At 71.3% G+C, this 57,671-nt stretch carries 48 protein-coding genes, 2 tRNA genes and 1 pseudogene (2 of these 51 only partly in view); 15 read left to right on the top strand and 36 right to left on the bottom strand.

From position 1 onward, the window contains the following. Positions 1–289 carry the 5' portion of a class I fructose-bisphosphate aldolase gene (locus tag JD276_RS05685; protein WP_200114715.1) on the bottom strand. It extends 551 nt beyond the left edge of the window, so only the first 289 of its 840 coding nucleotides appear in the window; it begins with the start codon at positions 287–289; the stop codon falls past the left edge of the window. A 184-nt stretch (positions 290–473) separates the two neighbouring features. On the opposite strand from JD276_RS05685, the gene JD276_RS05680 reads away from it, so the two are divergent. After that, complete coding sequence (locus tag JD276_RS05680) at positions 474–1,478, top strand: carbohydrate kinase family protein (protein WP_200114714.1); 1,005 nt, start codon at positions 474–476, stop codon at positions 1,476–1,478. 65 nt (positions 1,479–1,543) lie between these two features. Further along, entirely contained in the window at positions 1,544–2,590 is a 1,047-nt protein-coding gene (locus JD276_RS05675; protein ID WP_200114713.1) for a LacI family DNA-binding transcriptional regulator, read from the top strand. Here the strand turns inward: JD276_RS05675 and JD276_RS05670 are convergent. The 4 genes from JD276_RS05670 to rpsO all read right to left on the bottom strand — a co-directional run bounded on the left by JD276_RS05670 (position 2,568) and on the right by rpsO (position 5,019). Continuing rightward, entirely contained in the window at positions 2,568–3,218 is a 651-nt protein-coding gene (locus JD276_RS05670) for a DUF4166 domain-containing protein (protein ID WP_200114712.1), read from the bottom strand. The genes JD276_RS05675 and JD276_RS05670 overlap by 23 nt on opposite strands. Continuing rightward, the gene (locus tag JD276_RS05665; RefSeq protein ID WP_200114711.1) at positions 3,215–3,901 is read right to left on the bottom strand and encodes a DUF4166 domain-containing protein; all 687 of its coding nucleotides are present in this window, start codon (positions 3,899–3,901) and stop codon (positions 3,215–3,217) included. The genes JD276_RS05670 and JD276_RS05665 overlap by 4 nt, the downstream gene beginning before the upstream one ends. Further along, complete coding sequence (locus tag JD276_RS05660; protein WP_200114710.1) at positions 3,898–4,542, bottom strand: SRPBCC family protein; 645 nt, start codon at positions 4,540–4,542, stop codon at positions 3,898–3,900. The genes JD276_RS05665 and JD276_RS05660 overlap by 4 nt, the downstream gene beginning before the upstream one ends. A gap of 207 nt (positions 4,543–4,749) precedes the next feature. Continuing rightward, entirely contained in the window at positions 4,750–5,019 is a 270-nt protein-coding gene (gene rpsO, locus JD276_RS05655; RefSeq protein ID WP_200114709.1) for a 30S ribosomal protein S15, read from the bottom strand. A gap of 350 nt (positions 5,020–5,369) precedes the next feature. Here rpsO and JD276_RS05650 point away from each other — a divergent pair, with 350 nt between their 5' ends. From JD276_RS05650 to JD276_RS05640, 3 genes are all read left to right on the top strand, one after another. Continuing rightward, positions 5,370–6,653 (top strand): ammonium transporter, encoded by a 1,284-nt coding sequence (locus JD276_RS05650; protein WP_200114703.1) that lies wholly within the window; start codon positions 5,370–5,372, stop codon positions 6,651–6,653. A gap of 152 nt (positions 6,654–6,805) precedes the next feature. After that, a complete protein-coding gene (locus JD276_RS05645; RefSeq protein WP_200114700.1) occupies positions 6,806–7,633 on the top strand; it encodes an inositol monophosphatase family protein in 828 nt (275 codons plus the stop codon). A gap of 302 nt (positions 7,634–7,935) precedes the next feature. Next, positions 7,936–9,141: an ABC transporter substrate-binding protein gene (locus JD276_RS05640; RefSeq protein WP_200114699.1), complete on the top strand. Its 1,206-nt coding sequence runs from the start codon at positions 7,936–7,938 to the stop codon at positions 9,139–9,141. 54 nt (positions 9,142–9,195) lie between these two features. Here the strand turns inward: JD276_RS05640 and JD276_RS05635 are convergent, their stop codons facing one another. The 5 genes from JD276_RS05635 to JD276_RS05615 all read right to left on the bottom strand — a co-directional run bounded on the left by JD276_RS05635 (position 9,196) and on the right by JD276_RS05615 (position 14,746). Next, a complete protein-coding gene (locus JD276_RS05635; RefSeq protein WP_200114698.1) occupies positions 9,196–10,173 on the bottom strand; it encodes a LacI family DNA-binding transcriptional regulator in 978 nt (325 codons plus the stop codon). 62 nt (positions 10,174–10,235) lie between these two features. Next, positions 10,236–11,129 carry a hypothetical protein gene (locus JD276_RS05630; RefSeq protein ID WP_200114697.1) on the bottom strand — a complete coding sequence of 298 codons (894 nt, stop codon included), beginning with the start codon at positions 11,127–11,129 and terminating at the stop codon, positions 10,236–10,238. A gap of 25 nt (positions 11,130–11,154) precedes the next feature. Continuing rightward, a complete protein-coding gene (locus tag JD276_RS05625) occupies positions 11,155–12,534 on the bottom strand; it encodes an FGGY-family carbohydrate kinase (RefSeq protein ID WP_200114695.1) in 1,380 nt (459 codons plus the stop codon). A 268-nt stretch (positions 12,535–12,802) separates the two neighbouring features. After that, positions 12,803–14,239, bottom strand: a complete 1,437-nt coding sequence (locus tag JD276_RS05620) for an NCS2 family permease (RefSeq protein ID WP_200114693.1) — start codon at positions 14,237–14,239, stop codon at positions 12,803–12,805. Between the two features lie 135 nt (positions 14,240–14,374). Continuing rightward, the gene (locus JD276_RS05615) at positions 14,375–14,746 is read right to left on the bottom strand and encodes an FKBP-type peptidyl-prolyl cis-trans isomerase (protein ID WP_200114691.1); all 372 of its coding nucleotides are present in this window, start codon (positions 14,744–14,746) and stop codon (positions 14,375–14,377) included. Positions 14,747–15,015: 269 nt separating this feature from the next. Between JD276_RS05615 and JD276_RS05610 the strand changes: the two genes are divergently transcribed. Then, positions 15,016–15,882 carry a fumarylacetoacetate hydrolase family protein gene (locus JD276_RS05610; protein ID WP_200114690.1) on the top strand — a complete coding sequence of 289 codons (867 nt, stop codon included), beginning with the start codon at positions 15,016–15,018 and terminating at the stop codon, positions 15,880–15,882. A gap of 216 nt (positions 15,883–16,098) precedes the next feature. Here JD276_RS05610 and JD276_RS05605 read toward each other — a convergent pair whose 3' ends face one another. The 8 genes from JD276_RS05605 to JD276_RS05570 form a co-directional block, all read right to left on the bottom strand. Beyond that, on the bottom strand, positions 16,099–17,577 hold the full coding sequence (locus tag JD276_RS05605; RefSeq protein ID WP_200114689.1) for an aspartate ammonia-lyase: 1,479 nt from the start codon (positions 17,575–17,577) through the stop codon (positions 16,099–16,101). Positions 17,578–17,678: 101 nt separating this feature from the next. Next, complete coding sequence (locus JD276_RS05600) at positions 17,679–19,142, bottom strand: MFS transporter (RefSeq protein WP_200114752.1); 1,464 nt, start codon at positions 19,140–19,142, stop codon at positions 17,679–17,681. Positions 19,143–19,367: 225 nt separating this feature from the next. Continuing rightward, positions 19,368–20,243 (bottom strand): M48 family metalloprotease, encoded by an 876-nt coding sequence (locus tag JD276_RS05595; RefSeq protein WP_200114686.1) that lies wholly within the window; start codon positions 20,241–20,243, stop codon positions 19,368–19,370. Positions 20,244–20,255: 12 nt separating this feature from the next. Further along, positions 20,256–20,825: a LemA family protein gene (locus JD276_RS05590; protein ID WP_200114685.1), complete on the bottom strand. Its 570-nt coding sequence runs from the start codon at positions 20,823–20,825 to the stop codon at positions 20,256–20,258. Between the two features lie 45 nt (positions 20,826–20,870). Next, complete coding sequence (locus JD276_RS05585; protein ID WP_200114684.1) at positions 20,871–22,175, bottom strand: D-arabinono-1,4-lactone oxidase; 1,305 nt, start codon at positions 22,173–22,175, stop codon at positions 20,871–20,873. A 289-nt stretch (positions 22,176–22,464) separates the two neighbouring features. Further along, positions 22,465–22,614, bottom strand: coding sequence for a hypothetical protein (locus JD276_RS05580; protein WP_200114678.1), 150 nt, complete (start codon positions 22,612–22,614; stop codon positions 22,465–22,467). Between the two features lies 1 nt (position 22,615). Beyond that, positions 22,616–22,689: transfer RNA gene (locus tag JD276_RS05575), tRNA-Leu, on the bottom strand. 227 nt (positions 22,690–22,916) lie between these two features. Next, positions 22,917–24,767 (bottom strand): phosphoenolpyruvate carboxykinase (GTP), encoded by a 1,851-nt coding sequence (locus JD276_RS05570; protein WP_200114675.1) that lies wholly within the window; start codon positions 24,765–24,767, stop codon positions 22,917–22,919. Between the two features lie 117 nt (positions 24,768–24,884). On the opposite strand from JD276_RS05570, the gene JD276_RS05565 reads away from it, so the two are divergent. After that, positions 24,885–26,354 (top strand): helix-turn-helix domain-containing protein, encoded by a 1,470-nt coding sequence (locus tag JD276_RS05565; RefSeq protein ID WP_233615346.1) that lies wholly within the window; start codon positions 24,885–24,887, stop codon positions 26,352–26,354. 122 nt (positions 26,355–26,476) lie between these two features. Here the strand turns inward: JD276_RS05565 and JD276_RS05560 are convergent, their stop codons facing one another. The 9 genes and pseudogenes from JD276_RS05560 to JD276_RS05520 form a co-directional block, all read right to left on the bottom strand. After that, a complete protein-coding gene (locus tag JD276_RS05560; RefSeq protein ID WP_200114673.1) occupies positions 26,477–27,817 on the bottom strand; it encodes an NAD(P)/FAD-dependent oxidoreductase in 1,341 nt (446 codons plus the stop codon). Positions 27,818–27,979: 162 nt separating this feature from the next. After that, positions 27,980–28,462 (bottom strand): DUF501 domain-containing protein, encoded by a 483-nt coding sequence (locus JD276_RS05555; RefSeq protein WP_200114671.1) that lies wholly within the window; start codon positions 28,460–28,462, stop codon positions 27,980–27,982. Next, a complete protein-coding gene (locus JD276_RS05550) occupies positions 28,459–28,977 on the bottom strand; it encodes an FtsB family cell division protein (RefSeq protein WP_200114669.1) in 519 nt (172 codons plus the stop codon). The genes JD276_RS05555 and JD276_RS05550 overlap by 4 nt, the downstream gene beginning before the upstream one ends. Before the next feature lie 17 nt (positions 28,978–28,994). Then, positions 28,995–30,275, bottom strand: coding sequence for a phosphopyruvate hydratase (gene eno / locus JD276_RS05545; RefSeq protein WP_200114667.1), 1,281 nt, complete (start codon positions 30,273–30,275; stop codon positions 28,995–28,997). Positions 30,276–30,377: 102 nt separating this feature from the next. After that, on the bottom strand, positions 30,378–30,821 hold the full coding sequence (locus JD276_RS05540) for a VOC family protein (RefSeq protein ID WP_200114666.1): 444 nt from the start codon (positions 30,819–30,821) through the stop codon (positions 30,378–30,380). 161 nt (positions 30,822–30,982) lie between these two features. Next, the gene (hisS, locus tag JD276_RS05535; RefSeq protein ID WP_200114665.1) at positions 30,983–32,287 is read right to left on the bottom strand and encodes a histidine--tRNA ligase; all 1,305 of its coding nucleotides are present in this window, start codon (positions 32,285–32,287) and stop codon (positions 30,983–30,985) included. A 164-nt stretch (positions 32,288–32,451) separates the two neighbouring features. Beyond that, positions 32,452–34,074, bottom strand: a complete 1,623-nt coding sequence (locus tag JD276_RS05530; protein WP_200114664.1) for a monocarboxylic acid transporter — start codon at positions 34,072–34,074, stop codon at positions 32,452–32,454. Continuing rightward, positions 34,071–34,448, bottom strand: a complete 378-nt coding sequence (locus JD276_RS05525; protein WP_200114663.1) for a DUF485 domain-containing protein — start codon at positions 34,446–34,448, stop codon at positions 34,071–34,073. Before JD276_RS05525 ends, JD276_RS05530 begins: the two co-directional genes overlap by 4 nt. 155 nt (positions 34,449–34,603) lie before the next feature. Further along, positions 34,604–36,582 (bottom strand): annotated as a pseudogene (locus JD276_RS05520) (AMP-binding protein). Positions 36,583–36,705: 123 nt separating this feature from the next. On the opposite strand from JD276_RS05520, the gene JD276_RS05515 reads away from it, so the two are divergent. Beyond that, complete coding sequence (locus JD276_RS05515; protein WP_307866471.1) at positions 36,706–37,572, top strand: LuxR C-terminal-related transcriptional regulator; 867 nt, start codon at positions 36,706–36,708, stop codon at positions 37,570–37,572. 10 nt (positions 37,573–37,582) lie between these two features. Here the strand turns inward: JD276_RS05515 and JD276_RS05510 are convergent, their stop codons facing one another. Continuing rightward, entirely contained in the window at positions 37,583–38,314 is a 732-nt protein-coding gene (locus tag JD276_RS05510; protein ID WP_200114662.1) for a MazG nucleotide pyrophosphohydrolase domain-containing protein, read from the bottom strand. A gap of 136 nt (positions 38,315–38,450) precedes the next feature. Here JD276_RS05510 and JD276_RS05505 point away from each other — a divergent pair, with 136 nt between their 5' ends. Next, on the top strand, positions 38,451–38,954 hold the full coding sequence (locus JD276_RS05505) for a hypothetical protein (protein WP_200114660.1): 504 nt from the start codon (positions 38,451–38,453) through the stop codon (positions 38,952–38,954). 138 nt (positions 38,955–39,092) lie between these two features. Here JD276_RS05505 and mfd read toward each other — a convergent pair whose 3' ends face one another. The 3 genes from mfd to JD276_RS05490 all read right to left on the bottom strand — a co-directional run bounded on the left by mfd (position 39,093) and on the right by JD276_RS05490 (position 44,125). Then, entirely contained in the window at positions 39,093–42,824 is a 3,732-nt protein-coding gene (gene mfd / locus JD276_RS05500; RefSeq protein WP_200114658.1) for a transcription-repair coupling factor, read from the bottom strand. Further along, positions 42,821–43,411 (bottom strand): aminoacyl-tRNA hydrolase, encoded by a 591-nt coding sequence (gene pth / locus JD276_RS05495; protein ID WP_200114656.1) that lies wholly within the window; start codon positions 43,409–43,411, stop codon positions 42,821–42,823. The genes mfd and pth overlap by 4 nt, the downstream gene beginning before the upstream one ends. Before the next feature lie 123 nt (positions 43,412–43,534). Further along, positions 43,535–44,125, bottom strand: a complete 591-nt coding sequence (locus JD276_RS05490) for a 50S ribosomal protein L25/general stress protein Ctc (protein ID WP_200114654.1) — start codon at positions 44,123–44,125, stop codon at positions 43,535–43,537. Between the two features lie 369 nt (positions 44,126–44,494). Between JD276_RS05490 and gnd the strand changes: the two genes are divergently transcribed. Next, the gene (gene gnd / locus JD276_RS05485; RefSeq protein ID WP_233615344.1) at positions 44,495–45,943 is read left to right on the top strand and encodes an NADP-dependent phosphogluconate dehydrogenase; all 1,449 of its coding nucleotides are present in this window, start codon (positions 44,495–44,497) and stop codon (positions 45,941–45,943) included. Positions 45,944–46,153: 210 nt separating this feature from the next. On the opposite strand, the gene JD276_RS05480 is transcribed toward gnd, so the two are convergent. From JD276_RS05480 to JD276_RS05470, 3 genes are all read right to left on the bottom strand, one after another. Further along, the gene (locus JD276_RS05480; protein ID WP_200114650.1) at positions 46,154–47,131 is read right to left on the bottom strand and encodes a ribose-phosphate diphosphokinase; all 978 of its coding nucleotides are present in this window, start codon (positions 47,129–47,131) and stop codon (positions 46,154–46,156) included. Between the two features lie 2 nt (positions 47,132–47,133). Then, positions 47,134–48,561, bottom strand: a complete 1,428-nt coding sequence (gene glmU, locus JD276_RS05475; protein ID WP_200114648.1) for a bifunctional UDP-N-acetylglucosamine diphosphorylase/glucosamine-1-phosphate N-acetyltransferase GlmU — start codon at positions 48,559–48,561, stop codon at positions 47,134–47,136. 116 nt (positions 48,562–48,677) lie between these two features. Then, positions 48,678–48,749 (bottom strand) — tRNA-Gln (locus tag JD276_RS05470). Positions 48,750–48,938: 189 nt separating this feature from the next. Here JD276_RS05470 and JD276_RS05465 point away from each other — a divergent pair. Then, entirely contained in the window at positions 48,939–49,475 is a 537-nt protein-coding gene (locus JD276_RS05465; protein ID WP_200114646.1) for a MarR family winged helix-turn-helix transcriptional regulator, read from the top strand. Between the two features lie 43 nt (positions 49,476–49,518). On the opposite strand, the gene JD276_RS05460 is transcribed toward JD276_RS05465, so the two are convergent. Further along, positions 49,519–51,216: an amidase gene (locus tag JD276_RS05460; protein ID WP_200114640.1), complete on the bottom strand. Its 1,698-nt coding sequence runs from the start codon at positions 51,214–51,216 to the stop codon at positions 49,519–49,521. Positions 51,217–51,312: 96 nt separating this feature from the next. Between JD276_RS05460 and JD276_RS05455 the strand changes: the two genes are divergently transcribed. Next, complete coding sequence (locus tag JD276_RS05455) at positions 51,313–51,864, top strand: TetR/AcrR family transcriptional regulator (protein ID WP_200114639.1); 552 nt, start codon at positions 51,313–51,315, stop codon at positions 51,862–51,864. An 88-nt stretch (positions 51,865–51,952) separates the two neighbouring features. Here the strand turns inward: JD276_RS05455 and JD276_RS05450 are convergent, their stop codons facing one another. Continuing rightward, a complete protein-coding gene (locus JD276_RS05450; protein ID WP_200114632.1) occupies positions 51,953–52,555 on the bottom strand; it encodes a phosphoribosylanthranilate isomerase in 603 nt (200 codons plus the stop codon). Between the two features lie 127 nt (positions 52,556–52,682). Between JD276_RS05450 and JD276_RS05445 the strand changes: the two genes are divergently transcribed. The 3 genes from JD276_RS05445 to glgC form a co-directional block, all read left to right on the top strand. Then, a complete protein-coding gene (locus tag JD276_RS05445) occupies positions 52,683–55,121 on the top strand; it encodes a glycogen/starch/alpha-glucan phosphorylase (RefSeq protein WP_200114630.1) in 2,439 nt (812 codons plus the stop codon). 86 nt (positions 55,122–55,207) lie between these two features. Beyond that, positions 55,208–57,412, top strand: a complete 2,205-nt coding sequence (gene glgB / locus JD276_RS05440; protein WP_200114628.1) for a 1,4-alpha-glucan branching protein GlgB — start codon at positions 55,208–55,210, stop codon at positions 57,410–57,412. Further along, on the top strand, positions 57,409–57,671 hold the start of the coding sequence (glgC, locus tag JD276_RS05435) for a glucose-1-phosphate adenylyltransferase (RefSeq protein WP_200114624.1). 1,033 nt of this gene lie beyond the right edge of the window; only the first 263 of its 1,296 coding nucleotides appear in the window; the start codon lies at positions 57,409–57,411; its stop codon lies off the right edge, out of view. The genes glgB and glgC overlap by 4 nt, the downstream gene beginning before the upstream one ends.

Here is a 57,671-nt window from a genome sequence, read left to right as displayed (position 1 = left end):
GGTGGCTGTAGAGGTGGTCGTCGAGCGGCACGCCGTAGACGTTGGCGATGTCGGTGCGCATCACCAGGGAGGGCTTCGCCTTGCCCGGCATCTGCTGCAGCAGGCGGCCCTGCCCGGGGGTGAGCTGGATCGCGTCGGGGTTCGCGTCGACCAGCACCGAGATCGCCCTGGCGATGTTCTCGGTCCCGTCGAGGAAGCTGCGCTCCCCGAAGAAGCCGTGGTCGATCGCGACGTCGAGCGCGCGGCCCGATTCGGGGTTGAACAGCCGGTTCAGTCGGTACATCGCCATTGGAGGTCCTTCCTGGTGGATCCTGGGGATCATGGTTCGCGAGCCATACTAGCCAACCGAGACAACGTTGTCTAGCATGGACCGGAAGGGGCCTCACCGCCCGGCCGACCCTGCTATTCTGCGCAGAAGACCGGGCCGCGAGGGGCCGCCCGACCGCGCCCGTCCGCACACAGAGGAGACCCGTTTGTTCAACATCGCCGTAGCAGGCCACGTCTGCGCAGACCTCACCCCGAAGCTGCCGCTCGGGATCGGCATGACCCCCGGCCACCTCTACGACGTCGGCCCGCTGACGATCAATCCCGGCGGCTGCATCGTCAACGTCGGGCGGGTGCTGCACGCCCTCGACGCGTCGCCGAGGCTCGCGGGCATGGTCGGCGACGACGACCTCGGCCGGGCGGTCGTGCGCGACATCGCCGGGACCGGGCTCGACACGAGCGAGATCCGCGTGTCCGACGGCTCGGGCACCTCGTACTCGATCGTCATCGAGCCGGCCGGCATGAACCGGAGCTTCTGGCACCACACCGGGGCCAACGGCGAGTTCGACGGCACGGGGGTCGATCTCGCGGGCATCGACCTGCTCCACGTCGGCTACCCGTCCCTCGTGCCGGGACTGCTCACCGACGACGGGGCCCCGCTCGTCGCCCTCATGCAGCGCGCGCGCCGGGAGGGGGTCACGACCTCGCTCGACCTGGCCGTCGTCGACCAGACCTCGCCCATCGGGCAGCTCGACTGGCACGGCATCCTCGCGCGCACGCTCCCCGAGGTCGACGTGTTCTCGCCGAGCCTCGACGACCTCACCTCGGCGCTCGAGACCGGGCCGGTGTCGACGAAGGAGGGGCTGCTCGCCCTCGCCGACGAGATGATCGAGGCCGGGGCGGGCATCGTGATGCTCTCGGCCGGCGAGGACGGCCTGCTCGTGCGGGTCGCCTCCGCCGAGCGTCTGGCGGCGGGCGGCCGTGTGCTGGAGTCGCTCTCCGACGCGTGGGCCGGCTCCACCAGCTGGGCTCCCGCCCGCGACATCGCTCAGGTCGTCACGACCAACGGGGCCGGAGACTCCGCCTCGGCCGGTCTGCTCTACGGCATCGCATCCGGGCTCGGGCCCGAGCAGGCGGCGGGCACCGCCACGCTGGTCGCGTCGCAATGGATCCAGGGCCTGCCGATCGCCGCCGGCGGTGCGGGGCGGAACTGAGGGCGAGCCTCGGCATGGCAAGCTAGGAGGGTCCAACCGCGCATCGCCGAATCCGAGGAGGCCACGTGGGCGACTCCGCTCCCGCAGGCAAGCCGCGTCGCCCGACCATCACCGATGTCGCCAAGCTGGCGGGCGTCAGCATCAAGACGGTGTCGCGGGTGATGAACGGCGTCGCGACCGTCGATCCCGAGCTGGCCGATCGGGTGCGCGTCGCCGTGGCCGAGCTCGGGTACCGCCCCAACTACCTGGCGTCGAAGCTGAAGTCGGGAGAGTCCACGCAGACCATCGCGATGATCGCGAAGAACCTGTCGAGCGAGTTCACCGTCGCGGCCGTGTCGGGCGTGGAGACCGTCGCGAAGCGGCACACCGCGCACCTCATCACCGCGAGCACCGCCGAATCCGACTCGAGCGAGGAGGACCTGGCGCTCGCCGCGGGGCTGGCGCAGCGCCGAATCGACGGGCTCATCGTCATGCCGACGGGGGGCGACTACCGCGCGCTGCAGCGGGAGATCGACGCCGGGATCCCCGTCGTCTTCATCGACCGCGAACCCGAGGGCATCACCGGCGACATCGTCGCCTTCGACAACGCCGGCGGATCCCGGGCCGCGATCTCCGCGCTCATCGCCGAGGGCCACGAGCGCATCGCCCTGCTGTTCAGCACGATGGCGATCACGACCATGCGGGAGCGCAGACGCGGCTGCGGAGACGCGCTTCGCGAGGCCGGCTTCCTGCTCTCGCAGGCCCCGGCGGTCATCGGCCTGATGGATCGCGCGGCTGCGGCCCGGGCCGTCGCCCACCTGCTCGACGCGGCGAACCCGCCGACCGCCATCTTCTGCGCGAACGCCGAGATCATGGTCGGCGCCGCGACCGAGGTGATGAGCCGCGGTGCCGAGGTCGCCGTCGCGGGCTTCGGGAAGTCGGGCTTCGCCGATCTGCTCCCCCTCCCCCTCACCGTGGTGGAGGCCGACGGCTTCGAGCTCGGCCGGGCCGCGGCGACGCTCCTCTACAAGCGCATCCAGCGCAGGCAGCGCCCCGGGCCGGATCCTCAGCGCGTGATCCTGCCCGTTCGCCTGCGCCGCACGGAGGCGGTCAGCCGCGGTACGCGTAGGTGAAGCTGCCGCGGTACTCCACGACCGTGCCGAGGACGGGGTTCCTCACGGCGGCGGAGATGGTGCGGACGCCGCGCGCCGCGTCGTAGCCGTCCTCCACCTCGGCCAGCACGGAGAGCAGCCGGGGCAGCCGCACGCTCCTCCTCCCCACGCGCAGCCGCGTCCCGCGGGATTCCATCCTCAGGTGCCCCTCGGCCGTCACGGCGCAGACCAGCTCGAGCTCGATCCGCCCCCGCGCGCCGAGCACGTTCCGCAGCGCGCCCGCCGGCCCTCCGCCGTAGAGCACGTCGACGAACCGCTGCTCCCCCGAGCGGAAGCGGAAGATCCGCTCCGCGGCGAGCGCGAGACTCCCGTCGGCGAGCCGCAGCGGGCGATTGACCACCGTGAACGGCACGTTCCGCTCGTAGCGCGACACCAGCAGGTCGGGCCCCGTGAACGGCCGCAGCAGCGCCACGAGCCGGCGATAGGGGCTGCCCGCGATCTCGAACACCCCCTCGCCGACGCCGTGGTGCGATCCCCGATCGTCGTCGCCGCGCGGCGGCCCCGCGACGTACTCGAAGACCTCGGGGCGCAGGCGCCGCACCTCCTCCTCGCCCAGCACCCGGGTGAACACCGACTCCCGGGCGTTCACTCGCGCGGCTCCTCGCGGTACGGCTTGACCGAGGCCGGAGCCTCCAGACGCTCGGGGAACTCGCACGCGAACTCGCCCCGATAGCCGAAGAGCCTGCCGAGCAGGCGATTGCGCACCTCGAGGTCGATCACGTACACCTCGCGCTCGTCGTCGAAGTGCTCGGTGAGGTGCGCCGACCCCGTGAAGAGCCGCGGGAATCGGAACGCCAGGGGCCCCTCGTAGAAGCGCTGCTCGCCCGACGCCAGCCGCAGGCCGCCGTGTTCGGTGACGCCGAGCTCGAGGTCAACGGCCAGGTGCTGGTGCGTCCCCAGGTAGTCGACGATCCGCGCGCGCCGCTCGCTGTAGATCATGGTGGCGTCGAAGCGGCGGCGGCGGCCCCGCCGCACCTCCATCGTGCGCACGAAGGTGACCGTCTCGCGCCCGAATCCGTCGATGTACGCGTGGTTGTCGATGCGGAAGGGCACGTTCCGCCCCTGCTCGGGGAACATGATGTTGCGCAGCGACCCCAGCCGCAGAAACGGCACCGTCCACCACGGGCCCCGGCGCATCTCGGTCATCACGCCATGACCGATGCAGCCGTATCCGGCTCCCACGCCCACGCCGAAGCGGCGCTGCATCTGCGGGTGGAGACGCTCGAAGTCCGCTCCGAGCGCGAGCCTGAAGATGCCCTCGGTGGTGGTCATCGGCGCCCGATCCTTCCCAGCGCCTCGGGCGCCCCCTGCATGATCGTGCGCCCGGTCCGGCGCTCCGGCCGCGACCGGCAGTTCCGCGCTCGCGCTCGGAGTCCGCCCGGGCGCCACCCGCGCCACGGCCGCACCCGCTCGGGTTCGACGCCGTCCTCCGCCCACAGCCGCAGCCGGTCGAAGCTCCACGCCGTCAGCCGCCACACGAGGCGGCGGGTGAGGAGCGGGTCGAGCACCCGGCCGAGGATCCCCCAGCCCGGCGCGTAATCGTAGCCCGTGCAGAACCGCACGCCCTCGTCGGTGGGAACGTAGCGCCAGTACCCGCGCCCGCTCGCGAGCGGGGAGAGCGCGCTCCCGCTCTCGAAGACGAGCGCCGAGGTGCGCTCGCCGCCGCGGCCGCGCCGCTCGCCGAGCGAGACGCCCGTGCCGCGGATCGTCCACGGGCCGACCCTCAGCTCGTAGCGGAACTCCGCGGCGCCGTCCGCGCGCACGCGAAGCGGGACGATCGCGCTGAAGCGCGCGTCCCACCTGGCATGCAGCTCGGGATCCTGCGTCAGTTCCCACACGCGCTCCATCGGGGCGCGGATCAGCGTCTCGACGTAGAGGGCGCGGTCTCGGGGCCGGCGTGGAGATCGTGGCATGCCACCCAGGGTATCGAGCGGCACCGCCGGGGAAAGCCCGGTTGGGGCGTGCGGCCCTCGCGCCGCGGTCTCCTGCTGCTCGGGCGGCTCGGCTCCCGGCTCTCGACGCTCGCCCGCTGACGCGGCTCAGGCGGCGAACGCAGAAGCGCCCGCCCCCAGCGGGGACGGGCGCTTCGCAGACGGTGCCGGGCGATGCCGGATCCGGGACTATCGACGCAGGCCGAGGCGCTCGATGAGCGAACGGTAGCGGTTGATGTCGACGTTCTGCAGGTATCCCAGCAGCCGGCGACGCTGACCGACGAGCAGCAGGAGACCGCGGCGCGAGTGGTGATCGTGCTTGTGGGTCTTCAGGTGCTCGGTCAGATCCTTGATCCGGCGGGAGAGCATCGCCACCTGCACCTCGGGGGAACCGGTGTCGCCGGGGTGGGTCGCGTACTCTTCGATGATCGCCTTCTTGACCTCTGCGGGCAGTGCCATAGGGATCCCCTCTCTCTTGCTGCGCGGCGCCGTCAGCGGGATGCTGGGGCTCTCTTTATCCGCGGCCGTTCTGACGGCAACCTGTACATCTTAGCACCCTCCCGACCCTCCATGCGCCGCTCGACTCGGGGACGCTTCAGCACGGTTCTCGACGGATCCACGCGCAGAAGCGTCCCCGAGTTCGTCGGCGCCGCAGCCGGACTCCCGTGCTCCGCTCCCCCGAAACACGGCGCCGCATCCGTTTCAGAACGGTTACGACGAGGAAATGGCGAAGACACGCCTCCGAAACAGCCGCCGCGCACACTGGGTGCAGAAACGGATCCGGGCTCGCCCGGGGAAAGGCGGCAGCAATGGAAGCCACAGACGTCTGGATGCTGGCGAGCACGGCGCTCGTCCTCATCATGACCCCGGGCCTCGCGCTCTTCTACGGAGGCCTCGTCCGGGTGCGCTCGGTCGTCAACATGATGCTCTTCAGTGTGAGCGCCATGGGCGTCGTCGCGGTGCTCTGGATCCTCTTCGGCTACGGAATGAGCTACTTCGCCGACGGCGAGGGCGGCTGGTTCTCGGGCAGCCCGCTCAAGGACTTCGGCCTCATCAGCACCGACTCGGCCGACTTCATCGGCATCGGCTTCGGGGCGGTCTTCGCGATGATCACGACCGCGCTGATCTCGGGGGCCATCGCAGATCGCGTCGGCCTCGGCTCCTGGGTGCTGTTCTCGGGCGTGTGGGCCACGCTCGTGTACTTCCCGGTGGCGGCCTGGGTGTGGGGCGGCGGCTGGATCATGAGCCTCGGCGGCTGGCTGGGCACCCCCGAGGTCATCGATCTCGCCGGCGGAACCGCGATCCACATCAACGCCGGCGCCGCGGCCCTCGCCCTCGCGATCGTGGCCGGCAAGCGTCGCGGCTTCGCCCCGGGCTCGCACCGCCCCCACAGCGTGCCGCTCGTCACGATCGGCGCCGCGCTGCTGTGGTTCGGCTGGATCGGTTTCAACTCGGGGCTCGCGACGGAGCTCGGCGAGGCCGGCCTGATCCTGCTCAACACCATCGGCGCCCCGGCTGCGGGCATCCTCGGCTGGCTGGCCGTCGACGCGCTCCGCGGCAGGAAGCCCGGGGTCGTGGGCGCCTCCTCCGGCGCGATCGCGGGCCTCGTGGCGATCACGCCCTCGGCCGCGAACCTCGCCCCCGTCTGGGCGCTGCTGCTCGGCCTCATCGCCGGCGGCGTGTGCGCCTTCGCGATCGACTGGAAGTACCGCCTGGGCTACGACGACTCGCTCGACGTGGTGGGCCTGCACCTGGTCGCCGGCGTGCTCGGCACCCTGTACCTCGGCTTCTTCGCCTTCGACGACGGCCTGTTCATGGGCGGCGACGCCGGGCTGCTGATGGTCCAGGCGATCTCGGTGGTCGGCGTGATGCTCTACTCCTTCGTGGTGTCGCTGCTCATCGCCCTCGGCGTGAAGGCGCTCACCGGCCTGCGCGTCCCGCCGGAGGTCGAGGAGGCCGGGATCGACGGCCACGCCCACGGCGAGGAGGCCTACGCGCTGATCGATGCTCCCGCAGCGGCCGTCGAGGCGGCGACCGTGAGCGCCGAGGCGGCCTCGGAGATGCGAACGCCGGCTCCCGCCGCGAACCGCTGACCGTCCGCAACGCCCGGGCCCCGGCCCGCCTCGGCCCCTCCGGCCGTCGCGGGACCGGGGCCCGGGTGCGTCCCGTCGGGACTGCCGCCGGCCCCGGCGGCCCCGATCGCCGCGGCGCGGCCGGGCCGTCGAACAGGACTAGGCTCAACAGCATGACCGCAACCGACACCACCGCGCTCGACACCACCCCGCAGGAGCTCGCCGCGCTGGCCGCCGAACTGGCGACCGCAGTGGGCGAGCAGGTGCAGCGCATGCGCGAGGACGGGGTCGCCGTCGCGGCCACGAAGTCGAGCGCGACCGACGTGGTGACGGCGGCGGATCGCGAGGCGGAGCGGCTCCTCGTCGAGGCGATCGTGCGGGCGAGGCCCGGCGACGGCATCCTCGGCGAGGAGGGCGCGGGCCGCGAGGGGACGAGCGGCATCACCTGGGTGATCGACCCCATCGACGGAACGGTCAACTACCTGTACGGCATCCCCGCCTACGCCGTCAGCGTCGCCGCCACCGTCGTCGACCCGCACGCCTTCGCCGACGGCCGGCGAGCGGTGGCCGGGGCCGTGTACAACCCGCGCACGAACGAGCTGTTCGACGCGTGGGAGGGCGGGGGCGCGCGCCTGAACGGCGATCCCATCCGCGTCTCCGGCGTCGCGGACCTCGGCCTCGCCCTCGTGGGCACCGGCTTCGGCTACACGGTCGAGCGGCGTACCGAGCAGGCCGCGGTGGTGGCCCGGCTGATCCCCCGCGTGCGCGACATCCGCCGGATCGGATCGGCCGCCTACGATCTCTGCGGCCTCGCCGCCGGGCGGCTCGACGGGTTCTACGAGCGCGGCCTGAACCCCTGGGACTACGCCGCCGCGGCCCTCATCGCACGCGAGGCCGGCGCGGCGCTGCTCGGCCGCGACGCGGACACCCCTCCCGGCGAGCCGCTGCTCGTCGCGGCGGCTCCGGGCCTCGCCGAGCAGCTGCGCGCCGCACTGGGCTGAACCTCGCGCTGAGCCGAACCGCGCTCGTTGGGTCGAACCGCGCTCGCTGGAGGCGGTGCGGACGCGCTGGGTGCGGCGCGGCGCCGGCGCGGGCACGCCGAGAACCGAATTTTCGTCGGCGCAGTGCGCCGACGGACGGTCGCGACGCTCACGATGTTCGGGTGTCCGCGCCCCGATCGGCGTTTTGCTCTCGACTCAGTAACGGAGCGGTGAGGCGGCCGCCCCGGAGCTCGACCCCCGTGCCAGGATGGGCCACGAGGCCGCAGAGAGGCGGCCAGTCGAGACTCACCGAGGAGACGCACATGGCTCACCGCCCGATGCCCACCGACCCCGTGATCCGAGAGCTCGTGCGGCGAGCGCAGGCCGCCAGTTTCAGTCGCCGCCAGCTCCTCCGCGGCGCCTCTCTCGGCGCCGCCGTCCTGGGTGCGGGCTCGCTCACGGCGTGCGGCGGCGGCAGCGGCCCCGGCGACGGCTCGGGCGGCACCGTGCGCTGGGCGAACTGGACCTACTATCTGGACTACGACGAGGACGCCGGTACCTGGCCCACGCTCGACGCGTTCATGGAGCAGACCAACATCGACGTCCAGTACATCGAGGACATCGACGACAACAAGATGTTCATCGGCAAGATCAAGGACCAGCTCGAACTCGGCCAGGACACCGGCTATGACGTCTTCTGCCTCACCGACTCATCGCTGGTGCGCCTCTTCGAGAAGGATCAGCTGCGCGAGTTCGACCGGTCGCTCATGCCGAACGTCGAGGCGCAGATGATCGACATGGTGCAGCACGCCTCCTTCGACCCCGACCGCAAGCACTCGATCCCCTACCAGGCGGGCATGACGGGGCTCGTGTACAACACCCAGCTCTATCCGAAGGGCGTGCAGAGCGTCTCGGATCTCTGGAACCCCGACCTCAAGGGCAAGGTGAGCCTGCTGAGCGAGCAGGACGACACGATCGGGCTCGTGATGCTGGAGCAGGGCGTCGACATCACCGGGGACTGGGGCGACGACGAGTTCTTCGCCGGTCTCGACCTCGTCGAGCAGCAGCTGCGGAGCGGCCAGGTCGCGACGGTCAAGGGCAACTCGTACACCCAGGACCTCGAGTCGGGGGACGTGCTCGCGGGCATGGCCTGGTCCGGCGACATCGCGATCCTGAACTCGGAGGCCGGGGAGGAGATCTGGAAGTTCGTGGTGCCCGAAGCGGGCGCGACACTCTTCATCGACTCCTTCTGCATGCCGGAGGCGACCGAGGCGGCCGAGCAGGTGCACGAGCTCGTCGACTACTACTACGAGCCGGAGGTGGCGGCCGAGGTCGCCGCGTACGTCGAGTACGTCACCCCGGTGGCCGGAGCGCGGGAGGCCATGGAGAAGATCGACCCCGAGATGGCCGAGAACCCCCTCGTGTTCCCCGACGAGGAGATGTCGGCGCGCGTGTTCGACATGCGCTCGATCTCGGCGCAGGAGGACAACCGCTACGCGCAGGCCTACCAGAAGATCCTCGGCAACTAGCGCTCCGGTCCCCGATCACCCGCCCCTACCATCAGCCCTCAGAGGAACCGCCCCTCACACGCCGCACGACGCTCGCTCGAGCAGGGCGACGTCGAGGGTGATGCTGCGCTCGAGCGACCGGTCCGGGTGCTCCACCCGCTCGAAGATGCGCCGCGCCGCCAGCTCGCCCAGGCGGGCCGGGCTCTGGTCGAGAACGGTGAAGGCCGGCGTCACGGCGTCGGCGAAGGGGAAGTCCCCGAAGCCGACCACCGGCGTCGGGCGCCCCGCGAGCGCGTAGACGAGCGACATGGACGTGCGGGCGTTGGAGGAGAAGATCGCGGTCGGCGGGTCAGCGAGGGAGCGCAGTCGGTCCAGTGCGGCCCGGGCCGGCTCCCTGCGGGCGGTGTTCGCGACGACGAGGCCCTCGTCGAATGCGATCCCGGCCCGCTCGAGCGCCGCGCGGTAGCCCGCCAGCCGGTTGATCTCGGTGGAGAGATCCAGCCGGTCCCCCAGGTAGGCGATGCGCCGATGACCGTGCTCCACGAGATGCTGCGTGCCCGCCACGGCGCCGCCGCGGTCGTCGTCCGTGAAGCTGTCGGCCACGATGTCGAGCGGCGCCCGATCCACGAAGACGATCGACGTGTGCCCCTGCCACCTGGCGAGCCAGGAGTGGACGGTCCCCACCGGAGCGAGCACCAGCCCCGTCAACTGGCGAGCCAGCAGGGATTCGATCGCGCCGCGCTCCTCAGCCGGATCCTCGCCGAGGCTCGTCACGAGCGTCGAGAGGCCGTGCTCTCGGGCGACCCCCTCCACCGACCGCGCGATCGCGGCGAAGAAGGGGTCGACGATGTCGGGCACGGCCACCCCGATCGCCCGCGAGCGCCCCGAGCGGAACGTGGTGGCGAGCGCGTTCGGCACGTAGTTCAGCTCGCGCATCACGCGCTCCACGCGTGCGCGGGTCTCGGGGGTGACGTGGGGATCGTCGTTGAAGACGCGCGACACGGTCTTGGGGCTCACGCCGGCCCGTGCCGCGACCTCCCGCATCGTCGCCATGCGCCAGCTCCCCTCCCGGCCCCGCTCCGGGGCATCGACTCCAGACTATCCTCGGCCCGCCGTCAGATCCGCTCCCCCGCGACGGCCTCGGCGAGCTCGCGGAGGCGCGGCAGGGCCCGCTCGGCGAGCAGCTCGCGGCGCGTGTCCGCGGAGTACGAGAGGCTGTCCTTCCAGAGCGACCGGCCCGCCATCGCACCGGCGGCGCCGTGCGCGACGGCCGTGGCGACCTGCCCCACGAACGTCTCGTGATCCACGCCGGCCGAGAGCACGGCCCAGGGCACCCCCGCGGCGGCGTCGGTGACGGCGTCGCAGGCCTCGGCCGATCCCGGGTACTGCAGCTTGAGCACCTTCGCGCCGCACTCGACCGCGAGGCGGGCTCCCTCGGCGACGAGGCGGGGGAACGCCGCCGCGTACTCCTCGTCGCTCTCGCCCTCCAGCTGGTAGGTGAGCAGCTCGACGATCAGCAGCAGCCCCTCCGCCTCGCACTCGGCGACGAGGTCGCGGATGTCCTGCGCGACGCGGGAGTCGGCGTCCTGCCGGTCGGGCCGCGTGTACCAGAGCATCTTCGCGACGTCCGCGCCGAGCTCGCGCGCCCGCCGCGGCGTCGCGCCCGGCACGAATCGCGTGTAGCGCAGGCCGTCCACGGTCTCGAAGCCGGAGGCGTCGAGACCCACTACGAGCGCCGTGTCCCGCGCCAGGACGCCCTCGTCGACGATCGCCGGCAGGGCGACCTCGGGATCCAGCAGGATCGCGGGGGCGTGGTTGCCGAGGCCGCGGACGAGGTCCGCCTTCACCTCGGCGAGTTCCTCGCGGGTGATCGCGTCGGAGCCCTGCGGCGCGTCCTTCACGGCGGCCTTCATCCCGTTGCGCTGGTCGGCCGCGACGATGAGCATGCGGCCGTCCGGGGTCGAGATCGCCGCCATGCCGCGGCGTTCGATGGTGGTCAGATCGTTCATTGCCCTCTTCTTTCCTTCGTGGTTCCTACTCGGCTCGCGGGTGAGCCGGTGATGTCGAGCGCATCGCGGTGCGGGCGGCGCCGTAGGCGGTGTCCTGCCCTCGGGAGGAGACGGCGATGTCGGGCAGCACGCGCCCGCGCGCCCGCTGCACGGCCCGCATGCCCACCCAGCCGCCGGTCAGCAGCGACGAGGTCGCCGGCGGGATCTCCCGGTCCATGGCCTCGATGAGGATCGCGATCTCGTCGTTGCTGTGCCGCAGCGCCGCGCCGAATATCTCGGCCGGGCTCACGCCGTCGGTGCGCACCGTCATGCGGAAGACGCCGTCGTCGTTACGGGCGCCGCTGATCTCGATCCCGTCGTCCTCGAGCGCGCCCTCGTAGGGCAGCTCCATCACCGCGGCGTCGAGCGCATCCCGCCCCGCGCGATCCGAGATCCCGACCGACTGCAGCACCCGACGGAGCACGAGCCCCGACTTCACGCCCGCGACGAGCACGTGCTTGCCCGGCACCACGTGGCGCACCTCGTTGATGAGGCGCTCCGCCAGGCGGGTGCGGGCCTCGTAGCCGAGCGGGCCGTCGATGACGCGGAGCAGCACCTCCGCCGTGCCCATGGACACGTGGTAGCGATCCGGGTCGATGCCTCCGCCCGCCTCGGCGGCCACCAGGTGGTCGTGGCCGGCCACCGCCAGGCGGGCTCCGGCGAAGGGCGGTGGCACGTCCGCGCCGACCGCCCCCCACGAGTCCCCGCCGCTGCGCAGCGGAGGCAGGAAGGAGGATCCGACGCCGAGGGCCTCGAGCATGGCGGGCCAGGGCTCGCCCGTGTCCTGATCGAGCAGGCCCGTCCGCGAGGTGAGCGAGTACTCGAGGGCGACGTCGCCGCCGAGCGTCATCGCGACGAACTCGGGGAGGTTCAGCCACCGCTTGCCCTCGAGGTCCATCCCCCGGGCGCGGAGGTGCGCGAGCTTCGCGACGGTCACCTGGGCGCCGAGCGGCAGCCCCGTGCGGCCCGCGAACTCGCGGCGCACCTCGGCGGGCAGGGCGAGCGCCTCCTCGCGGCCCCTCGGATCGAACCAGGCGAAGCCGGGCGAGACCGGCGCGCCGGATCCGTCGACGAGGAAGCCCGTCTCCCCCATCCCCGCGATCGCGAGCCCGGCGATACGAGCATCGGCATCGGCATCGGCGCGATCCTCCGCGCAGACCTCTGCGAGCCGGCGGGCCGCCGCGCCGAGCAGATCCTCGATGGCCGCCGTCAGCGCGTCCGCGTCGAGCTCGGTGGTGCCGCCCGGGCCGTGCCGCCACGGCGTAGCCACCTGCTCGGTGAGCAGCTCGACGCCCTCACCGTCGAGGATCAGCAGCTTGATGCTCGTGCTGCCGAGATCCAGCCCCGCGAACAGCGGCCCGCTCACGGGCGGACCCGCCGCAGAACCGACGGCGTTCGAGCGGTCAGAGCGCGGCGGCCCTGCCGCGCTCGCTTCCCGGGAATGTCCACGGGGCTCCTCTCACCGGAGAATCAGGGGCGGAAATCCCGGCATGACACCGGTGACTTATGCTTCTATGGTGGAACGAGCGGGGCACCCTTGTCAAATGGATGCATCGACCGAGGGGTCGGCGAGTTCCGCGATCCCGCCCGCGCAGCCCGCGCAAGTGGACGGGACCCGCGCGGTCGCCGCCCGCTCAGACGCCGAGCAGCGCCTCGATCGGCCCGCGGGCGAAGAACACGACGAAGCCCGCCGCCACGATCCAGAGCAGCCAGTGCACCTGTCGCGCCTTGCCTCCGAGCGCGTGCACGAGCACCCACGAGACGAAGCCCGCGCCGATGCCGTTCGCGATGGAGTACGTCATCGGCATCACGGTGACCGTGAGGAACACCGGCAGCAGCACCTTGAAGTCGGTGAAGTCGATGGCCTTGATCTGGGTCATCATCATGGCGCCCACGATCACGAGGGCGGCCGCCGCGACCTCGGTCGGGACGATCTGGGTGAGCGGCGTGAGGAACATCGCGGCGAGGAACACGAGCCCGGTGACGATGTTGGCGAAGCCGGTGCGCGCGCCCTCGCCGATGCCGGCGCCCGACTCCACGAACACCGTGTTCGAGGACGACGAGGTGAGGCCGCCGGCGACGGCGCCGACGCCCTCCACGACGAGCGCCGACTTCAGACGCGGGAAGTTGCCCTTCTCATCGGCGAGACCCGCCTCCCGCGACAGGCCCGTGAACGTTCCCATCGCGTCGAAGAAGTTGGTGAACAGCAGGGTGAAGACCAGCATGACGACCGTCACGACGCCCACCCGGCCGAGGTCGAAGCTGACGGCGCCGACGAGGCTCAGGTCGGGCACGCTGAAGGGCGCTCCGCTCAGCGTGGGCACGGTGAGGCTCCAGCCCCCGGGGTTGTCCTCCCCGGCCAGGCCGATGCCCCAGACGGCCTCGACGATCACGGCGATGAGGGTGCCCGAGACCAGGCCGATGAGCAGACCGCCCCTGACCTTGGTCGAGACGAGCACTCCCGTGACGATGAGCGTGACCACGAAGATGAGCGTCGGCACGCTGCCGACCGAGCCGCCGACGCCGAGCCCCACGGGCGGGGAGGGATTGCCGGTCGAGGTGACGAACCCGGCGTTCACGAACCCGATGAAGGCGATGAAGAGGCCGATGCCCACCGTGATGGCGATCTTCAGCTCGACCGGCACGGCGTCGAAGATCATGCGGCGCAGGCCCGTCGCGGCGAGCAGCACGATGAGCGCGCCGTTGATCACGACGAGGGCCATCGCCTCGGGCCAGGTCACCTGGCCGACCACGGAGAAGGCGAGGAACGCGTTGATGCCGAGACCCGCCGCGAAGGAGAACGGCATGCGGGCGACGATGCCGAAGAGGATCGTCATCACTCCGGCGGTCAGGGCCGTCACGGCGCTCACGGCGGGGAACGAGAGCTGGGTGCCGGCGACGTCCTCGGTGGTCGTGAGGATGATCGGATTGAGCACCACGATGTACGCCATGGTCACGAACGTGACCAGACCGCCCCGGATCTCGCGCCCGAAGGAGGAGCCGCGCTCCGTGATCTCGAAGTAGCGGTCGACCCGCTCCCGCAGCCCCGTCGCCTCTGATTGCTGAGCCAAGCCTGTCTCCGTTCGTGCGCTCCGGCGTTTGCGTAACACACAGAAGGTATCACCTGAGAAACGCCTCGCGCCCGCACCGGACGCGGTCGGTGCGGGCGCGAGGCGCCGATGCCCGGGGATGGGCGACGGGTGATGCTAGCTGACGGAGACCAGGTCGATCACGAAGATGAGGGTCTTGCCCGCGAGCGGGTGGAAGCCGGCGTTGCCGTAGGCCTGCGCCGGGGGCACGATGAGCTTGCGGCGGCCGCCGGGCTTCATGCCGGGGATGCCCACCTGCCAGCCCTGGATCAGCGAGCGCAGCGGGAAGTTGATGGTCTCCCCTCGGCTCCAGGAGGAGTCGAACTCCTCGCCCGTGTCGTACTCGACGCCGAGGTAGTGCACCTCCACGGTGGAGCTGGCCAGCGCCTCGCTGCCCTCGCCCTCCACGATGTCGACGATCTGCAGCTCGGTGGGGGCGGGGCCCTCGGGGAACTCGATCTCGGGCTTGGTCAGCGGTGATTCACTCATGCCTCCATTCTTACGGGTTCCCGCGGCTTCCCGCCTCCGAATTCGCTCACAGGGAACTCCGCCCGCGCCCCGGGCGGGCGCACGGAGCACCCGGCCGCCCCGGTTCGGATCCGCCCGGCCGCGCCCCGGGTCGGATCCACGGAGCAGCCGGCCGAGCACCGGGCCGACCCGGAGCCGGGAGCCCGCTTGCGCCGGACCTCTAAATTTCGCGTCGAAACCCGGGAGCAAACCCCACCGCCCCGCCTCGGGCGTTCGGATACCCTGGGGGAGTGAGATTTGCGCACCTGAGCCGAACCCCAGATTCCGATCCCGAACTCTTCGCAGTGGAGGGCGACCGCGCCGTATCCGTGCGGGACCTCGGCGAGTCGTTCGACACGCTGCAGGATCTCGTCGCCGCCGGCCCCGAGGCCCTGGCGCGGGTGCGCGACGCCGCCGCGGCGCTTCCCGAGGGATCGGGCACGGCGCTGGACGGGTTCGCATACGCTCCGGCCGTGCTGAATCCGCCGACCGTGCTGGCCGTCGGCCTCAACTACGACGAGCACGCGAGCGAGCTGAGCCTCGACAACGACTCGGGGCCCGTGCTCTTCTCGCTCTTCCCGAACTCGCTGAACGGGCACGGCGGAGAGGTGCCGCTCCCCCGCCGCCTGAGCGAGGAGGTCGACTACGAGGGCGAGCTCGGCGTCATCATCGGCACGCCCGCCAAGAACGTCGCCCCCGAGGAGGCGCTCGAGCACGTCTTCGGCTACACGGTCGTCAACGACATCACCGCTCGGAACCTGCAGTTCCAGGAGCCGCAGTGGTGCCGCTGCAAGTCGTTCGACGGGTTCACCCCCGTCGGCCCGGTCGTCGTCACCGCCGACGAGATCCCGGATCCCCAGGCGCTGCACCTCACCACCGACGTCGACGGGCTGCGGGTGCAGGATTCGACGACCGAGTTCATGATCCGCAGCGTCGCGCAGCTGATCTCCGCGATCTCGCAGTCGCTCACCCTGCTGCCCGGCACCCTCATCTCCACCGGCTCCCCCGGCGGTGCGGGCCGCTCGCGCAAGCCCCCGCTCTACCTGCGGCCGGGCACCGAGGTCACCGTGACGATCGAGGGCATCGGCGCGCTCACCTCGCACTGCACCGAGGCCTAGCGGGTCGTTCTTCGCCGCGCGAGGCGTGGGCGGAAACGCTCCGCGTCCCCGCCTACGCCTCCACCCCTCGCTCCGCTCCGTGGGCCGCGGCAGTAGCCGCGCGAGGCGCGGGCGGAAACGCTCCGCGTCCCCGCCTACGCCTCCACCCCTCGCTCCGCTCCGTGGGCCGCGGCAGTAGCCGCGCGAGGCGTGGGCGGAAACGCTCCGCGTCCCCGCCTACGCCTCGCCCTTCACACCGGTCTGGTCGAGCTCCTCGCCGGGGATGGTGTCGATCGCCCCGGTCTCGGGCGCGAGCCCGGCGAGCTTCGCCGGCTGCAGGATCTCGTCGAGCTGCGCCTGGTCGAGCAACCCGCGGGAGACGACCATGTCCGACACCTTCGCGTTCGTCGCGAGCGCCTCCTTCGCCAGCTTCGCGGCCTCCGCGTAGCCGATCACGGGGGCGAGCGCCGTGATCACCGTCACGGAGCGCGACACGGTCTCGGCCAGGCGATCCTCGTTCGCCGTGATGCCGTCGACGCAGTTGATGCGCAGCGTCTGGCAGGCGCGCTCGAGCCAGGTGATCGACTGGAACAGCGAGTGCGCGATGATCGGCTCGAAGGCGTTGAGCTGCAGCTGGCCCGCCTCGACCGCCATCGACACCGTCACGTCGGCGCCCGCCACCGAGTAGGCGACCTGCGAGACGGCCTCGGGGATCACGGGGTTCACCTTGCCCGGCATGATCGATGAGCCGGCCTGGCGGGCGGGCAGGTTGATCTCGCCGAGTCCCGCCTGCGGGCCCGAGGAGAGCAGCCGCAGATCGTTCGAGATCTTCGACAGCTTCAGCGCGCTGCGCTTGAGCGCCCCCGAGAAGGTGATGAACACGCCGGTGTCGCTCGTCGACTCCACGAGGTCGCCCGCCGTGACAAGCTCGAGGCCGGTGATGTCGCGCAGGTGGCGGATCACGGCCTCCTTGTAGCCCTTCGGCGCGTTGATGCCGGTGCCGATCGCGGTGGCGCCCATGTTCACCTCGCGCAGCAGCGTGACGGCCTCGGTGAGACGCTCGACGTCCTCGCGCAGCGTCACCGCGAAGGCGTTGAACTCCTGGCCGAGCGTCATCGGCACGGCGTCCTGCAGCTGCGTGCGGCCCACCTTGATGATGTGCGAGAACTCGCGGCCCTTCGCCGCGAACGAGTCCGCGAGCAGTTCCAGCTCGTCCAGCAGACTGCGCAGTGAGAACGCGAGGGCGATCTTGATCGCCGTCGGGTACGTGTCGTTCGTCGACTGGCTGTGGTTCGTATGGTCGTTCGGGTTGATGAACGAGTAGTCGCCCTTCCGGCGCCCGGCCAGCTCGAGCGCGCGGTTCGTGATGACCTCGTTCACGTTCATGTTGCTGGAGGTTCCGGCGCCGCCCTGCACCACGCCGACCACGAACTGATCGAGCAGCATGCCGGTCTTCACCTCCTCGCACGCCCGGTCGATCAGGGTGGCCCGCTGCTCGTCGAGCGCGCCGATCTCCAGGTTGGCGCGTGCGGCCGCCTGCTTCACGCACGCGAAGGCCCGGATGAAGTCGGGGTACACCGAGATCGGCCGGCGGGCGATCGGGAAGTTCTCATGCGCCCTGGCGGTGTGCACGCCCCAGTACGCCGCGGCCGGGATCTCGACGCTTCCGAGCGAGTCCGTCTCGGTGCGGGTCTGAGCGGACAGGAAATCACTCACGGTTATTCTTCACTCCTGGATCGAACGTTTCGGCGGCCTGCCCGCCGCGGGATCGCTCCCAGCCTACGCCCGGCGGAGGACTTTGCCGAAAAGCGGTCGGATCACCGGCGCGGCCGGCCGCGCCGCCGCCGGCGGCGACCGCCCCGACCCTCGTCGACAGGGCGCTGCACCGAGATCGAGCCCGTCATCGACTCGGCGGCGGGCACCGCCTGCGGAGCCGAGTCGACGGGCGCGAAGAGGTGCGGATCCCGCCTCAGCACGGACAGCGGGGCGGTGAGCGTCTCCTCCTGCGCGGAGTGGTCGTCGTCGACCCCCGGCCTGCCCGCGTGGGTCACCGCGAAGCCCCGCCCTCTCGAGAAGTGGAACCGCAGCCCGCGCTCGGCGAACAGCCACCACACGCCGATGATGCACGCCGCGAACCCCGCGACGGCCGAGACGACGAGCGTCCACCGGGCCCCGAGGGCGTCGGCGGCGGCGCCGACCACGGGGGCGCCCACCGGCGTGCCGCCCATGAGGATCGCGAGGTACAGCGACAGCACCCGACCTCTGACCGCCGGATCGGTCGTGGTCTGGACGAAGCCGTTCGCCGTGGTGAGCAGGGTCGCGGTGCAGAAGCCCAGCAGCACGAGAGTGGCGGCGAAGCTCCAGAAGGTGGGCATCAGGGCGGCGGCGGCGCAGGCGATCCCGAACCCGCCGGCCGCGAGGATCACGGCGCGCATGCGGGCCGCCGGCCTCCGGGCGACCATGAGCGCGCCCGTGAGGGATCCGATGGCGAGGATCGACGACAGCACCCCGTACTCGCCCGCGCCCCGCCCGAACTCGACCGCCATCGTCGACGACATCACCGGGAAGTTCATGCCGAACGCGCCGAGCAGGAACACCATGACGAAGATCACGAGGAGATCGTGTCTGCGGCGCACGTACCGGAACCCCGCCGCGAGCTGCCGCAGCTGCGACTCCCCGGGTGCGGCCTCTGCGCGCGCGGGCCGGGATGTGCGGATCGCCGCGAGCGACGCGAGTACCGCGAGGAAGGAGGCTGCGTTGATGATGAACACCCACCCCGAGCCGACCGCCGCGATGAGCACCCCCGCCGCCGCGGGACCGATGAGCCTCGCCGAGTTGAACGACGCCGAGTTCAGCGCGACCGCGTTCGAGAGCTGATCGGGGCCGACCAGGTTCGACACGAACGCCTGTCGCGAGGGCGTGTCGAAGGCGTTCACGACCCCCAGCATGAGCGCGAAGCCGAAGAGGTGCCACAGCTCGGCGGCGCCGCTGACCAGCAGCAGGCCGAGGCCCAGCGCGAGCAGCCCCAGCAGCGACTGGGTGACCATGAGCACGCGCCGTCGATCGAAGCGATCGGCCACCGCGCCGCTGAAGGGGACGAGCAGCAGCTGGGGTCCGAACTGCAGCGCCATCGTCGCGCCGACGGCGATCGCGTCGCCGTCCGTGAGCTCGGTCAGCACCACCCAGTTCTGCGTCGTCGCCTGCATCCAGGCTCCCACGTTGGACACGAGCGCTCCGGCGAACCAGATGCGGTAGTCGCGGACGGACAGGGAGCGGAACATGCTGGGCACGGGTGGGGCGACCTCCTTCGGCTGCCCCTACTCTACGCCTCCGCGTGCCGAGCCGCCCGTGCCGTGCCGCCCGTGCCTCCGCGTGCCGTGCCGCCCGTGCCTCCGCGTGCCGGGCCGCCCGTGCCGTCGCGTGCCGGGCCGCCCGTGCCGTCGCGTGCCGGGCCTCCGCGTGACGTCGCGTGCCGAGCCGCCGCGTGCCTGCCGGTAGCGGGGCGCCTAGAACTTCCCGCCCATGTCGAGCAGGCGGTGGATGCGATCCGGGATCGGCGGGTGCGTGGCGAAGAGGCGCTGCATCATCCCCGGCTTCAGCGGGTCGGCGATCCACAGGTGCGCCATGCTCGAGTTCTGCTTCGCGAGCGGCCGGCCGTACTCGGACAGCTTGTGCAGGGCGCTCGCGAGCGCCTCGGGGTGGCGCGTGGTGAGCGCCCCCGTCGCGTCGGCGAGGTACTCGCGCTGACGCGACACCGCGAGCTGCACGAGGCTCGCGACGAGCGGCGCGACGAGCATGGCGACGAGCCCGAAGATCATGACGACGGGGTTGCCGTTGTTGTTGTTGCCGCGCGAGAAGAAGGCCATGCGCACGAGCACGTCGGAGATCATGCAGACCGCCACCACGAGCCCGTAGACGACCATCGACACGCGGATGTCGTAGTTGCGGACGTGCCCGAGCTCGTGCGCCATGACGCCCTCGAGCTCGGGGTCGGTCATGATGTCGAGCAGGCCCGTCGTCGCCGCAACCATGGCGTGCTCGGGATCCCGCCCGGTGGCGAAGGCGTTGGGCGCGGGGTCGTCGACGATGTACACCTCGGGCATCGGCGTCCCCGTCGTGATCGACAGGTTCTCGACGATCCGGTACAGACGAGGGTTGTCCGCCTCGGTGATGCGCTGCGCCCCGCTCATGGAGATCGCCTGCCTGCCCGCGGCGAAGTACTGGATCAGCGCATAGGCCAGGGCGCAGACCACGACCGCGATGACGATGCCCGGCGACCGGTAGATGTAGGCCGCGAGCCAGCCCAGCCCTCCCACGATGAGGAGGAAGAAGAGGATGATGAGGACGCTGTTGACCTTGTTGCGGCGTATCGCGCTGTACACGTGCCGCTCCGCCTAGAACTGGATGCGCGGGGGCTCGGAGATCGAGGCGAGGTCGTCGACCTCGAAGAACTCGCGCTCCTTGAAGCCCATACCCCGCACGAAGATGGTGTTGGGGAAGACCTGGATCTTGGTGTTGAACTCGCGCACGCCGCCGTTGTAGAAGCGGCGGGAGGCCTGGATCTTGTTCTCGGTGTCGACGAGCTCGCCCTGCAGCTGCAGGAAGTTCTGGCTGGCCTGCAGCTGCGGGTACGCCTCGGCCACCGCGAAGATGCTCTTCAGCGCCTGCTGCATGTGGTTCTCGGCGACCGAGGCCTCGGCCGGGCCCTGCGCGGAGATGGTCTCGGCGCGGGCCGCCGTCACCGCCTCGAAGACGCCCTTCTCATGGGATGCGTAGCCCTTCACCGTCTCGACGAGCGAGGGGATCAGGTCTGCGCGCCGCTTGAGCTGCACCGTGATGTCGCTCCACGCCTCGTCCACGCGCACGCGCAGCGTGACGAGGGAGTTGTAGGTCGCCCAGACGTAGATTCCGAGGATGACGACGACGCCGACGGCGATGAGGATGGCGATCAGGGATCCAGACATGGGGGTATCCTATCGACGCAGGCGGCGAATCCGCTGAATCACCCGCTACCTCCCGAGCACGCGGTCGAGGTACGGGTTCGCGAACACCCGATCCGGATCGAGCCGGTCCCGGATCGCCAGGAAGTCGTCGAGCCGCGGGTAGATCCTCCGCAGCTCCTCGACCCCCTGCGTGTGGAGCTTGCCCCAATGAGGCCGACCGCCGTGGGCCAGGAGAATGTCCTCCGCGTCGCGGAAGTACCCCGAGTCGCTCTCGCGCCAGTAGCGGTGCACCGACACGTACCCGCTCTCGCGGCCGTAGGCGGTCGACGTGGGGAGGTCGTCGGCCGCCGCGGCACGCACCTCGACGGGGAAGGAGACGCGGTGGCCGCGACGCTCGATCATGTCCCGCAGCTCGCGCACCGCGGCCGGAACCGCGTCCAGCGGCAGGCCGTACTCCATCTCGATGAACCTCACCCGTCTCGGGGTGACGAACACGCGATGCGACTCGTCGCTGTAGCTGCGCCGGCTCGAGAGAGCGGCGATCAGGCGGTTGACGCGCGGCGTGATCGGGGGAAGCAGCCGCTCGACGGCGAGGATGGCGCCGAGCACCTGGTTGTTCATCACCTCCTCGTCGAAGAGGCGCGGGATCGCGCCGAGCGGCTCGAGGGGCGCGTCGAGCGGCAGCCGGGTGTTCGTCTTGGTGCGCGCCACCTCGGTGTGCGGGAACCAGAAGAACTCGAAGTGGTCGGCCGACCGGGTGCGCTCGACGAAGTCGTCGAGCGCCGCGTCGAGCGGCTCCGGCGCCTCCTCGGCGCGCAGCAGGAACCTGGGTGCGCACTGCAGCGTGACGGCGACGATCACCCCGAGGGCGCCGAGGCCGAGCGCGACGGCGGGCAGCAGCTCGGGGTGGTGCTGCTCGTCGACCTCGAGCACCTCCCCGGTGCCCGTGACGATCGTCGCCCCGACGACGCCGGCCGCGAGACCGCGCTGGCGGAGGCCCGTTCCGTGGGTGCCGGTCTGGATCGCGCCGGCGATCGTCTGCCGGTCGATGTCGCCCATGTTCGGCAGGGCCAGGCCGTGCGGGTTCAGGATCCCGGCAAGCTCCCGCAGCCGGGTGCCGCCCCACACGGTCGCGCGGCCGCGCTCCCGGTCGATCGAGATCGCCCCGCGCATCCGATCCATGTCGAGGTGGATGCCGTCGGTCGCCGCGACGCCGCTGAAGCTGTGGGTCGCCCCGAGCGGCTTCACGCCGTGCCCGGTCTCGAGCCCGCGGCGCACGGCGAGCACCACCTGCTCCGTCGAGCGCGGGGCGACCGTCAGCGCCGGCCGGAAGGTCTCCGTGCGCGCCCAGTTGCGCCGGATCCGGGTCACGGGATGCGCTCCCCCTGGGGCTCGGCGGGGTTCGACGCCCCTGCACCGCAGGATCGCCCCCGCGTCTCTGCTCGTCGGCGGTCGCGGCCGGCCGGATCGGGTCTCATCCTCGAAGCATAACCCCGCACAGCCCGACCGCCCGGGCGTCAGCCGTCGTGTTGCGCGGTGCGGCACGGGCGCGCGAGGGGCGCGCAGGGGCCGAGAGGGGCCGAGAGGCGGATTACCGTGCGGGATCCCGCGAGTCGCACGCGGGATCCGCCTCTCGGCGACGGTTGCGGACGCTCTGGGCTCAGTCGTCGCGCAGCAGGCGCTCGATCTCCGCGCGCTCCGCGGCGCGGCGCTCGTCCCGCCGCACGCGCCAGCGGTGCATCCTCATCGCGATCGCCACGGCGATCGCGATGAGGATCAGGATGATGAGCAGTACCTTGCCGAATACCATGTGCCCCCACAGGGATTCGAACCCTGACTGTGCCGATTTTAAGTCGGCTGCCTCTGCCGGTTGGGCTATGGGGGCGGGCGTCGCCGCGCGACGCGCGGAACGGCCTCCGCCCATCCTCCCACGGCGGCGGCGCCTCGGAGAAAGGATGAGCCCCGAGCTGGGCAGAACTCGGGGCTCATCGTGTGCCGTGGGCCTCGTGCTGGGCAGAACACGAGACCCACCGTATGTTGTGGGCCTCGTGCTGGGCAGAACACGAGACCCACAGTCTGTGGGCCGGGGCGCGTGGAGGCCCCGGCGGCGGGCTACGCTCGGAGGCGCTCCCGCAGGGACGCCAGCTCGTCGCGCAGCCGGGCGGGGACGCGATCCCCGAAGCGGGCGAAGAACTCCTCGGTGAGGTCGGCCTCGGCCAGCCACGAGTCCCGGTCGATCGAGAAGAGCTCGTCGAGGTCGCGCTCCGGCACCTCGATGCCGTCGAGGTTCAGCTCGTCCGCACCGGGCACCGTCCCGATGGCGGTCTCGCGACCGGCGACCTCGCCCTCGACGCGGCGGATGATCCAGTCGATCACCCGCGAGTTCTCGCCGAATCCGGGCCACAGGAAGCGGCCGCCCTCGCCCTTGCGGAACCAGTTCACCTGGAAGATCTTCGGGGCCTTCTCGCCGAGCTTCTCGCCCACGTCGAGCCAGTGCCCCCAGTAGTCGGCCATGTTGTAGCCGCAGAAGGGCAGCATGGCGAAGGGGTCCCGGCGCAGCTCGCCGACGGTGCCCTCCTGGGCCGCCGTCTTCTCCGAGGAGATCGTGGCGCCGACGAAGACGCCGTGCTCCCACGAGCGGGACTGGGCCACGAGCGGCACGTTGGTGGCGCGGCGACCGCCGAAGAGGATCGCGTCGATCGGCACGCCGTTCTGCTCGTACCAGTCGTCGGCGAGCGTCGGGGTCTGCTGGATCGGCACGGTGAAGCGCGAATTGGGGTGGGCCGCCGGGCGACCGGACTCGGGCGTCCAGTCGTCGCCCTGCCAGTCGATCAGGTGCGCGGGCACCTCGTCGGTCTTGCCCTCCCACCACACGTCGCCGTCGTCCGTCAGCGCGACGTTCGTGAAGACGGTGTTGCCCCAGAGCGTCTCCATCGCGACGGGGTTCGTGCTCTCGCCGGTGCCGGGCGCGACGCCGAAGAAGCCGGCCTCCGGGTTGATCGCGTAGAGGCGGCCGTCGGCGCCCGGGCGCAGCCAGGCGATGTCGTCGCCGATGGTCTCGACCTTCCAGCCCGGGATCGTGGGCTGGAGCATCGCGAGGTTCGTCTTGCCGCAGGCCGACGGGAACGCCGCCGAGAGGTGGTAGGACTTGCCGCTGTCGGTGTTGGTCAGCTTGATGAGCAGCATGTGCTCGGCGAGCCAGCCCTCGTTGCGGCCCATGACGCTCGCGATGCGGAGCGCGAAGCACTTCTTCGAGAGCAGCGCGTTGCCGCCGTAGCCGGAGCCGTACGACCAGACCTCGAGCGTCTCGGGGAAGTGGGTGATGTACTTCAGGTCGTTGCACGGCCACGCGACGTCCTCGGCGCCGTCGACCAGCGGGGCGCCGACCGAGTGCACGGTGCGGACCCACTCGCTGCCGGGCGCGATGCCGTCGAGGGCGGCCTGCCCCATCCGGGTCATGATCCGCATGTTGAGCACGGCGTACGGGGAGTCGGTGATCTCGATGCCCAGCTGGGTGATCGCGCCGCCGACCGGGCCCATCGAGAAGGGCACCACGTACATCGTGCGGCCGCGCATCGACCCGGAGAAGAGCGGCATGAGCTCGGACTTCATCTCGAAGGGGTCGCGCCAGTTGTTCGTCGGGCCGGCGTCGGCCTCCTGCTCGGAGCAGATGAAGGTGCGATCCTCGACGCGCGCGACGTCGGCGGGGTGGGATCGTGCGAGGAAGCTGCCGGGGCGCAGGTTCGGGTTGAGGGGGATCAGCGCGCCCGCCTCGACCATCTCGCCCGTCAGGCGGTTCCACTCGTCCTGGGATCCGTCGCACCAGACGACGGAGTCGGGCTTCGTGAGCTCGGCCACCTCGGCGACCCAGTTCAGAACCTCGGGGTTGTCGGTGGTCGCCTCGGCGTTGACCAGCTCGGTGATCGAGAGTTCCCTCTCGATGGTCGCTCCGCTGTTGCCCATAGCGTTCGCTCTCCTCGGGGTAAGAATCGGTGTTAGCACCATTCTGAGTGAACATTGCACCCCTGAACCTCGGAACTATGCTGTAAATTTCTCCCGTTTTTGACGTATAGTCAACTCATGAGCCCAGAAGCAGCCTCCGCCGTCGACTCCGCGGAGATGGACCGCCTCGTCCTCGGCAAGCGCCTCCGCCACTTCCGCACCCGCGCCGGCCTCACCCTCGACCAGCTCGGCGAGCGCGTCGGGGTCGTCGCCAGCCAGCTCTCGCTCATCGAGAACGGCAAGCGCGAGCCGAGGCTCTCGCTGCTGCAGGCCATCGCGCGCGAGGTCGGCGTGGAGACCGCGGCCCTGCTCAGCGGGGAGGCCCCGGATCGCCGCAGCGCGCTGGAGATCGAGCTCGAGCGCGCGCAGACCTCTCCCGCCTACGCGCAGCTCGCCCTCCCCCACGTCCGCACACCGCGCTCGCTCGGGGACGACGCCCTCGAAGCCCTCGTCGGCCTGCACCGCGAACTCGCGAGGCGATCCCGAGCCGCGGCCGCCACCCCCGAGGAGGCCCGACGCGCCAACACCTCGATCCGGCTCCAGATGCGCGAGTGCGACAACTACCTCCCCGAGATCGAGAGCGTCGCCGAGGAGCTCATGGAGCGGATCGGTCACACGACGGGCGCGGTCACCCATCGAGAGGTCGCCGTGCTCGCCGAGCTCCTCGGCTTCACGCTGATCTTCGCCGACGACCTGCCCTCCAACACCCGCAGCATCACGGATCTCGAGAACGGCCGCATCTACCTGCCCCCCGCGTCGATCCCCGGCGGTCACGGCCTCCGCTCGCTCGCGCTCCAGGCGATGGCGCACCGCGTGCTCGGCCATGACCGGCCCGCGAGCTACGCCGAGTTCCTGCGCCAGCGGCTCGAGATCAACTACTTCGCCTCGGCGTGCCTGCTGCCCGAGACCCGCGCCTCCGAGTTCCTGCAGGAGGCCAAGCGCGAGCGCAACCTCGCGATCGAGGACCTGCGCGACGCGTTCGGGGTGACCCACGAGGCGGCCGCGCACCGCTTCACCAACCTCGCCACCCGGCACCTCGGGCTCAAGGTGCACTTCTACCGCACCGACGCCTCGGGATCGCTGCTGCGCGGCTACGAGAACGACGGCATGCCGTTCCCCGTGGACCAGACGGGATCCGTGGAGGGGCAGGTGCTGTGCCACAAGTGGGCCGGACGCACGGCCTTCAACCGCACGAACCGCACGACCGAGTTCTACCAGTACACGGACTGTCCCGAGGGCACGTACTGGTCGAGCGTGCAGACCGGCGACGCCGAGCAGGGGCCGTTCTCGATCGCCTGCGGCGTGCGCTTCGACGACGCGAAGTGGTTCCGGGGGCGGGAGACGGCGATCCGCACCGTCTCGACCTGCCCCGATCCCCAGTGCTGCCGCACGCCGAGCGACGAGCTGCTCGCGCGGTGGGAGGGCAAGGCGTGGCCGAGCGCGCGCATGCACGCGCACGTTCTCGCGCCCCTGCCGACCGGATCCTTCCCCGGGGTCGACGACACCGAGATGTACCAGTTCCTCTCGGCGCACGCGCCGCAGGACTAATCCGGTCGGGTCGCGGCTCCGCCCGGGGAGACGCGGAGGAGCCCCGCAGCACGCGGCTGCGGGGCTCCTCGAGGTCGGGAACCGGCGGGCTCTGCTCCGCCGCGGGTCCTACTCCGGCGGGCCTACTCGGCCGCGGGCTTCGGGCGCGAGGCGAACTCCTGGAAGATCGCCCGCGGCTCCTGCACCGCCTCGATGTTGACGATGTCGCGGCCGAGGAAGAAGTGGCCGACCCAGCCGCCGAACACGCGCCACTTGCGCTCCCACGTCGGGATCGCGAGGCCGTGGTAGAAGCGGTGCGCGAGCCACGCGAAGTAGCCCTTCATCGCGAACTTGCCCGACTGGAAGACACCGGTGTTGAGACCGAGACCCGCAACCGCGCCGGCATTCTTATGGTTGTACTCCGCCACGCCCTCGCCGCGGAGCGAAGCGGCGATGTTCTTGGCGAGCAGCTTGCCCTGGCGCACCGCGTGCTGCGCGTTCGGCACGCAGAAGCCGCCGGGGCCGGGGGTCGGGGAGATGTCGGGCACCTGCGAGGTGTCGCCCGCGGTCCAGGCGCCCTCGACGATCTCGCCGTCCTCGGTCGTGACCTGCAGCGTCGGGCTGCCGATGACGTGGCCGCGCGGGCCGATCGGGAGGTCCGTTCCGCGCAGGAACGGCCGCGGCATGACGCCCGCGGTCCAGACGATGAGGTCGGACTCGTAGCTCTCCCCCGTGGAGAGCTCGATCTTGCCGTCGACGGCCGAGCTGAGCTGCGTGTCGAGGTGCACCTCGACACCGCGCCGCGTCTGATCCTTGATGACCCAGAGCGAGGTCTCGAGCGCGACCTCGGGCATGATCCGCCCCATGGCCTCGACGAGGTGGAACTTCGTCTCCTCGAAGGTGATCTCGGGGTAGCGGCGCAGCAGCGAGGTCGCGAAGGAGCGCAGCTCCGAGATGCTCTCGATGCCGGCGAAGCCGCCGCCCACGACGGTGACGGTCAGCAGGCGCGCGCGCTCGGGCGAGCCCGCGGGCAGCGAGGCCGCCTTCTCGAAGTTGGCGACCATGCGGTCGCGCACGGCCACGGCCTCCTCGATCGTCTTCATGCCGATCGCGTTGTCGGCGACGCCCGGGATCGGGAAGGTGCGCGACACGGAGCCGGTGGTGATCACGATGTGATCGTAGGAGAAGTCGAAGGGCTCGCCCTCGTTCGGCGTGATCGTGGCGGTCTTGGCGGCGTGCGAGATACCGGTCACCTTGCCGGCGATGTTCGCCGTGCGGTCGAGGTGGCGACGACGCGCCACGACCGCGTGGCGCGGCTCGATCGAGCCCGCGGCCACCTCGGGGAGGAACGGCAGGTACGCCATGTAGGGCAGGGGGTCGACGATGGTGACCTCGGCCTCACCGGCACGGAGCAGCTTCTCGAGCTTCCACGCGGTGTAGAAGCCCGCATAGCCGCCGCCAACGATCAGAATCTTCTTCGCCACGAAGCAGTCTCCTTGGGACACGTTGCAGGACCGCGCCCGCTGTGCATCGGGCACGAAAAATGACGGACGAGGTCCGCCCGACCGCAACAGTCTACTCTGCTTCCGGAGTCGCTTTCGCGCTTTCGCGGGTTTCGGTCGCGAATCGGGTCGGAGACGGCGGGATCAGCCGGCCCAGCCGCTCCGCTCGAGGGCGAGGTCGCCGATGGGGTTCACCCCCGGCCCCGCCGCGAGCGAGTGGCCGATGAGCGCGTGCAGGCACTTCACGCGGGTGGGCATGCCCCCCGCGCTCACCCCGGAGACCTCGGGAACCTCGCCCACGGAGTCGCGGTCGGCGATGTAGGCGAGGTGCGCGCGCTCGTACTGGGCCCGGATCTCCTCGTCCTCGGCGAGGAGATCGTTGAACTCGACCATCACGCCGGCAGCCTCGAGCCGGGATGCCGCGGCGACGACCTCCGGGTGGCAGAGGTAGTAGAACGTGGGGAACGGTGATCCGTCGGGCAACCGCGGGGCGGTCGCCACCACGGTGGGCGAGCCGTCGGCGGCGCGCGCGGCGATGCCGACGACGCCGCGGGCCTCACGCCCGAGCTGCTCGCTCACCGTGCGGATGTCCTCGGCGGTGGGTTCGGCGTATGGTGGCCGGGTCATTCGGCGGTCTCCTCGTTCGTCGGGTCGGCTGGGGGTTCGGGGGCGGGCGTCGGCTCAGAGGGGCCCGTCGTCCCCGCGAGCTCGTCGGGGCCCGCGTCGGTCGTTCCCGCCGAGATCGTCGAGCCCACCAGGGAGCGGGCCCAGTTCCGGTCGATCCTCGTGAGCTCGGCGCTGGTCTCGTCGTCGGTCTCGACCGGGATCGGGACGTCGTCGATCACGCTGAGCTGGGTCTCCCCCGGCATGACGTAGAACAGCCGGTCACGCGCCTGGGCGCGCACGTAGACGGGATCCCGCCACTTCACGCGCTCGGCGTCGATGTCTGCCACCGTCTCGCGATGCAGCTTCACGCTCTGCTGCAGCTCCGCGATCTCGCGCCGCTGCTGCACGAAGGTGGAGACCGCGGGGCTGACGATCACGCCGCCCGCGACCACGAGCGCCACGATCAGCACGGTGAAGCCGCTGAACCGAAGGCTCGAGGCCCACGCCCCGATGTCCTCGGCCCAGCGTCTCGCCATGTCCCTCGTGCCTCGGTCTAGGCGGTGAAGCGCGGGAACGCGCCGCGGCCGGCGTAGCGGGCGGCGCCGCCGAGCTCCTCCTCGATGCGGAGCAGCTGGTTGTACTTCGCGACGCGCTCGCTGCGGGCGGGTGCGCCGGTCTTGATCTGGCCGCAGTCGGTCGCCACCGCGAGGTCGGCGATCGTGACGTCCTCGGTCTCGCCCGAGCGGTGCGAGAGGATCGCCGTGTAGCCCGATCGCTGCGCCAGCTGCACGGCGTCGAGGGTCTCGGTGAGCGTACCGATCTGGTTCACCTTCACGAGGAGCGAGTTGCCCGCGCCCTTCGCGATGCCGTCGGCGAGGCGGGCGGGGTTCGTGACGAACAGGTCGTCGCCGACCAGCTGCACGCGGTCGCCGAGCTCGGCGGTCAGCTGCTGCCACCCCTCCCAGTCGTCCTCCGCGAGGGGATCCTCGATCGAGACCAGCGGGTAGCGGTCGAGCAGGTCGGCGTAGTACGCGGTCATCTCGGCGGCGCTGCGATCCTGCCCCTCGAAGCGGTAGACGCCGTTCTCGAAGAACTCCGTCGACGCGACGTCGAGCGCGACGGCGACATCGCGGCCGGGCTCGAGGCCCGCGCGTTCGATCGCCTCGACGATGAGGTCGAGCGCGGCCGAGTTGTGCGGCAGATCGGGGGCGAAGCCGCCCTCGTCGCCGAGCCCCGTCGAGAGCCCCTTCTCCTTCAGCAGCGCCTTGAGGGCGTGGTACACCTCGACGCCCCAGCGCAGACCCTCCGAGAAGGTCTCCGCACCGAGCGGCACCGCCATGAACTCCTGGATGTCGACGCCGGTATCGGCGTGCGCCCCGCCGTTGATGATGTTCATGAGCGGCACGGGCAGCGTCGACGCGTTCGGACCGCCGAGGTAGCGGTAGAGGGGAAGCCCGGACGAGGATGCGGCCGCGTGCGCCACCGCAAGGCTGACGCCGAGGATCGCGTTGGCCCCGAGCTTCTGCTTGTTGTCGCTGCCGTCGGCCTCGATGAGGGCCTGATCGACGAGGCGCTGGTCGTCCGCGGCGAAGCCCTCGACGGCCGGGGCCAGCTCGTCGAACACCGCGTCGACGGCCTTGGTGACGCCCTTGCCCAGGTAGCGGCCCCGGTCGCCGTCGCGCAGCTCGTACGCCTCGAACGCGCCGGTCGATGCGCCCGACGGGACCGCGGCGCGGCCGACGGAGTCGTCGGTCAGGCCGACCTCGACCTCAACGGTCGGGTTGCCGCGCGAATCGAGGATCTCGCGGGCGATCACCGCGTCGATAAATGCCACCATGCACTCCTTGCGTAAGCCAGAACGTCTGTCGGGACGGAGGGCTCTCCGCACCGGTCTCCAGTCTAGCGGCGCACGCCGACGCGTCGCGGTCGGGGGCGTTCAGGAGCCCGGGGACTCCTCCGACGTGAACGCCGCCGGTCCCTGCTCCGCCGCGGCAGGATCCATGTAGAGGAACTCGAGGATGTTCCCATCGGGATCCTCGAGGTCGCGCGAGTACATGAAGCCGAGGTCCTGCGCCGGGCGCGGCTCGGCGCCGCCCGCCCGCACGCCCGCCTCGAGCGTGCGATCGACGTCCTCCCGCGATTCCCGGGAGAGGGCGACGAGCACCTGCGCCGTGGCGCGGGAGTCGGCGATCTTCTTGTCAGTGAACGTGGCGAAGTACTCGCGGGTGAGCACCATGAAGTAGACCTGCTCGTCCCAGACGATGCAGGCCGCGTTCTCGTCGGTGAAGAGCGGATTGATCTCGCATCCGAGCGCCGTGTAGAACGCCTTCGAGCGTTCCAGGTCGTCCGTCGCGAAATTCACGAAGATCTGGGTACCCATGAGAACTCCTCCGTTCGGACCGCCCCGGCGGCGGTGCTGCCAGCGTCGCACCGTCCGCGTCGCGCCGTCAATGGAATTCCGCTGTGGATCGCACCTCGGGTCGGCAGTAGATGCTCGTTCCAGGCGGAATAACAGCATCTACTGACCAGCGCAGGCGTGGGTCAGACGGCGGCGAGTTCCCTGAGGTCGAGGGCGTCGGCGTCGCGCTCCCCCGCGCGCACGTTGGCGACGCGGCCGAAGCCCTGCGCGGCGACGCGCTCCAGCAGGGCCTTCATGTTCTTCTGCCGCTTCTCGAGCCGCACCCGATGACCCCGTGCGACGAGCTCCCGCTTGAGGGCCGCGAGGTCCTCGAAGGCGGCGTCCCTGTCGTACACCAGCGCGATCGCGTCGGGCCCGTCGTCCTCGGGCAGCTCGATCAGGTCGACTACCCGCTCGAAGCCGATCGAGAATCCCACGGCCGGCACGTCCTGCCCGAGGAAGCGGCCGATCATGCCGTCGTACCGGCCCCCGCCGCCCACCGAGCTGCCGGATCCCGGATGCGCGACCTCGAAGATCGTGCCCGTGTAATAGCCCATGCCGCGCACCAGGGTCGGGTCGAAGCGCACCGTCACGCCCTCGGGCAGGCCGCCCTCGAGGGCGGAGCCGAGCTCGGCGAGGCTCTCGATCCCGCTCTCCGCGGCGCCGGCGGGCAGCACGGCCGCGATGGCCTCGCGGGTGAGCGGGATGCCGCCCCCGCTCTCGAGGGCGGGCTCCGCCGCGGCGAGCACCTCGCCCATGCGCAGGGCGGCGGCCTCGTCGATCCCGCGCAGCTCGTCGACCACACCCGCCGCGCCGATCTTGTCGAGCTTGTCGACGGTGATCAGCGCCCGGTCGTGCTGGTCCGGAGCGAAGCCGCAGTGCGCCAGCAGGCCGAAGAGGATACGGCGGTCGTTGACGCGGATCACGCAGCCCTCGAGGCCGAGCGCCGCGAGCGCCTGCGAGGTCGCCGTGATGAGCTCGATCTCGGCGAGCAGCCCGGGCTCGCCGATGATGTCGATGTCGGCCTGCACGAACTGGCGGTAGCGTCCCTTCTGGGGGCGCTCCGCCCGCCAGACGGGGGCGATCTGGATCGCGCGGAACACGGGCGGCAGCTCGGCCCGGTGGCTCGCGTAGAAGCGGGTGAGCGGCACCGTGAGGTCGAAGCGCAGGCCGAGGTCGGCGAGCTGCTCGGGATCGCCGGCCTCGACCGCGCCCCGCAGCTGCTCGGGGCGGATCCCGCGCTTCAGGATCGAGAAGGACAGCTTCTCGTTGTCGCCGCCGAGCCCCGCGTGCAGGCGCGCGTAGTCCTCGACCACGGGCGTCTCGATCTCGTCGAAGCCGTGGGCGCGGTAGACCTCGCGGATCACGCCGAGGGCGTGCTCGCGGCGGGCCTTGTCTGCGGGAAGGAAATCGCGCATTCCGCGCGGCGGGTTCACGGGGCTTGCCATGGTTCACCATTCTTCCACGAGCACGGGGCGCTTCGGTGCTCCCCCGCCCCGCCCGGCCTTCCGTCTCCCCTTCCCCTCTTCGGTCGTCGCGGATGTGCGGGGGCGACCCGCGTACCGCGCATCCGCGACGACCGAACGGTGTGGGGCGGAGGGACCGGCCGGTGTCAGTGCTGCACCGGCGGCTCCGCCCCGTGCCCGGTGAGCGCGCGCACCTCCATCTCGGCCGCGAGCCGCTTCGACTCGCGGCCGGGATCCGTGATCGAGCCCAGCCACCCGAGCAGGAATCCCAGCGGGATCGAGACGATCCCCGGGTTCTTGAGCGGGAAGATCGCGAAGTCGACCCCGGCGCCGAGCATCGCGGTCTCCTCGCCCGAGACGACCGGGGAGAACGCGATCAGCAGGATCGCCGAGAGCAGCCCGCCGGCCATCGACCACACGGCGCCCCGCGTCGTGAACCTCGACCAGAACAGGGAGTAGAGGATCGTCGGCAGGTTCGCCGACGCGGCGACCGCGAAGGCGAGCGCCACCAGGAAGGCGATGTTCTGCCCCTGCACGCCGATGCCGCCGAGGATGGCGAGGGCGCCGATCACGAGGGTCGTGATCTTCGCGACGCGCACCTCCTGCCTGGGCGAGGCCTGGCCCCTCTTGATCACGCTGTTGTAGATGTCGTGCGCGAACGAGGCCGACGCCGTGATCGTGAGCCCCGCGACCACGGCGAGGATCGTGGCGAACGCGACGGCCGAGATGAAGCCGAGCAGCAGCGGGCCGCCGAGGTAGGCCGCGAGCAGCGGGGCCGCCGAGTTCTGGCCGCCCGGCGCGTTCGCGATCGTCTCGGGGCCGACGAGCGCGGCCGCGCCGTAGCCGAGCACGAGGGTGAACAGGTAGAAGATGCCGATGAGCCAGATCGCCCACACCACCGATCGCCGGGCCTCCTTCGCGGTCGGCACCGTGTAGAAGCGCATGAGCACGTGCGGCAGCCCGGCGGTGCCGAGCACCAGGGCGAGGGCGAGCGAGACGAAGTCGATGGGGTTCGCCCCGTACTGCAGGCCCGGGGCGAGGATCGCCGCGCCGTTCGCGTTCTCGGGGTGGTGCACGGCGGCGTCGAGCACGGCGGCGAAGTCGAAGCCCTTGAGCGCGAGCACCCACACCGTCATGGCGCCGGCGCCCGCGATGAGCAGCACGGCCTTGATGATCTGCACCCAGGTCGTGCCCTTCATACCGCCGATGAGCACGTAGAGGATCATGACGATGCCGACCACCGCGATGACCGCCGACTGGCCGAGCTTGTCGTCGACGCCGAGCAGCAGCGAGACGAGGCCGCCGGCGCCCGCCATCTGCGCGAGGAGGTAGAAGAAGCACACGGCGAGCGTCGTGCAGGCCGCCGCCATGCGCACGGGCTTCTGCCTGAGGCGGAAGGAGAGCACGTCGGCCATCGTGAACTTCGCGGTGTTGCGCATGAGCTCGGCGACGAGCAGCAGAGCGACGAGCCAGGCCACGAGGAACCCGATCGAGTAGAGGAACCCGTCGTAGCCGCTGATCGCGATCGCGCCGCAGATGCCGAGGAACGATGCGGCGGAGAGGTAGTCGCCCGCGATCGCGAGCCCGTTCTGACGGCCGGAGAAGGAGCGGCCCCCGGCGTAGAAATCGGCGGCGCTCTTGTTGTTGCGGCTGGCGCGGATCACGATCACCATCGTGACCGCGACGAAGGCGAGGAAGATGGCGATGTTGAGCACGGGGTTCTGCTCCGCCGCGGTCTCCTCGAGGCGCAGGACGGTGAGCGCGTTCATCGGGCGCCTCCTTCGTGATCGTCGGCGGCGCGCTCGATGTCCTCGAGCTCGGCGCGCAGTGCGGTGGTGGCGGGGTCGAGCCGCTTGTTCGCGAACGAGACGTACCACATGGTGATCCCGAACGTCGTGACGAACTGGGCGAGGCCGAGCCAGAGGCCGACGTTCATGCCGAGCAGCGGCCGGGCCATGAGGTCGTGGGCGTAGGCGCCGAGGATCACGAAGCCGAGGAACCAGATCATGAACGCCGCGGCGAGCGGGAACACGAAGCGGCGGAACCGGCGCCGGTACTCCTGGAACTCGGGCCGCGCCTGGAACGCTTCGTAGTCGATCGGTTCCGGCGCGCTGCGGCCGGGATCGGAGGGGACGTGCGACATGGGGCCTCCTTGCCTCATGGGATGCGGTCGGGTGGACGGTGTCGGCCGGCGGCGGTCGGGAGCCGCCGGCCGGGGAATGCGAACGGGCCGAGGGGCGCGAACGGGCCGAGGGGCGGGCCCCGGTCGCCGGGCGGGAGCCGGCGCCGGCATCCAGCTCAGCGGCCGGAGATCGCGGTGAGCGCGGAGGTCGCGGGCGCCGAGACGGTGGCCCCGAGCGCCTCGGCGAACGCGTCGACGACCGAGGGATCCTCGATCGTGGCCGGCACCGCGTAGGGCTCGCCGTCGACGATCTGCCGCATCGTCTTGCGCAGGATCTTGCCCGAGCGGGTCTTCGGCAGGCGGTCGACGATCGTGACGTCCCTGAACGCCGCGACCGGGCCGATGTGCTCGCGCACGAGCGCCACCAGCTCCGCCGCGAGCGCCTGCCGGTCGACCGCGTCGCCGTGCTTGAGCGTGACGAAGCCGGCGGCCCGCTGACCCTTGAGGTCGTCGTGCACGCCGATGACCGCGCACTCCGCCACGGCCGCGTGCAGCGTCAGCACCTCCTCGAGCGACCCCGTGGAGAGGCGGTGGCCCGCCACGTTGATCACGTCGTCGGTGCGCCCCATCACGAACAGGTAGCCGTCCTCGTCGACGTGCCCGGCGTCTCCGGTGGCGTAGTAGCCGGGGAAGGCGGAGAGGTAGGAGTCGGCGAAGCGCTGCGGGCTGCCCCAGATCCCGAGCAGCGCGCCGGGCGGCAGCGGCAGGCGCAGCGCGATGTTGCCCTCCCGGCCGGGCTCGTCGATCTCGCGCCCGGCGGCGTCGAGGATGCGGACGTCGTAGCCCGGCATCGGCACGGCCGTCGACCCGGCCTTCACCGGCAGCCGCTCGATCCCGAGCGGGTTGGCGCAGATCGCCCAGCCGGTCTCGGTCTGCCACCAGTGGTCGATCACGGGGACGCCGAGGCGGTCGCCGGCCCACCGCTGGGTCTCGGGATCGAGCCGCTCCCCCGCGAGGAACACCGCGCGCAGGGACGACGGATCGTGCTCGGCGAACCGCTCGAGCGCGGGATCCTCCCGCCGGATCGCCCGCAGCGCGGTGGGCGCCGTGAAGAGCACCTTCGCCCCGGCGGCGGAGGCGACCCGCCAGAACGCACCCGGATCCGGGGTGCCGACGGGCTTGCCCTCGTAGAGCACGGTCGTGGCGCCGACGAGCAGCGGCCCGTAGACGATGAAGGAGTGACCGACGACCCAGCCGACGTCGGAGGCGGTGAACATGGTGTCGCCGGGGCCGATGCCGTAGATGCTGCGCATCGCCCAGCTGAGTGCGACGGCGTAGCCGCCGCTGTCGCGGACGACGCCCTTCGGGCTGCCCGTCGTGCCCGACGTGTAGAGCACGTAGAGCGGGTGATCGGAGGGCACCGCCAACGGCTCGGCGGGGGTCGCCGCCGACTCGACCAACGCCCAGTCGAGCCACGCGATCTCGGGGTCGTCGGCGTAGTCGCTCGCGCTGCCGGGCACCGCGGCCCGGTCGGCGACGACGACGCACTCGACCCCGCAGCCGGCGCCGGCGATGTCGAGCGCCCGGCGCAGCAGCGGCAGGTACTCGACGGCGCGCCCCGGCTCGAGGCCGCCGGAGGCCGTGACGACCGCCTTCGGCTTCGCGTCGGCGATGCGCACCGCGAGCTCGCTCGACGCGAAGCCGCCGAACACGACCGAGTGGATCGCGCCGATCCTGGCGCAGGCGAGCATCGCGACCACCGCCTCGGGGATCATCGGCAGGTACACGAGCACCCGGTCCCCGACGCCGACGCCGCGGTCCCGCAGCGCTCCCGCGAAGCGGGCCACCCGGTCGCGGAGCTCGCCGTAGGTGAGCGAGACGCGGGTCCCGGTCATCGCGGAGTCGTAGACGAGGGCGGGCTTCCGCCGCGGCCCGCCTCCACGTGCCGGTCCAGGGCGTTGCGGCTGACGTTCAGCTCTCCGTCGGGGAACCACCGCCACTCGGACTCGCCGCGCTCCTCGAGCGCGGTGGCCGGGGGTCTCGTCCAGTCGACGCTCTCCGCGGCTTCGAGCCAGAACGAGGCCGGATCCCGCGTGCTGCGGTCCCGGACGGATCGGTAGCCGGGCCCCGTCGGCCGGTGCTGCGCTGCGAGCATGTGTTCTCCTTCGAACCCCGCACGAGGTCGTCGTCGACCCGTGCCTCTCCCGTCGTTGATCGGTGCGCCATCACGATATATATTTGCGGGTACGTCCGAATACCCTCGAAAGTTGGTATCGCAGTGCAGCGATCAGACAGGCTGACGGAGCCGCAGCTCCTCGACCGGGCCGTGGCCGACTTCGGACGCGCCACGGGGTTCCCCGTCGTGTTCGCCGGCTACGGATCTCACGACGTCGCCACCATCACCTCGCTCTCGGGCACCCGCACCTCGAATCTCGAGGGGCTCGAGGTGCGGACCGGACGGGGCCTCGGCGGCAGGGCGATCGCCGAGCGCCGGCCGCGTCTCACCTCCGACTACGAGCGCTCCCTCCACATCACCCACGACTACGACCGGCAGGTGCTCAGCGAGGGCATCGTCGCACTCGTTGCCTTCCCCGTGATCGTCGACGGGCGGACGCGGGCCGTGCTCTACGGGGCCGCCCGGGGCCGCACCGCCCCGGCGGGCGCGCTCTCGGGGCCGGCCTGCGCGATCGTCGACGGGCTTGCGCGGGAGCTGCGGGTGCGCGACGAGGTCTCCCGCCGCACGGCGTCGCTGCTCGCCGAGAGCGCGCCGAGCGCCATCCCGGCGGGTGCGCTGGAGGAGCTGCGCGAGAGCTACGCCGAGCTGCGCAGCATCGCCTCCGGGGTCGCCGACCCCGAGCTGCGGGGGCGGCTCTCCGCGGTCGAGCGGCGGCTCGCGCAGCTCGGCCGCGCGGGCTCGCCCGAGGCGCGGGAGGTGCGGGAGGCGCCGGAGGTGCGCCTCTCGCCCCGCGAGGTGGACGTGCTCTCCTGCGCGGCCCTCGGCAGCACGAACGCGCGCATCGGCGCCCTCCTGGGTCTCACCGAGAGCACGGTCAAGAGCTACCTGAAGACCGCGATGACGAAGCTCGAGGCCCCCTCCCGCCACGCCGCGGTGTCGGCGGCGCGTCGCGCCGGCCTGATCCCCTAGGCCCGGCTCGTCACTCCCCGGAGGAGTGCGTCACCCGCGCCGCGAGCCGGTCCACCGCGCCGCGCAGGGCGCGATCCGGATCGACCCCGGCCGCGTTCGCCCGGGTCACGAGGTTCAGGATCGCGTCGCCGATCCCGACCTCCGCGATGCGCCGGGCGTCAGGTCCGAACGAGCCCGCCAGCGGATCCCCCTCGACCCCGACCGCGTCGTCCGGGTTGATCAGCTGGGCCCGCTTGAGCCGCTCGACCACCTTCGCGGCGCGGGCGAGCGTCGGCATGCCCTGCGGGATCCCGTCCAGCACCCCGCGGCTGCCCCGCTCCTCGCCGGCGGCGTCCTCCTTGAGTCGCTCCCACTCCGCGTGCAGCTCGTCGACAGTCATGTGACCGCGATCGCCGAAGACGTGGGGGTGACGGGCGATCAGCTTCTCGTTCAGCGCGTCGGCGACGGCGTCGAGCTCGTAGCCCTCGCCGTCGCGCTCGGCGATCGCGGCGTGGAAGAGCACCTGGTAGAGCACGTCGCCCAGCTCGCCCCGCACCTCCTCGGCGGGCAGTCCCCGCTCCACGGCGTCGATGAACTCGGCGGCCTCCTCGACGAGGAAGGGGGTGAGGCTCTCGTGCGTCTGCTCCTCGTGCCACGCGCACCCGCCGGGCGATACCAGCCGCCGCACGGTCTCGCGCAGGCGATCCATGGGCTCCCGCACGGTCGCCGATCCGTCCGCTGCTTCGTCGCTGGCCGCATCCATGATTTCAGCCTATCGTCGGGCGGCTGGAGAGTTCGCGAGCGTCGGTTCGGCCGATTAGACTGCCTGAGGCCGCACGGCCGGCGCCGCTTCCTCGACGGATGTCGCGCGCCTCACACTTCACGCAAGGGGAACACTCATGGAAAAGAAGGCACTGGTCCGCGTCGGCGGCCTGCTCGCGACCGTCACGCTGGCGCTCGGGATGACCGCGTGCTCCGGCGGGCAGAGCGTCGCCGAGGCCTGCAAGATCGCCGACGACGCGATGAACGACGTCACCAGCGAGGCGCAGGCCAACGCCAACGAGCTGATGCAGTCGATGACCGAGGAGGGTGGCGAGGTCGACTTCGCCGCCGCCTTCGAGCCCGTCACCGCCGGCCTCGAGAAGGCGCAGGAGGAGGTCACCAACGAGGAGGTCTCGGCGGCGCTCGACAAGTTCGCGACCGAGTACCAGGGCTTCGTCGAGATCATCTCGGGCTTCGAGATCCCCGACATGAGCAACATCGACTACAGCGACCCCAACGCGATGGCCGAGATCGAGGCCTTCCAGGCCGAGGCCCAGCAGCTCTCCACCGACATGCAGGAGCGGGCGACCTCCATGACGGAGGCCGGCAAGGAGATGCAGGAGCTCTGCAACGCGGGCTAGTCCCCGCACTCGGGATCCTCTCGGGATCCGCGTCCCCTCGGGGGCCGTTCTCCGGCCCGGCGGCTCAGCAGTCGCCGGGCCGGAGGCGTTCGAGGCGGAGCGCCGGTCGGGACGCGGCGGAGCCGCCCGTCCCCGGCCTCACTCCCCGCCCTGAGCCGCCGGCTCCTCCTCCAGCAGCGTGGCGAGCACACGCCCGGCCCAGGCCACGACGTCGCCGTCGGCCGCCGCGTCGGCTCCCCGCCGCGCGCCGACCCCGGCGAGCGGGCTGCGGGATCCCGCCCCCTTCTCCACCGCACCGGGCAGCGGCACCTGCAGCACCCCGGTCGACTCGGTGAAGCGGGCGCCCGGGTACATGCGGTTCATGCGCATCCTGCGCGAGCCCGACAGCTCGACGGGCTCCAGGCGCAGGGCGGCTCCCGCGGCGACGACCTTGGCGAGCCCCAGCCTCGCGGCGCGCCGGCGCAGCGCCGACACCGCCGCGAGCCGCCGCACCTCGACCGGCGGCTCCCCGTACCGGTCCATGAGCTCCTCGAGCACCAGCGCGACATGGTCCTCCGGCGCCTGGGGGTGGGAGGCGGCCGAGAACTTCTGGTAGGCCTCGAGTCGCAGCCGCTCGCTCTCCACGTACTCCTCGGGGATGTGCGCGTCGACGGGCAGTTCGAGCACCAGCTCGGAGGTCCCCGGCGTCTCCTCCCCCTTGAAGGTCGAGACGGCCTCGCCGATCATCCGCAGGTAGAGGTCGAAGCCGACGCCGGCGATGTGCCCGGACTGCTCGCCGCCGAGCAGATTGCCCGCCCCGCGCAGCTCGAGGTCCTTGAGGGCCACCTGCATGCCCGACCCCAGCTCGTTGTTCGTCGCCAGCGTCTCCAGCCGCTCGTGGGCGTGCTCGGTGAGCGGGCGGTCCGGGTCGTACAGGAAGTAGGCGTACGCGCGCTCGCGGCTGCGCCCGACCCGGCCGCGCAGCTGGTGCAGCTGGCTGAGCCCGTACTTGTCGGCGTTGTCGATGATGATCGTGTTCGCGTTCGCGATGTCGAGGCCGGTCTCGATGATCGTGGTCGAGACGAGCACGTCGAACCTGCGCTCCCAGAAGTCGACGACGACCTGCTCGAGCTGCGACTCGGAGAGCTTGCCGTGCGCCACCGCGATGCGCGCCTCCGGCACGAGCTCGGCGAGCTGCGCCGCGACCCTGGTGATCGACGACACGCGGTTGTGCACGAAGAACACCTGGCCCTCGCGCAGCATCTCCCGGCGGATCGCGGCCGCGATCTGCTTGTCGCTACGGGCCCCGACGAAGGTGAGGATCGGATGCCGGTCCTCGGGTGCGGTGGCGAGGGTCGACATCTCGCGGATGCCCGTCACCGCCATCTCGAGCGTTCGCGGGATCGGCGTCGCGCTCATGGCGAGGATGTCGACGTTCGTCTTCAGCTTCTTCAGCGCGTCCTTGTGCTCGACGCCGAAGCGCTGCTCCTCGTCGATGATGAGCAGGCCGAGATCCTTGTAGTTGATCTTCTCGGACAGCAGGCGGTGCGTGCCGATGACCACGTCGACCGTGCCCGCGGCGAGGCCGTCGATCGTGTCCTTCGCCTCCGCATCGCTCTGGAAGCGGCTGAGCGGCCGCAGGCGCACGGGGAAGCCCGCGAAGCGATCCTGGAAGGTCTCGTAGTGCTGGTTGACGAGCAGCGTCGTCGGCACCAGCATCGCGACCTGCTTGCCGTCCTGCACCGCCTTGAACGCCGCGCGCACCGCGATCTCGGTCTTGCCGAAGCCGACGTCGCCCGAGATGAGGCGGTCCATCGGGATCGGCCGCTCCATGTCGCGCTTCACCTCGTCGATCGTGGTGAGCTGGTCGACCGTCTCGGCGTAGGGGAAGGCCTCCTCGAGCTCGTGCTGCCAGGGCGTGTCCGGCGAGAAGGCGAAGCCCTTCGACGAGACGCGCGCCGAGTAGAGCTTCACGAGTTCGACGGCGATGTCGCGCACGGCCTTGCGGGCCTTCTTCTTCGCGTTCGCCCAGTCGCTGCCGCCCATCTTCGACAGCGCCGGCGCCTCGCCGCCCACGTAGCGCGACAGCTGGTCGAGCTGATCCGTCGGCACGTAGAGCTTGTCCTTCGGCATGCCCCGCTTCGAGGACGCGTACTCGAGCACCAGGTACTCGCGCATCGTCTTGCTCTTGCCCCCGCCCGGCCCGGTCGCGGGGCCCGTCGGCACCATGCGCTGGGTGAGCTCGACGAAGCGGCCGATGCCGTGCGTCTCGTGCACGACGTAATCGCCCTCGACGAGCTTCAGCGGGTCGACGACGTTCTTGCCGCGGCGCTTGGCGAGCTTCTGCCCGCTCGCGTTGCGGCTGCCGATCGAGCGGCCGAAGAACTCGGCTTCGCTCTCGAGGATCAGGCGCGCCTCCGCGCTCTCGAAGCCCGTCCACGCGGTTCCGGTGACGAGGTGCACGACCCCGCTCTCGAGTTCCGGGGGCAGCTCGTCGACGATGCGGGCGGCGACGCCGGCCTCCGCGAGCACGTCGCGAGCACGCTCGACGAGCCCGACGCCCTGCGCGGTGACGACCGCGCGCCAGCCCTCGGCCAGACGGTCGCGCAGGTGCCGGATCGCGGCGCCGGTCGGCTCCGTGCCCGGCGCCGGGCGCGCGACGGCCGCGCCGTGCACCGTGATCGCGGTCGCGGCCGCGTAGGCGGTCGCGGCCGCGTCGGCGGTCCGGTCGCCGGTGCTCCCGAGGGAGCGGTCTCCGTCCGCGTCCCCGCTCGGCGCGGGCTCCCCGGGATCCTCGCCCGGGACGAACACCGAGACGGTCCACCAGGGTCGGCCCGCCGCGCCCGCGCGCAGCTCGGCCACCGTCAGCATGCCGCTGTCGTCGGTCGGCACGGGCGCGTCGGCGCCCGCCGTCGCGGCGTGCCAGGCGGCCTCGAGGAACTCCCGGTTCGTCTCGGCGAGGCTCACGGCCCGGCCGGCGACGCGCTCGGGCGAGGCGACCACGACCGCCCCGCCCGCGGGGAGCAGGGCGGTGAGGGGCCGCAGCCCGGGCACGAGCTGCGGCAGCAGGCTCTCCATGCCCTCGACCGCGATGCCCTCGCCGATCTTCTCGAGCAGCGTGCTCAACGCCGGGAAGCGCGGCAGCAGGTCGATCGCCCGCTCCCGCACCTCGTCGGTCAGCAGCAGCTCGCGGGCGGGCCAGAGCTCGAGCCCGGGCAGCGGGTCGCCGGCGCTCCGCTGATCCGACACGGCGAAGCGCCGGATCTGGTCGACCTCGTCGCCGAAGAAGTCGACGCGCACCGCCTGCTCCGCGGTGGGCGGGAACACGTCGAGGATCCCGCCCCGCACGGCGAACTCGCCGCGGCGCGTCACCATGTCCACGCGCGTGTACGCCAGCTCCACGAGGCCCCGGGCGACCGCGTCCAGGCCGTCGGAGCGCTCGCCCGCGCGCAGCAGGATCGGTCGGGCGTTCACGGCGTGCGGCGAAACGGGCTGCAGCGCGGCGCGCACCGACGCGACGACGATCAGCGGAACGGATCCGTCGTGCTCGCGCAGCAGGCGCAGCGCCTCCGCTCGGCGGCCCACCGTCTCGGCGCTCGGGCTGAGCCGCTCGTGGGGCAGCGTCTCCCACGCCGGGAACTCGGTCGTCACCGCGTCGGGCACCAGGGAGCCGAGCGCGCTCCGCAGGGCGTCGGCCTCGCGGCTGGTCGCGGCGATCACGAGCAGCGCACCGGTGTCCCCCGCCTCGCGGCGCCTGCGGATCAGCCCGGCGATCAGCGGCGCCCGCAGCCCCTCCGGGACGGCGAACTCCGCGTCGATCCCGCTGGCGTCGAGGGCCCGCGAGAACGACTCGGAGCGCTCGAGCAGGAGGTCGATTCCGGCGAGGCTCACTGGGCGGCCCTCCCGTGGTAGCGCTGCTGAGCGTCGAGCAGGCCCCGCTCGACGAGGAGCTCGACGGCGTCGGCCGCGTCCTCGATCAGCACCGCGACCGCGTCACGCTCGGAGGACGCGAAGGGCCGCAGCACGTAGTCGGCGGGATCCTGACGCCCCGGAGGGCGGCCGATGCCGACCCGCACCCGCAGGAACTCGGGGGTGCCCAGCGCCTTCGCGATGTCGCGCAGGCCGTTGTGGCCGCCGTGCCCCCCGCCGATCTTCAGCTTGATCGAGTCGAAGGGGAGGTCGAGCTCGTCGTGGATCACGACGATCCGCTCGGGCGGGATGCCGAAGTACTGGGCGAGCCCCGACACGGGGCCGCCCGAGGTGTTCATGAAGCTGTTCGGCTTCGCGACGATGAGCTTCGGACCGCCGGGCGCGGTGCGCCCCTCGGCCACCCGCGCGTTCGCCCGGTGCGACCCGAAGCGGCCGCCGACGCGGTCCGCGAGCACGTCGGCGACCATCTGGCCGACGTTGTGCCGGGTCGCCTCGTACTTCGCCCCCGGATTGCCGAGGCCCACGATGAGCCAGCCGTCGTTCGACACGCCGTCCTCACTCTCCCGTCGCTTGCGTCCGATCCCGAACACCGCTTCCACCCCCACCCCGTCGCCGAAACACAGCGGGCCCGCCGAATTCGCTGTGAACTCGACGGGCCCGTGAGAAGAACGCTACTCGGCCGCCTCGGCGGTCTCCGCGGCCTCGTCCTCGTCGCCTGCCGCACCGCGGGGCACGACGATGTGGACGACGAGCTGCTCGGGATCGTCGAGCAGCGTCGCTCCCGAGGGCAGCGCGATGGCGCCGGCGAGGATCTGGGTGCCCTCCTCCAGGCCCTCGACGTCGATCTCGACCGTCTCGGGGATGCTGGTGGCCGGAACGTTCAGGCGGAGGGTGTTCAGCTCCTGCAGCGCGTTGGTGCCCGAGAACGGGGTGCCGACGATGTGCAGCGGCACCTCGACCTCGACCGCCTCGCCCTTCTTGACGACGACCAGGTCGACGTGCTCGATGATCTGGCGCACCGGATCGCGCTGGACGTCCTTCACCAGCACGAGCTGCGGCTTGCCGGCGATGTCGAGCTCGATCAGCGCGTTGGCGTGGCGGACGATCAGGCTCAGCGGGTGGGTCTCGACCGCGATGTGCACGGGGTCGGTGCCGTGGCCGTACACCACGGCGGGGGTGCTGCCGGCGGCGCGCAGCTTGCGCGCGGCGCCCTTGCCGAAGCTCTCGCGGACGGTGGCGACCAGGGAGTTGGTCTCGCTCATCGTGTTCTTCTCCTTGCGGGCTCTCGCCCAAACGGGGCGGGTCTCGCCCGCCGGGATTGGTAGTGTCTCGCCGAATTCGCGCAGCAAGATGGCCCGCTATGGGAGTCCGTCCGCGTCGATCACGGATGCTCGCGCATCCCTCGCCGAAGTACAGCCACCCATCTTACATGACCGCCGCGCCTCGGAGCACCAGCGCGGATCGGAGCACCAGCGCGGATCGGAACGCCGTCGCGGATCCTCGCGCATCGTTCCGGCGTGGAGGCGCGGAGGAGGATAAGCTGAGACAGTTCACGCATCACGATGGACGATCTGTTTTCACCCGTACGGCGCATGCACCGTCAACGCATGCCGCGGAAGGAGCCACGCGAGATGACAACCACACCCTCAGCGAATGTAGGCGTGGTCGGCCTAGCGGTCATGGGCGCCAACCTGGCCCGCAACCTGGCGAGCCGCGAGGGCAACCGCGTCGCCGTGTTCAACCGCTCCCCCGAGCGCACCCGCGCCCTCGTCGAGGCCCATCCCGAGGCCGGTTTCGTCCCCGCCGAGGACGTCGCGGAGTTCGCGGCGAGCCTCAGCCGCCCCCGCACCGCCATCATCATGGTGCAGGCCGGCCAGGCCACCGACGCGGTGATCCAGGATCTCGCCTCGGTCTTCGAGCCCGGCGACATCATCATCGACGGCGGCAACGCCCAGTACACCGACACGATCCGCCGCGAGCACGACATGCGCCAGCGCGGGCTGCACTTCGTCGGCGCCGGCATCTCCGGCGGCGAGGAGGGCGCGCTCAACGGACCGAGCATCATGCCCGGCGGATCCGCCGAGTCCTACGAGACGGTCGGCCCGATCTTCGAGTCGATCGCGGCCCGCGCCGAGGACGGCGAGCCCTGCGTCACGCACGTGGGCACCGACGGCGCCGGCCACTTCGTCAAGATGGTGCACAACGGCATCGAGTACGCCGACATGCAGCTCATCGCCGAGAGCTACGACCTGCTGCGCCGGGTCGCCGACCTCTCCCCCGAGGAGATCGCCGACGTGTTCGCGAAGTGGAACGAGGGCGAGCTCGAGAGCTACCTCATCGAGATCACGGCCGAGGTGCTGCGCCACGTCGACGAGCGCACCGGCCGCCCCTTCGTCGACATCGTGCTCGACCAGGCCGGCCAGAAGGGCACCGGCAACTGGACCGTGCAGGCCGCGCTCGGCCTCGGCACCCCCATCAGCGGCATCGCCGAGGCCGTGTTCGCCCGCGGGCTCTCCTCGCACCCCGAGCAGCGGCTCGCCGGCGCCCGCCTCGAGGGCCCGAGCGCGAAGATCGACCTCGAGGACCGCGACGCCTTCGTGGAAGACGTGCGCCAGGCGCTCTACGCCTCGAAGATCGTGGCCTACTCGCAGGGCTTCGACGTGATCCGGGCGGCGGCGAGGCAGTACGGCTGGAAGATCGACTCCGGCGCCGTCGCGAAGATCTGGCGCGCCGGCTGCATTATCCGGGCCCGCTTCCTCGGCCGGATCTCGGAGGCCTACGGCGCCGACGCCGATCTCGTGTCGCTCATCACCGCGCCGTTCTTCGCCGACGCGACGGGGCGCGCTCAGGCATCCTGGCGCCGCGTCGTGGCCACGGCGGCGACCTCGGGCGTGCCCGCCCCCGGGTTCGCCTCGTCGCTGGCGTACTACGACGGCCTGCGCGCCTCCCGCCTTCCCGCCGCCCTCATCCAGGCGCAGCGCGACTTCTTCGGGGCGCACACCTACCGGCGCGTCGACGGTCCGGGCGTCTTCCACACCGAGTGGTCCGGCGACCGCAGCGAGACCAGGATGGGCGACTGACCGAGCGGTCCGCGCGCAACGGTGAAGGGCCGGAACTCCAGTGGAGTTCCGGCCCTTCGCCGTTGATGCGTTCTTCCTACGCCGCCCCCGGATCTGGGACCTTGCCCTCGGTGCCGGGTTGGGGTCGTTACGCCGCCACCCCGCGCTCCGCTCCGTGGGCTGCCGCCGTGGGCGGCACCGCGGCCTGGCGGAACGCTCCGCGTCCCGCTATCAGGCAGCGCCCTCGAACATGGAGGTGACCGATCCGTCCTCGAAGACCTCGTGGATCGCCTGCGCGAGCAGGGGCGCGATCGACAGCACGGTGAGCTTGTCGAACTGCTTGTCCTCGGTCAGGGGCAGCGTGTCGGTGACGACCACCTGGTCGATGAAATCGGCGGAGAGGTGCTCGATCGCGCGCCCGGAGAAGATCGCGTGCGTGCAGGCGATCGTCACCCCCTTCGCGCCGGCGGCCTTGAGCGCCTCGGCCGCCTTCGAGATCGTGCCGCCCGTGTCGATCATGTCGTCGACGAGCAGGCACCAGCGGTCCTTCACGTCGCCCACGATCTCGTGCACCGACACCTGGTTCGCCACCATGGGGTCGCGGCGCTTGTGGATGATCGCGAGAGGCGCGTCGAGCTTGTCGCTCCAGATGTCGGCGACGCGCACCCGGCCCATGTCGGGCGAGACGACCGTGAGGTCGTCCCGGTTCAGCGTCCGCCTGAAGTGGTCGAGCAGCACCGGCATCGCGAAGAGGTGGTCGACGGGGCCGTCGAAGAAGCCCTGGATCTGGGCCGCGTGCAGGTCGATCGTCATGATCCGGTTGGCGCCGGCGGCCTTGAAGAGGTCGGCGACGAGGCGCGCCGAGATCGGCTCGCGTCCGCGCCCCTTCTTGTCCTGGCGGGAGTAGGGGTAGAAGGGGGCGACGACGGTGATCCGCTTGGCCGAGGCGCGCTTGAGCGCGTCGACCATGATCAGCTGCTCCATCAGCCACTCGTTGATGGGGTGGGTGTGCGACTGGATGACGAAGGCGTCGCAGCCACGAACGCTCTCGTCGAACCGGGCGTAGATCTCGCCGTTGGCGAAGGTGCGCGCGTCGGTCGGAACGAGCTCCGCCCCCAGTTCCGCCGCGACGCGCTCCGCGAGTTCCGGGTGTGCCCGCCCGGAGATGAGGACCAGCTTCTTCTGGCCGGCCGTCTCAATCGCGCTCATGTTTACTTGTCCCCGCTTTTCTCCGCCGCGTGGGCGGTGTTCGTGCCCGGCCGGTTCTCGGCAACCCAGCCTTCGATGTTGCGCTGAGGCGCCACGTTGAGCGCGAGCGCCCCCGAGGGGACGTTCTTGCGCACCACGGTTCCCGCAGCAGTGTAGACGCCGTCTTCAATGGTAACCGGGGCGATCAGCACGTTCTTCGACCCGATCCGCACCGCGTCGCCGACGACGACCTGGTGCTTCCGCACGCCGTCGTAGTTCGCGAAGATCGTACCCGCGCCGATGTTCGTGTCGACGCCGATGGTGGCGTCCCCCACGTAGCTGAGGTGGGGGACCTTGCTGCCGTCGCCGATCTTCGCGTTCTTCGTCTCGACGAACGCGCCGATCTTGCCGGCCTCCCCGAGTTCGGTGCCCGGTCGGATGTAGGAGAAGGGCCCGACCGTCGCGCGCGGCGCGATCACGGCCAGTGTCGCTTCGCTGCGCCGGATCTCCGCGCCCTCTCCGACCTCGCAGTCGGTGAGGGTGGTGTCGGGGCCGATCTTCGCGCCGGCCGCGATGCTCGTCGCCCCGTGCAGGAACGTGCCGGACAGGATCTCGGCGTCGGCCTCGATGGCGACGTCGGCGTCGATCCAGGTGGTCGCGGGATCCTGGATGGTGACGCCCGCCCGCTGATGCGCGCGCACGATGCGTCGGTTGAGCTCGCGGCCGGCGTCGGAGAGCTGGGCGCGGTCGTTGACGCCCGCGATCAGCCAGGGGTCGTCGGTGGCGACGGCCTCGACGGCGCCCCCCGCGGCGAGGATGCGGGTGGCCGCGTCCGTGAGGTACTTCTCCCCCTGCGCGTTGTCGGTGCCGATCTGCGAGAGCGCCTGCTCCAGGGCCCGTCGGGCGAAGACGTAGATGCCGCCGTTGATCTCGGTGATCCGGCGCTGCGCCTCGTCGGCGTCCTTCTCCTCGACGATGCCCGTCACGGATCCCGAGCCGTCGCGGAGGATGCGGCCGAGACCCGTCGGGTTCTCGAAGATCGCCGAGAGCAGCGTCATGGCGCGGGCGCCCTCGAGATGCCCGCGGACGAGACGGTCGAGCGTGGCCGAGTCGATGAGGGGCACGTCGCCCGAGAGCACGACGACCGAGCCGTCGAAGTCGGCCGGCAGCGCCTCGAGCGCCTGCTCGACCGCGCGCCCGGTGCCGGGCACCGCGTCCTGGTCGACGATCACCGTGTCGGGGGCGTGATCGAGGATCGCGCCCGACACCCGCTCGCGCTCGTGCCGGACGACCGCGACGACGCGGTCGGGATGCAGGCCCGCCGCGGTGTCGAGCACGTGGGCGATCAGCGAGCGCCCGCCGATCCGGTGCAGCACCTTGGGGAGCGAGGACTTCATCCGCGTTCCCTGGCCCGCTGCGAGAATGACGACCGCCAAGGATCTCTCTGCCATGTGTATTCCTTCCGGTAGCGAGCCGCTCCCGATCCGTGGAGAGGCTGCACTTCGCTGTTCGCACCCGCGAGAGCGCACTGCGGAGCTGCTCCGCGAAGCGTCGCCTCGCGGAACAGCTCCGCCCCTAGGATTCGAACCTAGACCTAACAGCTCCAAAGGCTGCCGTGCTGCCATTACACCAAGGCGGATCGTGCCCTTCAGCACGCGTAACAGTCTGCCAGATGTTCGGCACCCGGCCGACACCGTCCGCGGCCTCCGGGGCACCGGGGAACGGCGCTCCCCGAGAGACCCCTCGTCCCCGTCCCCGCCCCGCCCGAACGCGGTTCCGGCGACGATCATTGCGGGTGTTCTCCCCGCTCGGGCCCGATAATGGGAGCATGAAGCAGCAGGATGAGGTGGACCGGATTCTCGCCGACTGGTCCGCGGCCCGACCCGATCTCGATCTCGCGCCGCTCGCCGTCTTCTCGCGGATGACGCGGATCACGAAGGCGCTCGACCGGGCCAGGGCGCAGGCGTTCGAGCGCTCCGGGCTCGCGTCCTGGGAGTTCGACGTGCTGGCGGTGCTCCGCCGCGGCGGGGCGCCGTTCCGGCAGAGTCCCAAGATCCTGGTGCAGCAGACGATGGTCTCGAGCGGCACGATGACGAACCGCATCGACCGCATGGCGCAGCGGGGCCTCGTGCGCAGGCTGACCGACCCCAACGACGGCCGCGGCGTGCTCGTGGAGATGACGGCGCAGGGTCAGACGCTCGTCGACGCCGCCATGACACGCCTGAGCGACGCCGAGGAGCTGCTGCTCGGCGGCGTTCCCCGCGCGGAGCGCGAGCGGCTCGCGACGCTGCTGCGCAGGCTCGCGCTCAGCGTGCAGCACTTCGGCCCGATCGCGGCCGGCGACGAGCCCGGGCCCGCCGCGTAGGCTCCCGGGCTCCGCGCAGGCCGGCGTCGAGCGCCTGCGGAGCTCAGGACCCGGCCGGGGCGTCCTCGGGGAGCGCGGGGGTCGATCCGGGCGCGCGGCGCATCGTGCCCTCGGCGCCGGCCTCGAATGCCGCGGCGTAGCCGAGGAGCGCGGGGTCCGAGTAGCCGGCTCCCGCGAAGGTGAGGCCGACCGGCATGCCGATGTCGCTCATCACGCCCATCGCGACCGTCACGGTCGGGATCCCGAGGTGGCGCAGCGCGTAGTTGCCGTTCGAGAAGAACACCCCGTTCTCCCACGCGCGATCGGCCGCGGCCGGCTCGCGCTCGGCGTCCTCCGTGGCCACGTCGGCGTTCGCGGGGAACACGACGCCGTCGAGGCCGCGCTCGGCGAGCCAGCTCTCGAACAGATCCTCTCGCAGGCGGATCAGGGCGCGGAGGCCCTCGGCGAAGTCGGGACGGTCGCGCGGGTCGGAGATCCCGGAGCGCGCCATCGCGACCGTCGCGCGGTAGCGGTTCTCGTAGTCCTCGACCTCCTCGTAGCGATCCGGCAGGGTGCCGGGCGGCTGCGGGAAGATGGCGTCGGGGTCCACCTCGGCGAGGGTCGGGACCTCGGGATCTCCGTTCGCCCTGAGGAAGTCATCCCAGCCGTAGGCCAGGAAGTGGCTGAACTCGGTGTCCATCCACCCGTCGGGCAGCACGCCGAGCGCGCCCACGTTCTCCTGACCGGGGCGATCGCCCTCGTAGCGCTCGATGAGCGGGAAGTCCGTCTCGATGACCTCTGCGCCGAGCGACTCGATGCGATCCTTCGCCCGCTCCCAGAGCTCGAGCACCGAGGGGCGCACGTCGATCGGGAAGCTCGGATCCTTCCCCAGGTACATCCGCGGAACCGCGAACCGCTTGCCCCGCAGCGCGTTGGCGTCGCGGAGGTCGAGGTACGAGGCGGGGCGGTGCTCGCCGGGCGTCGGCAGCTCGACGACCCGCTGATCGCGCCAGAAGTCGCCGCGGGTCACCGGGTCGTCCTGCACGAGCACGTCGAGCAGGCGCAGCAGGTCGGGCATCGAGCGAGTGTGCGGAACGACGACGTCGCGTGCGGGGAACAGCGGCCAGTTGCCGCGGATCGAGAGGATCCCCCAGCTCGGGGTGTAGGCGCAGAGGCCGTTGTTGGAGGCCGGGCTGCGCCCCGAGGAGACGGTCTCCTCTCCCATGCCGAACACGGCGAGGTTCGCCGCGGTCGAGACGCCCGAGCCGTTCGAGGACCCGGAGGCGTAGGCCGCGGGCAGGTAGCGGCGATTGTAGGGGCTCTCGGCCCGCCCGTAGATGCCGCGCTGCATGCCGCCGTCGGCCATGGGCGGCATGTTGGTCTTGCCGATGAGCACGGCGCCGGCCTCGCGCAGCTTCGCGACCGAGAACGCGTCCCACTGGGCGACGAGGTGCTCGAAGGCGGGCGAACCGGAGGCGACGGTGAGGCCCTGCACCATGTAGGAGTCCTTCACCGTGAAGGGCACCCCCTCGAGCGGCCGCGGCTCGCCCGCGCGCCAGCGCCTGTCCGACTCGGCCGCGTCGTCGAGCGCGCCCGGGTTCACGACGACGACGGAGTTCAGCCCGTCGGCGCCGCGATCGTAGGTCTCGATGCGCGCGAGGTAGCGCTGCGTGAGCCAGGTGCTCGTGATCTCGCCGCGGCGCATCGCCTCGAGCACGTCCTCGATGCCCGCCTCGATGAGGGTGAACTTCGCCTCGCCCATGCGCTTCCTCGTTCCTCTTCGGCGCGGTATCCTGAAAATAGTTTCAGTTCTGCGCCGCTCGCTGTCAAGTGCGGCGCCACGGGGAGAGGGGCGGACATGGCGGAGGACGGCCGGGAGCGGATCCTCGCGGCGTGCGCCCGGATCATCGCCAGCTCCGGTCTCGCCGGATTCCGGATGAGCGAGGTCGCCCGTGAAGCCGGGGTGTCCATCGGCCTGCTCGCCTATCACTTCGGCGATCGCGACGGCCTGCTGCAGGCCGCGCTCGACGAGGTGAACGCGAGCGCCGCCCGTCGCGCCGAGGTGCAGCCTGACGCCCGGACGCCCGCGGAACGGCTCGCCGCGCTCCTCTGCTCCGAGTTCGGCGAGGAGCCGGGGATCCGCGAGGGGTCCACGACCTGGAACGAGCTGCGCTCCGCCGCCGTGTTCGACGCGGAGCGCGCCGCGGCCGTCAGCCGATCGACCGCCGACTGGCAGCGCCGGGCGCGGGAGCTGCTCGCGGAGGCCGATCCGGAGGGCGACGCCGAGGCCGGCGCCCTCATGCTGACCGCGCTGGTCGAGGGGCTCTCGGGGCGCTGGCTCACGGGGCAGATCGACGCGGCCCGCGCGCAGTCCGCGGTGCGCGCGGCGATCGCCGCCCTGATGCCCTGATGCGCCGATGCGCTGATGCCCGACGCGCCGATGCTCTGCGCAGACGGGACGGGCGCAGGGCAGCCGCCGCCCGCCGAGGAGGTCGGGTCTACGCCGCCCTGGCGTTCGCGATGAAGCGCTCGATCAGCTCGACCGACTTCACTCCGGGGGCCGACTCGACGCCGCTCGACACGTCGACGCCCCACGGGCGGACCGTCGCGATCGCCTCGGCCACGTTGTCGGGGTCCAGGCCGCCGGCGAGCAGCCACCGCTCGCCCAGCTCGAGCCCCCGCAGCCCCGTGATGTCCCACCGCTCGCCGGAGCCGGCGCGCGCGCCGTCGAGCAGCAGGAGCTCCTCGCCCCAGTCCCCCGCGCGCACCTCGGGGTCCCTCGCGAGAGAGGTCGCCCGCCAGATCCGCGGGAACGCCTTGCGCGCCTCGGCGAAGTCCTCGCGCCCGTAGGGGCCGTGCATCTGCAGCACGTCGACGCCGAGGCGCGCGGCGGCGAGCGCGGCCTCGCGGGCCGGGACGTCGTGCACCACGAGCACCTTCTCGGCGCGGTCCCCCACCGCCTCGACGATCGACGCGACGGTGCCGGGGTCGATCCGGCGCACGCTCGTGCGACTCATCACCATGCCGATCGCGTCCGCGCCGAGCCCGACGGCGGTCTCCGCCGTCTCGGGTGCGGTGAGACCGCAGATCTTGACGAACATGCGGGCCACTCTACCGCGGCCCGCTCGGCGTCAACCGAGACTCAGGCGACCCATAGGATGGGATCCGCGGCGCGGACGACGAGGTGCGCGCCGGAAACGAGTCCCACCTCACACCCGCGGGAGACCCATGTCCGAGAGCTTCGCAGTCCCAGGCATTCGCAGCGACGACCTGTCACTGCCCGAGCCGACGCCGGAGCACTTCCGGTGGTCCCTCCTGCACCACCTGCAGTACACCGTCGGCAAGAGCCCGGAGCACGCCTCGAAGTTCGACTGGCGCATGGCGCTGTCGCACGCGATCCGCGACCGCGCGGTCAACCCGTGGTTCGCCTCGACGCGACGCACCTGGGCGGAGGATCGCAAACGCGTCTACTACCTGTCGATGGAGTTCCTCATCGGCCGCCTGCTCGAGGATCTCGCCATCAACCTCGGGCTGCGCGACGTCGTGGTCGAGGTGCTGGACGGCTTCGGCCTGAGCTTCGCCGACATCGCGGAGGACGAGCCCGACGCGGCGCTCGGCAACGGCGGCCTCGGCCGGCTGGCCGCCTGCTACCTGGAGTCCATGGCCACCGTCGGCTGCCCCGCCTACGGCTACGGGCTGCGCTACGAGCACGGCCTCTTCGAGCAGCGCTTCGAGCACGGCCGCCAGATCGAGACCCCTGAGAACTGGCTGGCCGAGGGGACCCCCTGGGACTTCACCCGGCCCGAGTCGGCGTACCAGGTCGGATTCGGCGGCGAGGTGGCGGAGGAGGACGGCCATCAGCTGTGGCGCCCCCGCTCCCGGGTGCTCGCCGCGGCGCACGACACGCCGGTCGTGGGCTACGGCGGGCGCTGGGCGAACACGCTGCGCCTCTGGGCGGCGATGCCGAACGCCGACCTCTTCGACCTGGCCCGCTTCAACTCGGGCGAGTTCGCCGCGGCCTCCGAGCCGGAGGCGCTGGCCCGGAGCCTCAGTCGCGTGCTCTACCCCAACGACACCACCGAGGGCGGCAAGGAGCTGCGACTCTCCCAGGAGTACTTCCTGACCTCCGCCTCGGTGCAGGACATCCTCCGCCGCTACCTCGCCGCGCACGACGATCTGACCCGGCTGCCCGAGTACGTCGCGATCCAGATGAACGACACGCACCCGGCGATCGCCGGGCCGGAGCTCATCCGCCTGCTCGTCGACGAGCACGGATTCGGCTTCGACGCCGCCGTCGACGTCGCCACGCGTGTGCTGGGCTACACGAACCACACCCTGCTGCCGGAGGCGCTGGAGCGGTGGACGGTCGATCTCATGCGCAAGGTGCTGCCGCGCCACCTCCAGATCATCGAGAGGCTCGACACCCAGTTCGTCGAGCTGCAGGGATCCCGTCCCGACCCCGTGCGGCTCATCGGCGGCGACCAGGTCAACATGGGCGATCTGGCGTTCGCCACCAGCCACCGGGTCAACGGCGTGTCGGCCCTGCACTCGGAGCTGGTCAGGAAGGACCTGTTCCCGGTGCACGACGAGCTGCACCCGGACCGGATCGTCAACATCACGAACGGCATCACGCCCAGGCGCTGGCTGAGGCTGGCCAATCCCCACCTCTCTCGACTGATCACCGACACGATCGGCGAGGGCTGGGAGACCGACCTCGAGCGGCTGCGCGGCCTCGAGCAGCACGCCGACGATCCGGCCTTCCAGGCGGCGTTCGGCCGGACGAAGCACCTGGCGAAGGAGGGCTTCGCCGGCTGGCTCGCCGACGAGCACGGCATCGAGCTGCCGACGAACGCGCTCTTCGACGCGCAGGTGAAGCGTCTCCACGAGTACAAGCGCCAGCTGCTGAACATCCTCTGGACCATCGCCCACTGGCAGCGGATCAAGCGGGATCCGGGCGCCGGGTGGGTGCCGAGGGTGAAGATCTTCGGGGGCAAGGCGGCGCCGAGCTATCACACGGCGAAGGACATCATCCGGCTCATCAACGACGTCGGCCAGGTCGTCAACAACGATCCCGAGACCCGCGACCTGCTGCGCGTGGTCTACCCGCCGAACTACGGCGTCTCGATGGCCGAGAAGCTCATCCCGGCCGCCGACCTGTCGGAGCAGATCTCGACCGCCGGCATGGAGGCCTCGGGAACGGGCAACATGAAGTTCGCGCTCAACGGCGCGCTCACCATCGGCACGCTCGACGGTGCGAACATCGAGATCCGCGAGCAGGTCGGGCCGGAGAACTTCTTCCTCTTCGGTCTGACCGCCGACGAGGTCGCGGCGCGCCGAGCGGAGCCGGACCACGCCCGAGCGGCGATCGAGCGGAGCCAGCCGCTGCAGGATGTGCTGCAGGCGATCGCGGAGGGCACGTTCAGCCCCGATGAGACGCACCGCTACGGCGGACTGCTCGACCTGATGTGGAACAGCGACTGGTTCCTCGTGGCCTCCGACTTCGACGCGTACGACGCGGCCCAGGGCGAGGTCGAGCGGGCGTACCGCGATCCGCAGCACTGGCAGCGCATGGCGATCCTCAACGTCGCGCGGATGGGCTACTTCAGCTCCGACCGGTCGATCCGCGAGTACATGAGCGAGATCTGGGACATCGCCCCCGCGCTCTGATCCGCCGGCGCGCCCGGTCTCCGGTGGTCATCGGCCCTTCGAATTCGTGGTTGGATAAGAGCAAGGTGCCGGACGAGGGAGTCGACATGGCAGACGAGTATGCAGAGTGGTCGGTCATCAGCGCGGCCGAGGCCGAGCAGCTCGCCGCCGGAGCGCACCCCGACCCCTTCGCCGCTCTCGGGCCATCCGACGACGGGACGCGCCTCGTCGTCCGCCTGCCGGGGGCCGAGCGCGTCTGGGCCGTCAACGACACCGACGAGGCCGAGCTCGCCCCGTTCCCGGGCGGTGACGGGATCTTCACGGGGCCGGCGCTCGCCTACTACCGCCTGCGCATCCGGTGGCCCGGCGGCGTCACGGAGGAGCGCGAGGACCCGTACCGCTTCGGCCCCGTGCTCGGAGAGGTCGACGAGCACCTGATCGGCGAGGGGCGGCACCGCCGCCTCTGGGAGGCGCTCGGGGCCCACCGGATCTCGCACGAGGGGGTCGAGGGCGTGCACTTCGCGGTGTGGGCGCCGAACGCCGAACGCGTCTCCGTCGTCGGCGACTTCAACGCCTGGAACCCCACGGTCCACCCGATGCGCCCCCGGGGCGCGACGGGGGTCTGGGAGCTCTTCCTCCCCGGCCTCGACGAGGGGACGGTCTACAAGTACGACCTCCTCGGCGAGCAGGGGCGGCGACTGCCGCAGAAGGCCGACCCCGTCGGCTTCGGCAGCGAGCACCCGCCCGCGACCGGCTCGGTCGTCCGGCGTCTCGGGCGGCACGAGTGGCGTGACCGGGAGTGGGTCGACCGGCGCGCCGCGATCAACGCGGTGGACGCCCCCATCAGCGTCTACGAGGTGCACCTCGGGTCGTGGCGCCGCGCGGTCGCCGACACGGAGAGCGGGCGGCGTCCGCTCTCCTACCTCGAGCTCGCGACCGAGCTGGTCGCCTACGCCGCCGACCTCGGCTTCACCCACATCGAGGTGCTGCCGATCAGCGAGCACCCGTTCGACGGGTCGTGGGGCTACCAGCCGATCGGCATGTTCGCCCCGACCGTCCGCCACGGCACCCCCGAGGAGTTCGCGGCGTTCGTCGATGCCGCCCACGCCGCCGGCCTCGGGGTGATCGCCGACTGGGTGCCCGGGCACTTCCCCACGGACCAGCACGGCCTCGGGCGCTTCGACGGCACCGCGCTGTACGAGCATCGGGATCCGCGGGAGGGCTTCCACCCCGACTGGAACACCCTGATCTTCAACTACGGTCGCCCCGAGGTGCTGAACTACCTCGTCTCGAACGCGCTGTACTGGCTCGACGAGTACCACCTCGACGGCCTGCGCGTCGACGCCGTCGCGTCGATGATCTACCGCGACTACTCGCGCCGAGCCGGCGAGTGGATCGCGAACAAGGACGGCGGTCGGGAGAACTACGAGGCCATCGAGTTCCTGCGCGAGGCGAACGCGGCGGCCTACGCGGAGCACCCGGGCGTCGCGATGATCGCCGAGGAGTCCACCACGTTCCCGGGGGTCACCCGCCGCGTCGACCAGGATGGGCTCGGCTTCGGCTACAAGTGGAACCTCGGCTGGATGAACGACTCCCTGACCTACTTCGGCAAGGATCCGATCTATCGGCGGTACCACCAGAACCAGCTGACCTTCGGCATCACCTACGCCTTCACCGAGAACTTCCTGCTGCCGATCAGCCACGACGAGGTCGTGCACGGCAAGGGGTCGATGTACGGGCGCATGCCCGGCACCCACGCCGACAAGCTCGGCAACCTCAAGGCGTTCTACGGCTACATGTGGGGCTACCCCGGCAAGAAGCTGCTGTTCATGGGCCAGGAGTTCGGCCAGCCGGCCGAGTGGAACCACAACGCCGAGCTCGACTGGGGCGTGCTCCACGATCCGGGGCACGCCGGGGTGCAGAGCGTGGTCCGGGATCTCAACCGCCTCTACCGCGAGCAGCCCGCGCTGCACCGCCGCGACTCCGACCCGCGCGGGTTCCAGTGGCTGCTCGTCGACGCCGTGGAGGATCAGGTCTTCGCCTGGCTGCGGCGCGGCGCCCCCGAGGATCCGCACGTGGTCGTCGTGCTCAACCTCACCCCCGTCGAGCGGACGGGGTACCGGGTCGGCTTCCCCGTCGCCGGTCGGTGGATCGAGGCGCTCAACACCGACTCGGCGGCCTACGGCGGCGGCAATCGCGGCAACACGGGCGCCATCGAGACCGAGGACGTCCCGGCGGGCGACGAGGCCCAGTCCGCCCTGCTCACCATCCCACCCCTGTCAGCCATCTATTTCGTGGAGGAACGGTCATGACTGCAACGCCGCACTCAGGCAATCCCACCGGAGCGCCGCTCCGCCTGTCCAACCAGGCGATGGCCTTCGTGCTCGCCGGCGGGCGGGGCAGCCGCCTCGAGGAGCTCACCGACCGGCGGGCGAAACCCGCCGTGCACTTCGGCGGCAAATCGAGGATCATCGACTTCCCGCTCTCGAACGCGCTCAACTCCGGCATCCGCAAGATGGCCGTCGCCACGCAGTACAAGGCGCACTCGCTCATCCGCCACATGCAGCGCGG

Source organism: Leucobacter chromiisoli (assembly GCF_016522505.1).
GTDB classification, from domain to species: Bacteria; Actinomycetota; Actinomycetes; order Actinomycetales; family Microbacteriaceae; genus Leucobacter; species Leucobacter chromiisoli.
Note: the sequence above shows the minus strand (reverse complement) of the source record. Positions and strands in the feature narration are given on the sequence as shown.

Excerpts from the sequence above, each read along its gene's own strand:
- JD276_RS05665 (WP_200114711.1), bottom strand. The coding sequence starts at position 3,901 with ATGACCACCACCGAGGGCATCTTCAGGCTCGCGCTCGGAGCGGACTTC.
- JD276_RS05660 (WP_200114710.1), bottom strand. The coding sequence starts at position 4,542 with ATGCCACGATCTCCACGCCGGCCCCGAGACCGCGCCCTCTACGTCGAG.
- rpsO (WP_200114709.1), bottom strand. The coding sequence starts at position 5,019 with ATGGCACTGCCCGCAGAGGTCAAGAAGGCGATCATCGAAGAGTACGCG.
- JD276_RS05650 (WP_200114703.1), top strand. The coding sequence starts at position 5,370 with ATGGAAGCCACAGACGTCTGGATGCTGGCGAGCACGGCGCTCGTCCTC.
- JD276_RS05645 (WP_200114700.1), top strand. The coding sequence starts at position 6,806 with ATGACCGCAACCGACACCACCGCGCTCGACACCACCCCGCAGGAGCTC.
- JD276_RS05640 (WP_200114699.1), top strand. The coding sequence starts at position 7,936 with ATGGCTCACCGCCCGATGCCCACCGACCCCGTGATCCGAGAGCTCGTG.
- JD276_RS05635 (WP_200114698.1), bottom strand. The coding sequence starts at position 10,173 with ATGGCGACGATGCGGGAGGTCGCGGCACGGGCCGGCGTGAGCCCCAAG.
- JD276_RS05630 (WP_200114697.1), bottom strand. The coding sequence starts at position 11,129 with ATGAACGATCTGACCACCATCGAACGCCGCGGCATGGCGGCGATCTCG.
- JD276_RS05615 (WP_200114691.1), bottom strand. The coding sequence starts at position 14,746 with ATGAGTGAATCACCGCTGACCAAGCCCGAGATCGAGTTCCCCGAGGGC.
- JD276_RS05600 (WP_200114752.1), bottom strand. The coding sequence starts at position 19,142 with ATGTTCCGCTCCCTGTCCGTCCGCGACTACCGCATCTGGTTCGCCGGA.
- JD276_RS05590 (WP_200114685.1), bottom strand. The coding sequence starts at position 20,825 with ATGTCTGGATCCCTGATCGCCATCCTCATCGCCGTCGGCGTCGTCGTC.
- JD276_RS05580 (WP_200114678.1), bottom strand. The coding sequence starts at position 22,614 with ATGGTATTCGGCAAGGTACTGCTCATCATCCTGATCCTCATCGCGATC.
- JD276_RS05570 (WP_200114675.1), bottom strand. The coding sequence starts at position 24,767 with ATGGGCAACAGCGGAGCGACCATCGAGAGGGAACTCTCGATCACCGAG.
- JD276_RS05565 (WP_233615346.1), top strand. The coding sequence starts at position 24,885 with ATGAGCCCAGAAGCAGCCTCCGCCGTCGACTCCGCGGAGATGGACCGC.
- JD276_RS05555 (WP_200114671.1), bottom strand. The coding sequence starts at position 28,462 with ATGACCCGGCCACCATACGCCGAACCCACCGCCGAGGACATCCGCACG.
- JD276_RS05550 (WP_200114669.1), bottom strand. The coding sequence starts at position 28,977 with ATGGCGAGACGCTGGGCCGAGGACATCGGGGCGTGGGCCTCGAGCCTT.
- JD276_RS05540 (WP_200114666.1), bottom strand. The coding sequence starts at position 30,821 with ATGGGTACCCAGATCTTCGTGAATTTCGCGACGGACGACCTGGAACGC.
- hisS (WP_200114665.1), bottom strand. The coding sequence starts at position 32,287 with ATGGCAAGCCCCGTGAACCCGCCGCGCGGAATGCGCGATTTCCTTCCC.
- JD276_RS05530 (WP_200114664.1), bottom strand. The coding sequence starts at position 34,074 with ATGAACGCGCTCACCGTCCTGCGCCTCGAGGAGACCGCGGCGGAGCAG.
- JD276_RS05525 (WP_200114663.1), bottom strand. The coding sequence starts at position 34,448 with ATGTCGCACGTCCCCTCCGATCCCGGCCGCAGCGCGCCGGAACCGATC.
- JD276_RS05510 (WP_200114662.1), bottom strand. The coding sequence starts at position 38,314 with ATGGATGCGGCCAGCGACGAAGCAGCGGACGGATCGGCGACCGTGCGG.
- JD276_RS05505 (WP_200114660.1), top strand. The coding sequence starts at position 38,451 with ATGGAAAAGAAGGCACTGGTCCGCGTCGGCGGCCTGCTCGCGACCGTC.
- JD276_RS05490 (WP_200114654.1), bottom strand. The coding sequence starts at position 44,125 with ATGAGCGAGACCAACTCCCTGGTCGCCACCGTCCGCGAGAGCTTCGGC.
- gnd (WP_233615344.1), top strand. The coding sequence starts at position 44,495 with ATGACAACCACACCCTCAGCGAATGTAGGCGTGGTCGGCCTAGCGGTC.
- JD276_RS05480 (WP_200114650.1), bottom strand. The coding sequence starts at position 47,131 with ATGAGCGCGATTGAGACGGCCGGCCAGAAGAAGCTGGTCCTCATCTCC.
- glmU (WP_200114648.1), bottom strand. The coding sequence starts at position 48,561 with ATGGCAGAGAGATCCTTGGCGGTCGTCATTCTCGCAGCGGGCCAGGGA.
- JD276_RS05465 (WP_200114646.1), top strand. The coding sequence starts at position 48,939 with ATGAAGCAGCAGGATGAGGTGGACCGGATTCTCGCCGACTGGTCCGCG.
- JD276_RS05460 (WP_200114640.1), bottom strand. The coding sequence starts at position 51,216 with ATGGGCGAGGCGAAGTTCACCCTCATCGAGGCGGGCATCGAGGACGTG.
- JD276_RS05455 (WP_200114639.1), top strand. The coding sequence starts at position 51,313 with ATGGCGGAGGACGGCCGGGAGCGGATCCTCGCGGCGTGCGCCCGGATC.
- JD276_RS05450 (WP_200114632.1), bottom strand. The coding sequence starts at position 52,555 with ATGTTCGTCAAGATCTGCGGTCTCACCGCACCCGAGACGGCGGAGACC.
- JD276_RS05445 (WP_200114630.1), top strand. The coding sequence starts at position 52,683 with ATGTCCGAGAGCTTCGCAGTCCCAGGCATTCGCAGCGACGACCTGTCA.
- glgB (WP_200114628.1), top strand. The coding sequence starts at position 55,208 with ATGGCAGACGAGTATGCAGAGTGGTCGGTCATCAGCGCGGCCGAGGCC.